This window comes from Micromonospora sp. GCM10011542 (assembly GCF_042650685.1).
Lineage (GTDB): Bacteria > Actinomycetota > Actinomycetes > Mycobacteriales > Micromonosporaceae > Micromonospora.
The window spans coordinates 1-55,701 of sequence record NZ_JBHSBO010000010.1; the positions used below are offsets into that span (position 1 = coordinate 1).

Genomic DNA, 55,701 nt, shown 5'->3' on the forward strand with positions numbered 1-55,701 from the left:
CCGGACCGGCTCATCCACTGGCGGTCCAAGGGTGAGAAGGGCTCGGTCGACGGCACCGTCAGCTTCCACGAGATCACCCCGGACCTGACCCGCATCCTGGTGGTGCTCGAGTACCACCCGCAGGGTCTGTTCGAGCACACCGGCAACCTCTGGCGGGCCCAGGGCCGGCGGGCGCGGTTGGAACTCAAGCACTTCGTCCGGCACGTGATGACCCAGACGGCGCTCGACCCCGACTCGGTCGAGGGTTGGCGCGGCGAGATCCGCGACTCCCAGGTGGTCAAGGACCACGAGACCGCCCTCCGTGAGGAGCAGGAGCAGCAGGAACAGCAGGAGCAGCAGGAGCAGCAGGAGCGGGAGGAGCCCGAGCAGGAGCGTCGCGCCCGGCCGCCCGAGCGGGGCCGCCGCCGGCCGCCGGAGCGGCGTCGACCTCCGGAGCAGGAGTACGACGAGTACGAGGACGAGTACGACGAGGTGTACGAGGACGAGGAGCCGGAGGAGGAGCAGCCGCCGCCGCGTCGTCGGGCGCCGGAGCGTGCCCGTCGTCCGCAGCCGCGTGAGGAGCCGCAGCGTCCGGGCCCGGCCCGGCGTGCCCCGGAGGCGCCTCGGCGCCCGGTGGTCCGCCGTCGGCGGGAGGAGCGGGACGAATGAGCATCGCGACGAGTGGTGCCCAGACCGGCAGCGCGTTGGAGCGGGGTGGCTCGTCCTCCGGGCTGGCCGACGTCGTGGAGACCGTGCTGGACAAGGGCGTGGTGATCGACGCCCAGGTCTCGGTCGCCGTGGTGGGCATCCAGCTTCTGGAGATCAACGCCCGGATCGTCATCGCCAGCGTCGAGACGTACCTGCGGTTCGCCGAGGCGGTCGATCGCCTCGACATCACGCCCAGAAACCAGAAGGGGCTCCCGGATCTGGTCGGGGGCGCCTCGGGAGCGATCGGCGCCGGCAAGGCCGCCGCCGGTCTCGGCAAGACCGTCGGGGCGATCGGCGGTGCCGTGAAGGACGCGGTCGGCGAGCTCGGCTCGGACCGGGACCGGGACCGGGACCGACCGCGCCGACGGCGGGACGAGGAGCGCTGAGATGGCCGACGAGATCGGGCTCTTCGTCTACGGCATCGTCCCCTCCGACGTGGAGCCGACCCCGGACGCCGTCGGTGTGGGCGACCCGCCGGGCGAGGTGGACGTGGTCCGACAGGACCGGATCGCCGCGCTGGTCAGCGAGGTGGGGCTGGAGGAACCGTTGGGCCGGCCGGCTGACCTGACCGCGTACCAGGAACTGCTGGACGGGACGGCGGCGGTGGCGCCGGTGCTCCCGGTGCGGTTCGGCACGGTCGTCACCGGGCCGGACGCGGTGGCCGACCTGCTCGACGCGCACCACGACCGGTTCGCGGCCGCGCTCGACGAGTTGGAGGACCGGATCCAGTACACCGTGCACGGCCGCTACGACGAGCAGGAGGTGATCGCCGAGATCCTCGCGGAGAACCCGGCGGCCGCGGACCTCGCGGCCCAGGTGCGGGGACAGTCCGAGGCGGCCACCCGGGAGCAGCGGATCCGACTCGGCGAGATGATCAGCCAGGCGGTCGAGCTGCGCCGGGAGGCGGAGAGCCGGCACCTGATCGACACGCTCGCCGCGCTGTCGGTGGCGAACGCACCGCGCCAGCCCAGCAACGAACTGGACGCGGTGAACGCCGCCTTCCTGGTCGACGTCGACCGCGAGGACGAGTTCGTCGAAGCCGTGGAGGAGTTCGCGGAGCAGCGGCGGGACGTGATCCGGATGCGGCTGCTCGGGCCGCTGGCCCCGTACGACTTCGTCAGCGCACATCAGCTGGTGGAGTGACGCATGGACATCCTCTGGGGGCTGTTGACCCTTCCGTACGCCCCGGTGCGGGGGCTGACCGCGGTGGTGAAGGTGATCGCGCGGGAGGCGGAGTCACAGCGGTACGACCCGGCCAACATCCGGCGTGAGCTGGAGGAGTTGGACGCGGCGGCGGCCGCTGGCGAGATCACCTCGCAGGAGCGTGACCTGAGACAGCAGCAGGTGCTGGACCGGCTGACCGGTACGGGTGGCGGCGCTCGTCGCGCTGCCCCGGGCGCGGGCCGACCCGCGCCCGGGGCAGCGGGCCGGCCCGTGAACCGCCGGCGGCGGGGGAGGTGAGCGGGGTGCCGATCCGTGGCGACGGTGATCGCACCCGCCGAAGGGAGCCGGAGGGCGACGACGTCGACCAGTACGACGAGGAGGAGTACGTCGAGCCGGTGTCGGCCGCGGAGGCGGTCCGGGAAGGGGTGCGCCAGATCGTCGAGCTGACCGGCCGGGACCCGGTCGGCGCCACCTCGCTCGAGGCCACCGACGACGGCTGGCGGATCGGGGTCGAGATGGTCGAGGACCACCGGATCCCCGCGTCGACCGACCTGCTCGGCCTCTACGAGGTCGAACTGGACATCGAGGGCGGCCTGCTCGGCTACCGGCGGGTGCGCCGCTACCAGCGCGGAAAGGGCGAGGTGGGCTGAGATGACCAGACCACAGGCTCCGTCGGTCGTGCAGAACTCCGGCCAGGTCCTGCCCGCCGGGCACGAGCCGGCCAACCTGGGCGACATCCTGGAGCGGGTGCTCGACCGGGGCATCGTGATCGCCGGCGACATCCGGGTCAGCCTGCTCGACATCGAGCTGCTGACGTTGAAGCTGCGGCTGGTCATCGCCTCGGTCGACACCGCGCGGCAGATCGGCATCGACTGGTGGGAACACGACCCTTGGCTCAGCTCGCGGGCCCGACCCCCGGTGGAGCCGGGGCCGCGTGACCCGGAGCAGGTCGAGGCGGAGCGCCGGCCCCGCATCGCCGCCCGGGCGCGGCGGCTGGACGCGGAACGGGAGGACTGGGAATGACATCGACGGTTGAGCTGGCCGCCGGCCGACCCGTCCCGACCGCCGGAGCCTGGCTGCACGGTGTGGTCCGGGACGCCGAGCCAGCGGCGTTGGCCACGATCGTCGGCATGGACGGCGGCCCGGTCCGCCCGGTGTCCGCCGGCGGCCTGGTGGCCGTCGTCAGCACGGCACCGCTGGAGGAGTACGGCGAGCAGCCGCTGCGCCGCAACCTGGAGGACCTGGCCTGGTTGGAGCGGGCGGCCCGGGCGCACCACGAAGTGGTCGCGGCGCTGGCCCGCCGGGGGCCGGTGGTGCCCGCCCGGCTCGCTACCGTGCACACCGACGACGGGCGGGTGGCGGCTTCCCTCGTCGCCCGCCGGGCGGAGCTGGCCGCCACCCTGGACCGGTTGACCGGGCGAGGCGAGTGGGGCGTCAAGGGCTACCTGGTCGCGGGCGCCACCACCACCGCCGACGAACCGGACGGCGGCGGTGGGGTGGGTACGGCGTACCTGCGTCGGCGGCGGGCGCAACTGACCGCCGGGGAGGAACGCCAGCGGGCGGCCGGCGCGGCGGCGGACGCGGTGCACGCCGCCCTGAGCGAGCTGGCCGTGGCGGGTCGTCGGCATGCGCCGCAGGACCGACGGCTCTCGGGGGAGGCGGCCCCGATGGTGCTCAACGGGGCGTACCTGGTGGACGTCACCGCGCTGGCCGGGTTCACGGCCCTGGTGGGGGCGCTCGCCGGCCGCCATCCGGGGATCCGGTTGGAGCTGACCGGCCCGTGGCCGCCGTACTCCTTCGTGGCGGAGCGGCCCGCGGAGCCGGCGCATACCGTGCGGGAGCCGTGGTGACCACCTCGCTCGCGCCGAGCAGCGCCGACGATCCGCTGGCCTACCGCCCGGTCGCCCTGGTGGACCTGCTCGACCGGGTGCTCGCCACGGGGGTGGTGATCAGCGGCGATCTCACCCTGGCCATCGCCGATGTGGACCTGGTCCGGATCTCACTGCGCGCGCTGGTCGCCTCGGTCGGTGCGCTGGCACCGCCCGAGTTCGGCCCCGACCCGCTCGACGGGCCGGTCGGTGAGGCCGGATGACCGGGCGGGACGAGGCGGCCGAGCTGGCCGCCGCGCTGGGCGCGGAGCCGTGGCGACCACCCCGGGTCACCCCGCTGGACCGCCGGATCGAGGTGGACCGGGACTCGGTCGAGCGTGGGCTGGCCAGCCTGGTGCTGACCGTCGTCGAGCTGTTGCGGCAGCTGATGGAGCGGCAGGCGCTGCGCCGGGTCGACCTCGGTGACCTCACCGAGGAGCAGGTGGAGCGGATCGGCGTGACGCTGATGGCCCTGGAGGAGCAGATGGTCGGGCTGCGTCAACACTTCGGCCTGGCCCCCGAGGACCTGAACCTGGACCTCGGGCCGCTCGGCCCGCTGCTCCCCACCGACTGACCCGGCGCCGACGGCCGGCGGCGACCGTGTGGTCGCCGCCGACCGGGTCGATCAGGCCGGGACGCGGACGATGTCGTAGTCGGTCTCCGGCGTGGACTCGACGTCGAAGCGGCCGTTGACCACGTACAACGCCCGGCCGAGCAGGTCACCGGTGGCCGGCACGCGCAACTGCGGGCCGACGATCTCCCGCTGCACCACCCCGGCGGTGTACCGGGCGTTGAGCCGGACCACCGCGATGACGCTGGTCAGGTTCCGGATCACGTAGAGGGTGTGCCCGCGCAGCACCAGGCCGTCGGCGCGCTCCACCGAGTAGCCACCCAGGTCGACGAGGCGGCTGGCGCCGGTGTCCGGGTCGATGCGTACCAGGCGGCCGGGCAGCATCTGCGCGACCAGCAGGTCTCCGTCGGGCAGCGCCACGATCCCGTTGTGGTACGCGTCCGGCGTCGCCGCCGGGCCGGTCAGCGGCAGCACCCGCACGTCCGTGGCGGCCGGCAGCCGGCCGCCCGGGCCGAGCGGCACCACGTAGAGGACCTGCCGGGCGGAATCGGTGAAGTAGACCCCCCGCTGGGTGATCACCAGGTCGTTGACCAGGCTGCCCGGCTCGTCGGTGAACTGGTAGTGGGCCAGCCGGGCGCCGCTGTCGGCGTCGTAGACGCTGGCACCGCCGCCGGAGAAGTCGGCGGTCCACAGCCGCCCCTGCGGGTCGAGCTTGAGGCCCGCCTTGTCGGTGCCGGGCACTCCCGGAATCAGCACCGAACCCTGTCCGGTGCGTAAGTCGCCCCGCCAGATCGCACCGTCCAAGATGGACCCCACGAACACGGTGGTGCCACGGCCGATGGTCAGCCCCTCGGGGGTGAACCCGTCCGGCAGGGCGATCCGTGCCGGGAACGGCTTCGCCGGGTGGGCGGCCGCCGGCGTACCCACCGTAACCAGGGTCGCCGCCGCCACGAGGGGGACGGCGAGGAGAGAGAGCAGCTTGCGCAAGGGGCACCACCTGACGTCGATGTGGATTTCTCCACTGGGGAGTGTGACCTCCAATGAACGCCCTGGACGGGGCGGAAAGTTGGCGCTCGCGCCGGAGATCCGTACCGTCACCGGCCGGTCACTGGCGGTCGGCGGCGTACCCGGCCAGCCAGGCGACCTGTGCCGGGTCCAGCGACGGGCGGACCCGCCGCCGGGCGGTGGCCACGTGCCCCGCGGTGACCGTGACGGCGGTCAGCGACTCGCGCATCGCGGCCAGCGCCGCCTCGCGGACCAGCGCGGCGCAGTCCGCCGCGGAGAAGCCGTCCAACTCCCCGCCGAGCGCGGCGAGGTCGACGTCCGGGGCCAGCGGCACGTTGCGGGACGCGGCCCGCAGGATCTCCGCCCGGGCCGGGCCGTCCGGCGGCGGCACGTAGACCAACCGCTCCAGCCGGCCGGGTCGCAGCAGCGCCGGGTCCACCAGGTCGGGACGGTTCGTCGCGCCGATCACGACCACGTTGCGCAGCGCCTCGATTCCGTCGAGTTCGGTGAGCAGGGCGGCGACCACCCGGTCGGTGGTGCCCCCGTCGGTGGCCTGACCGCGCACCGGCGCGAGCGCGTCCACCTCGTCCAAAAAGATCAGCGTCGGTGCGGCCTCCCGGGCCCGGCGGAACAGCTCCCGGACCGCGCGTTCGCTCTCGCCCACCCACTTCGACAGCAGCTCGGCACCCTTCACCGAGAGCACGTTCGCCCGCCCCGACCCGGCCAACGCCGTCACCAGATAGGTCTTGCCGCAGCCGGGCGGGCCGTAGAGCAGCACCCCGCGCGGCGGCTGCACGCCGAGCCGGGCGAAGGTGTCCGGGTACGTGAGCGGCCAGAGCACCGACTCGGTCAGCGTCTGCTTGACCTCGACCAGGTCACCCACGTCGTCTAGGGTCACCGAGGCCAGCTCCAGGGTGGACGCCGCCATCGTCGTCGGCCGGACCACCTCCAGGGCGGCGGTGAAGTCGGCCATCGCCACCGTCGGCGTCTCGGCCGACTTCTGCCGCAGGGCCGCCCGCACCCCGGCCTCGCGGACCAGCGCGGCCAGGTCCGCGGCGACGAACCCGGGGGTACGCCCGGCGACCTCGTCCAGCCGCACGTCGTCGGCGAGCGGCACCTGCCGGGTCAGCACGGTGAGCTGCTCCCGGCGCAGCGCCGGATCGGGCAGCGGGATGCTGATCCGCAGCGACAGCAGGTCCGGCGCGCGCAGCGCCGGGTCGACGGCCTCCGGGCGACCGGTGGTGCAGACCACGGCGGTGCCGGCCCGGACGGTCTCCGCGAGCACCTGGCGGAACACCGTCGCCACCGGGCCCGGCTCGTCCGCCGGGGCGAGGGCCTCCACGTCGGTGACCAGCAGCACCGCCGGTCCGTCGGCGCGGGCCGCCTCGCCCGCGGAGCGCAGCCGGTCGGCGGCCGCCTGGTTGGTCAGTGCCGCCACCTCGGGCGCCCAGAGCGGGTGGACCCGGGCACCGACCTTCGCCGCCACCGCCCGGACCAGCGCCGACTTTCCGGAGCCGGCCGGCCCGCCGAGCAGCACCCCGAGCGAGATGGTGGTGCCCAGCCGGCCCAGCACCTCCCGGTGGTGGAAGCCCAGGTCGAGCAGCTCGGTCAGCTCCTCGGCCTGGGCCCGCAAACCGGGTAGCTCGTCGACGGCCGGCGCGTCGGGGACGGACTCCGCGCCGACGCCCGGGTCGAAGCGGACGGTCGGGGTCGGGGCCGGCCGGGCGACCGGAGCGGCGGGGCCGTGGGTCACCGGGCCGTGCTCCCAGCCGACCATCGTCTCCATGGTGACCAGGGCCCCGGCACCCGGTTCGACCGCGACCACGGTGAGCAGGGTGCTGGTCCAGGCGTACCCGACCGTGTTGGCGAGGCTGCGCCGGGCCGCCTCGACCAGGCTGCGCACCGAGGCGTCCGGCAGCACGTCCTGCGGCAGCAGCGACACGTCGTCGCCGGCGGTGACCACCTTGCCGAGCAGGGCGAGCCGGAGCATCTCGGGGCTGACCGCCGCGACCACCTCCACCGGCCCGGCCAGGACGACCCGACGCGCGGGGGTCACCGGGAGCGGGGTGACCCGTACCTGCCCGCCGTCGCGTACCCCCAGGTTGCCCAGCGTCAGGTCGTCGGCGTACAGCAGGGCGGCGCTCGCGCCCACCTCGGCCGCCGCCACGATCCCGGCGGTCTCCCGCCGCCCGTCCAGCCGGACCGGGTCGCCGGGGCGCAGCCCCAGCGCGGTCAGCACCTCCGGGTGCAACCGGACGATGCCCCGTCGGGCGTCCAGCGCGGCCGGCCGCAGGCTCGCGGTCAGGGTCAGGTCGGGTTGCGCCACGGACTGACCGTAGTCGCCGGAAGCACGCCCCGCCCGGTCAGCGGCGCGGATCCAGCTCGTCCAGCAGCGACGGGTCCCGCCGGATCAGCTCGGCCAGTCGGGCTGCCGGGTCCGGGCTCAACCCGTCCGGGCCCGGCGCCCAGTCCGGCACCGTGCGGCCCGACATCGGCCAGGCCGGCGGAGGCTCCGGCGGTGCCGGTGGCGCGTCGGTGGTCGCCGGGCCGACCGTGACGTCCGGGCCGTCCCAGTGGACCCGCAGCGGGTACGTCCGCCCGGCGTGCTCGACCCCGACGGTCACCACCAGCCCGGGGTGCGCGGCCACCGCCTGGCGGACCGCCTCGACGACCTCCTCGACCGGGCCCCACCCCACGGCCTCGGCGGGGACGTCCCGCCCCGCGTGCCGGCCGGGCCCGGCGTTGCGGTGGCCCGGGTGCCCGGTCCCGGGCCGGTCCGGTTCGCGGGTCGGACCGGGCGGCGCGGAGTCGTCCGCGCCGGCCACTCCGCCCGGGTCGGTGGCCCGCCGGCGCAGCGCCTCCTCGCGCCGGGCCAGCCGGGCCAGCGTCTCGTCCAGGTCACCCCTCACCAGATCACCCCTTCCCGCCACGGGCCGTCGCCGCCGATCGGCTCAGGCCCTCCTGTCCCGGGTGGCCCGCTCCAATGCACGGTCCAGGACGACCAGCAGGGCGTCCCGCACCGAGAGCCGGTCCCGGGCGTCGAACTGCACCAGGGGTACATGATCGCCGATGGCCAGTGCCCACCGGATCTCGCCGAGCTCCAGGGCCAGCCGCCCGTCGAAGGCGTTCACCCCGACCACGAAGGGGAGCCCGGCGCGTTCGAAGAAGTCGATCGCCGGATAGCACTCGTCCAGCCGGGCACTGTCCACCACCACCAGCGCGCCGAGTGCGCCCCGGGCCAGGTCGTCCCACATGAAGCCGAACCGGGCCTGCCCGGGCGTACCGAACAGGTAGAGCTTCAAGCTGCGGTCGATGGTCACGCAGCCGAAGTCCATGGCCACGGTGGTCGTGGTCTTCGCCGACCGGACGCCCGGGTCGTCCACGCCGATGCCGGCGCTGGTCATCTCGGCCTCGGTGGTCAGCGGTGCGATCTCGGAGATCGCCCCGACCGTGGTGGTCTTGCCGACTCCGAACCCGCCGGCAACCAGGATCTTGACCGGGATCGGCGGGGTGGCCCGTGGCCGGTCCACCGGGTCCGGCGTCGACGCGGCGCCCGGGGTGGCGGTCGGCGGCCGGTACGGCGGCGGCGGGTCCGTCGGCGGCGGACCGGTGCGCCCGGCAGCGGGGCCGGCGCCGGGCGAGGTGCCGTAGCGGGCGGCGGCGCTGTTGGCGGCGAGCCCGCCCAGCGGGGCCACCGGCCATTCAGGAGATCGCACGGAGTCCATCAATCACTCGCAGGATGAGGTCGGGGTCGAGGACGTCGTCCGCGTCGCCGACGTGCACGTCCAGGTGCCCGGCGGCGCTCAGGTCGCCGACCAGGACCCGGGTCACGCCGAAGTGCATCCGCATCCGGGCGGAGATCTCGGCGACCGAGATCGGCTCGGTGCAGAGTGCGACGATCGCCCGCAGCTCCGGCGCCAGCCGGACGGCTGCCGTCCCGTTCCACCCCCCGTCCTCGGGGCGGGCGGTCACCTGCGTCTCCAGCCCGATCGCCGGATCCGCACCGGCCACCCGCCCGGCGGTGAGCACGAACGGGCGCGGACCGGCCGGCCGGGCCGGCGCGGGTTCCGGCTCGGCCGGCGACGGTGGCGCCGGCACGCCGTCCCCGCTCGCGGGTGGCGTCCGCAGGTAGGGGCGGATCCGGACGGACTGGTCCGGGTCCGGGTCCTCGCCGGCGACGTCCGGGGTCACTGCTGGACGGCGTTCTTCAGCTCGGCGATCAACCGCGGGGTCAGCGCGCCTCCGGCCCGACCGGCGAAGAGCGTCATCTCGTACGCGACGGTGCCCAGGTTGGCAGACCGGTCGGCGACCACCCCGAGCACGGAACCGCTGCTGATCGCGCTGATCAGCAGGTAGCCGTCCGCCATGTCGACGATCACCCGGTTGAGCCCGCCGAGCGCGTACCAGCTGGCGGCGCCGCCGGCGAGGCTGGTCATGCCGGAGACCACTGCGGCGAGCCGCTCCGCGTTGGACCGGTCCTTGATCGCCGACATGGCCATCAGCAGCCCGTCCGAGGAGACCGCGATCGCCTCCAGCACTCCGGCCGTGCTGGAGGTGAAGGAGTCCAGGAGCCAGTTGAACGTGCGGGCCTCCGGGCTGAGGTCACCCCCCGGATGGTTCTGGTGGTCGACGTTGTCGTGCAGGAAGGGGCTGGTCACCGTGATGATCCTTCGTTCCGGCGGTCGGGGCTGACTTCGCGGAGAGCGCGGGCGACGCCCGCCTCGAAATCGGTGATGCGGTCGCGGACCTCGGCCGGGTCACCGGGGTGCGAGCTGATCGGCTGGCGTACCGGGCCGACTGCCAGGTTCGCCCCGGGCACCCGGCGGCTCAGGCGGGGCCGGCCGGGGGTCGCCCCGGCGGTGTCCGCCACCGTCGGACCGAGGCCGCCCGGCGTCGCCGGCAGGTCGACCGTCGCGCCCGGGTCCACCGTCGCCGTACCGGATCCGCCGGCGGGCACGTTGGGGACGGTCCGCATCGACCAGTGCCCGACGGGGAGGTCGAGGGCCGGCGCGCGGCTCAGCTCGGCCCGGCGTACCCCGGACTGGAACGCCTCGACCAGCGCGCGGGCGGCGTCCGGGTCGGCGCCGGTCGCGTCGACGGGCCCGACCGGCGGTGCGGCGGTGGGCAGGGTGGCGCCGGGCACCCGCTGCCGTACCCGGGGACCGGCCGGGTCCCCGAGCGGCGGCTCGGTCGCCCGTAGCGGACCTCGGGGTTGCTCTTCGGCGTCCCACCGCCCGGCGCCGGCGATGCCCGGCCCGTTGTCGGCGGCGAGGGTGGGCCGGCGGGGCAGCCCGGAGCCGGTGACGGGAAGTTCGGGCGGCGTGTCCGGAGTGGAGCCACCGGTGGCGAAGGCGTCCCACGACTCGCCGGCCTCCAGACTGCGGGTGGCGCGGTCGAGCAGGTTCGGGTCGAACCCGACGCCGGCCGGGCCGGGCACCGCGGCCGACGACGGGGTGTGAGGTATCGCGGTGGTGGTCGCCGACGCGGGGGTCCGCCCGCCCCGGCCGGCTTCCAGCGCGAACGGGGACCGCCGGTCCCGGGCCGGCACCGCGGCGCGGGCCACGGTCGCGCCGGCCCGATCGGCGCGCCGGATCACCAGTGACGACTGCGGGATCTCGATCCGGGCGGTCACCCCACCGCCGGGGGTAGGGGCCAGCTCCACCGCCCAGCCGTGCCGGCGGGCCAGCCGACCCACCACGAAGAGGCCGAGCAACTCGGTCGGGGCCAGGTCGAGCCGTTCCCGCCGGGTGAGCCGGGCGTTCTCCTCGGCCAGCCGCTCCTCGGTCATCCCGATCCCGTGGTCCACGACGGCGATCCGGGCACCGAGCCCGGTCAGCTCACCGGAGACCAGCACCCGGGTGTGCGGCGGAGAGAAGACGGTGGCGTTCTCCATCAGCTCGGCCAGCGCCAGCACGAGGTCGCCGACGGCCGCCGGGGCCGCGGAGATGCCCGACGGCACCTGCACGTCCACCCGGGTGTAGTCCTCGATCTCGCCGAGCGCCAGCCGGACCACGTCGGCCAGCGGCACCGGGGCCGTGTGCGCGTCCGCCCCGGTCGAGCCGGAGAGCACCACCAGGCTGCCGGCGTTGCGCCGGAGCCGGCTGGAGACGTGGTCGAGGCGGTACAGGTGCTCCAGCCGGCCCGGGTCGGTCTCCTGCTGCTCCAGCCGGTCGATCAGCTGGATCTGCCGACCCACCAGGTTCTGGGTACGCCGCCCCACGTGGCCGAACATCTGCGCCACGTGGCGCCGGCCGGCTACCTGCCGCTCGACCAGGCGGGCGGCAGTGCTCTGCACCCGGTCGAAGGCGCGGGCCAGGTCGCCGATCTCGTCCGAGGCCCGGATGTCCACGGGATCCAGTCGGACCGGCTGTGCGCTCTCCGCCTCGTCGTCGGCGACCCGGACCAGCTCCGCCTCGGCCACCCGGGCGACCCGGTCGGCGGAGCGGGTGAGCCGGGTCAGCGGCCGGGCCACCGTGCGCGCCACGGCCGCGCTGAGCAGCACCACCACCGCCAGGATCAGCATCGCCCCGGCGGCGACCAGGTACGCGGCGGTCAGCGCCCGCCGCTGCTCGGTGGTGACCTCGGCGAGCACGTCCGCGACCAGCTTCTTCTCCACGAACTGGCCCAGCCTGATCATGGAGCGGACGGACGGGAAGAGCGCGTCCAGCGGCACGTCGCGGATCGCTCCGGCCGGGTCCCGGGCGCTGGTGATGAGGAAGTCGCTGCTGGTGCGGGCGGCCACCGCCTCGTCGTTGAGCTGCGCCAGCCGCAACTGCTCCGGAGTGATGAGGCTGCGGAACCGTAGGTTGTCGACCTGCAGGGCGGCGATACAGGCGACGTAGCCCGCGCTGGCCTCGGCGCTCCCGGTGGCCTTCACCAGCACGATCAGGGTGGCGCACGCGCCCAGACCCTCGTCGGCGCGCAGCAGCGCGTCCAGGGCCAGCACCTGACGGCCGGGCTGGGTGTCGGTGTCCACGCTGAACGCCAGTCGCAGCGACTCGATCAGCGCCCGGTCGACCGTGCCGAACCCGTCCATCACCTGGGTCGGGCTCGCGGCGCGGGCCAGTACGGCGGTCCGCAGGTCGATGAGGCTGCGTACGCCGTCCAGGGCCTTGTCGACCCGTTGGGTCAGCGCGTCGCTGCCACCGGCGCGCAGGTCGGCCACCCCGTCGTCCACGTCGGTGGTCTTCTGCACCAACTCGCCGCGCTCCACCCGGCCGAGCAGGTAGCCGACCGAGAGGATGCGTTCCTGCTGGAGGTCCTGCACCAGGCTGCCGACCCGGCTGGCGAGCCGGACCCGGTCGGCGATGTCGTCGGCGCGTTGCGCGGCGGCGACCCGGTCGAGGACCACCGGCACGGCCAGCCCGGCCATGCTGAGCAGGGGGATCACCACGAGCAGGGCGAGTTTGCCCCGGATTCGGAGCCTACCGAGCAGCATCGAACGGCCCCCACTGGGCGGGGCCGGGGTCGCGGGCGGCGCCCACCGGTTGCAGCGGCCGGGACTCACCGTGCCGGCCCGTGGGCGGTTGCCACGCCTCGTCGCCCGGCTGCGGGTCGGTGCCTTCCCCGGTCGTGGTCGCGGTGGCCCGACGGCGGGCCCGGCGAACCGCCGCGAGCAGCAGCGCACCGATCCAGCCCAGCAGCAGGGCGGCGGCCGACGCGGCGCCGATGGCCCACCAGCGGTCCCGGTCCAGTCCGTCGATCCGCTCGGCCAGCAGCGCGTCGAGTTCGCCGAGGATGACCGGCTGGAGCTGCTTGCCGGCGGCCTGCGCGTTCAGCCGGGCCGCGGCCAGCTGGCCCGGGTCCACGGCGCCGGTGCCGCCGGTCGGGGCGGAGTACGCGGCGAGCGCCTCGACCGAGCGCTGGTACGTGTCGAGCGGGATGAGCACGTTCGCGCCCAGGTCCGTGCTCTCCGAGCTGTCCACGGCCGCCCGCAGGTCGTCGACGAGGTCGGTGGCGGGTGCCAGGGCGGCCAGCCGCAGGCTGGCGAGTTCGAGCAGGCTGCGGGTGCGCTCGGCGGCCGGTCGACGGGGAGCCAACGTCGCCATGTCGGCGAGCCGACCGGCGGCCACCACCGCCTGCGGCAGGTCCCGTCCCGCGCTGTCCTGAAGGAAGAAGGAGTCCGCTCCCGGATCGCGGACCAGGCCGGAGCTCTCCCGGACCTTGCGGTGCAGGGCCAGCAGCAGGTCGGTGACCTCCCCGTACGCGGCGTACGCGGACTCGGGGTCGGTGGGGCTGCGGTCGCGCAGCGCCTCCAGCTTGGCCCGCAGCCCCGCCCAGCGTTCCTGGCTGCGCAGCTCGAAGCCGATCCGGGCGTCCACCGCGGCGGCCTCCTCGACCGCGCGGGTCAGCGCCTCGCCGGAGGCCGGGCGACCGGTGACCGCGGCGGACTGCGCGTCCACCAGCGCGTCGGTGACCGGGGCGAGGGCGCGCAGGTACTGCACACCGAGCCGTTCCCGGGCGGCCAGGTCCCGGTCCTCGTCGGTCTGCCGCCAGGTCTGCGCGAAGAGCAGACCCAGCGGGGCAAGCAGCGCCACGACGAGCAGCAGCGGCAACAGCCGGCCCAGCACGGAGGGCCGGCGACGGGCCCGCGGCGCGGGGACTGTCATGGTGTCTGTCTCCTCCGGCGACGGCGGGGGATCGGCGGTGTCGGGGGTCGCCGAGGGAGTCCCGTACACCGGACCGGAAAAGTAACCGAACCGCCGGTGGCTCACCCCTTCGTCGGTGAGTCAGTTTTGCGTCAGTTCGAGCGATGTCACCGTTGGTCCGCCTTCCGGGCACGCTGTGTCGCGTCGACGGGTGTGACATGGAATGATCGAGGTGGATTTCCGCCGAAGATCGGAATTCACGGGATCCGAATTCAACTCACTGGGTTGCGCTGGACGATGCGCGGTCGCACCCGTCCGGTCGTCGATCGGGGCAACCGGACGAACGTACGGCGGATCTCAGCCAACCCTCAGGCTGCGCGCCGTACCGTGTGCCGCATGAGATCGCCGTCGCCGGCCGCGTGGATCCGGCGTGCCCTGCCCACCCGCCGCCGCGCGATCGCCGCGGCGGCGGTGCTCGTGCTGCTGGCCGCCGCCGTGACCTGGGCGGTGTGGCCGCGGGGGGCGGGCTTCCGCACCGAGACCGCGATGCTCACCGTCCGCTCCGGACCGGCCGGCGACCAGCCGGTGGCGCTGGACACCACCTACTATCTGCCGGCGGACGCCTCGCCCGGGCGGAAGGTGCCGGCGGTGCTGCTGGCGCACGGGTTCGGCGGCACCAAGGAGTCGGTGCGCGCCGACGCGGAGGAGTTCGCCGGTCGTGGATACGCCGTGCTCACCTGGACCGCCCGTGGCTTCGGCCGCAGCGGTGGGGAGATCCATCTGGACAGTCCGGACTACGAGGTCCGCGACGCCCAGCGACTGCTGGACTGGCTGGCCGCCCGCCCGGAGGTGCGTACCGACGCCGCCGGCGACCCGAAGGTCGGCGTGGTCGGCGGCTCGTACGGCGGCGGCCTGGCGCTGCTGCTCGCCGCCCAGGACCGGCGGGTGGACGCGATCGTCCCCATGATCACTTGGAACGACCTGTCCCGGGCGTTCCTGCCGGAGAGCACCGGTGGAGCGCCGACCGAGGGCGTGTTCAAGAAGGGCTGGGCCGGGCTCTTCTTCGGCGGGGGCGGCAACGCCGGCACCGGTCCGGCCGGGCTCTCCGGCGCCACCGCCGCCCAGCCGCAGGGCGCACCGGCGTCGGCCGGCCCGCCCAGCCCGGAGCCGGGCGCAGGACCGGGCACCGGTCCCGGTGGCGCCCCGGCCGGCGCCGCCGACCCGTCCTGCGGCCGGTTCGCGGCCGATGTGTGCGCCGCGTACCTGCGGATCGCCACCACCGGCCGGGCCGACCAGGCCGCCGTCGATCTGCTGCGCCGCTCCAGCCCGGCCGGCGTGCTGGACCGGATCGAGGCTCCGACCCTGCTGGTGCAGGGCGAGGCGGACACCCTCTTCCCGCTCGGCGAGGCGGACGCCAACGCCCGGGGCATCGCGGCGGCCGGCACCCCGGTCCGGGTGGCGTGGTTCACCGGCGGGCACGACGGCGGCGCGGGCCCCCGCTCGGACTCCGACCGGGTCAGGTTCCTGACCGCGCAGTGGCTCGACCACTACGTCAAGGGCGAGGGTGACGCGCCGGGCGACGACTTCACCTGGTCGCGGATCGCCGGCTTCGACGCCCTCGACCGGGGTCTGGTGGCCACCGGCTACCGCGGCACCGACTACCCGGGCCTGGCCGGCGACGCCCGGCGGGAGGTCACCGTCGCCGGGCCGGCCCAGCCGATCGCCAACCCCCCGAACGGCAATCCGGCCGCCATCTCCTCGGTGCCCTTCGCCGGGGCGCTCACCTCCCTGCTCGGCGGAGTGGCCGGCGACGTACCCGGCCAGCACGCCCGGTTCGAGTCGACGCCGCTGACCGAGGCGGTGGACGTGGTGGGCGCACCCACCGTCACCCTGCGCGCCGCTTCCCCGACCGGCGAGGCGGTGCTCTTCGTCAAGCTCTACGACGTCGACCCGGACGGCACGGCCACCCTGCCGAACGGGCTGGTCGCCCCGGTGCGGCTCACCGGCCTGCCGCAGCGGGTGCAGGACGCCACGCCGGTCACCGTGACGCTGCCCGGGATCGTCCGTCGGGTCGAGGCCGGGCACCTGCTGCGGCTGGTGGTCGCCAGCTCCGACCAGGCGTACACCACGCCGGCCCAGCCCACCGTCTACACGGTCGCGGCGGACGGCGCGGTCAGCCTGCCGACGGTGACCGGCGAGCCGATCCCCACCACGGCGACCGTCTGGCGCTGGGTGCTGGCCGGGCTGCTCGTCGCCATCGCGGTCGGGCTCGTCGTGGTCGTCGCCGTGGTCCGCCGCCGGCACCGCCGGCAGGACAGCTCCGTGCATCCGGAGTACGCGGACACACCGCTGGCCGTGCGCCGGCTGCGCAAGGAGTACGCGGACGGCTTCGTCGCCGTGTCGAACGTGGACTTCGAGGTGCACCCGGGCCAGGTGATGGGGCTGCTCGGGCCGAACGGCGCGGGCAAGACCACCACGCTGCGCGTGCTGATGGGGCTGACCCAGCCGACCGCGGGGGAGATCTACGTCTTCGGCCGTCGGCTGGTGCCCGGCTCGCCGGTGCTCTCCCGGATCGGCGCGTTGGTCGAGGGGCCCGGTTTCCTCCCGCACCTGTCCGGCCTGGAGAACCTGAGGGCGTACTGGCGGGCCACCGGCCGGCCGGCGGCGGACGCGCACTTCGACGAGGCACTGGAGATCGCCGGGCTCGGCGACTCGGTGCACCGGAAGATCAAGAACTACAGCCACGGCATGCGCCAGCGGCTCGCCATCGCCCAGGCCATGCTGGGCCTGCCGGAGCTGCTGGTGCTCGACGAGCCGACCGACGGGCTCGACCCGCCGCAGATCGCCGAGATGCGCCGGGTGCTCCAGCGGTACGCCACGGACGGGCGCGGGGTGCTGGTCTCCAGTCACCTGCTCGCCGAGGTGGAGCAGACCTGCACGCACGCCGTGGTGGTGAACAAGGGCCGGATCGTGGCGTCCGGGCCGGTGGAGGAGATCGTGGGCGAGTCGCCGAGCGTGCTCTTCGACGTCAGCGACCCGGTGGCGGCGCGGGCGGTGCTGGACCGGCTGCACGGGGTCCGGGTGCTGCCGGAGAGCGACGGCGAACTGGTGGTGGACACCAACGGCACGGCCCGCAGCGAGGTGGTGGCCGAGCTGGTGCGCGCCGGCATCGGGGTGGACCGGGTGGTGCCCCGGCGCCGCCTGGAGGACGCGTTCCTCGCCCTGGTGGGCGAGAACTCTCGGGGAAGCGGTGACCGGTGATGGGGAGTTCCACGGTCGGTGCGGCGGCGGGCTACCGGCCGTCGGCCACGATGCCGTTCGGCGCCGAGTTCCGCCGGCAGGCGTCCCGGCGGCGGACCCAGCTCGCGCTGGGGTTCATGGTGCTGCTGCCGCTGATCATCCTGGTCGCGTTCCAGTTCAACTCCGGCGGCGACGACGACAACGGCAACAACGAGTTCTCCAGCCTGGTCGACCTGGCCACCTCCGGCGGGCTCAACTTCACCCTGTTCTCGATCTTCGTATCGGCGTCGTTCCTGCTGGTGGTCGTGGTCGCACTCTTCTGCGGGGACACGGTGGCCAGCGAGGCGAGCTGGGGCAGCCTGCGCTACCTGCTGGCGATCCCGGTTCCCCGCGCCCGGCTGCTCACCGTGAAGCTGGTGGTCGCGCTGGCGTACTCGGGGCTGGCCCTGGTGCTGCTGGCCGGCACCGCCCTGGTCGCCGGCACCTTGCGCTACGGCTGGTCGCCGCTGCGCAGCACGGTCGCCGCGGAGCTGGAGCCGGGGGAGGGCCTGTTGCGGCTGCTGGCGGTGCTCGGCTACCTGGCGGTCGTACTGCTGGTGGTGGCCGGTCTGGCGTTCCTGCTGTCGGTGACGACGGACGCGGCGCTGGGCGCGGTGGGCGGAGCGGTCCTGCTCTGGATCCTGTCGAGCATCCTGGACCAGATCACCGCCCTCGGCGCGCTGCGTGCCTTCCTGCCGACCCACTTCAGCGCCGCCTGGCTGGGGCTGCTGTCCACCCCGGTGCAGACCGACGACGTGGTACGCGGCGCCATCTCGGCGATCAGCTACGCCACGCTGTTCTGGGGGCTGGCCTTCTGGCGCTTCACCCGCAAGGACGTCACGTCGTAGCCGACTGATCTCACAGCCGGCCGTCCGGCGGGCTGACCGACGAAGGCACGGCGCTGGGCACCGGCGGCATGGCCGGTTGCGAGGGCGCGGGCGACTCGGCCTTCTTCCAGGCGCTGACGCCGATCCGACCGGTGTTGCCCACGTCGATGGGGCCGTCCGGGTCGACGCTCTCGGCCGACCGCCCGGCGGCCGGCGCGACCATCAGGTACGCCCCGTTGGCGGCCGGCACGGTCGGGTCGGTGACCAGGTTGCGCCAGAACACCACGGCAGTGGCCCGTTCACCTCTGTGCAGCTCGACCGGCCGGGGCGCCTGGTCGAAGCCCGAGGTGATCTCCTTCGCCCCGTGCAGCACCCGCAGGGCGATCGGCTCGCGGTGGTCGTCCAGCACGCGCAGCACCGGGTAGCCGTTGAGCCGGTAGGGGCGGTCGCCGCAGTTGACCACTCCAGGCCGAGAGCGCGCAGCCCCATCGCGGCATCCGACCCGGTCGCCCGGATCAGGATGCCGAACTCCGGGCACCGAGCCATCGGGTCGATGCCCGCCGACGTCGTCGGGCTGGCCGGGGTCGTGAACCCGGGGATCGGGCCCGGGCCGTGCCCGCCCTGCCCTCGATCGTCGGCGGGACCGCAGGCGCCGAGCACGAGAGCCACCGCGGCCGCCGTGCCGGCCAGAGTGTGCCGTCGTGCCGCCGTGCCTTGGGAGATCATCCACCGATCCTCATCCACGCCACCGCCGCGCCGCCGCCCGCCCCTCGATCTCAGCTGCATTCGTCCTCGTCACGGCTCGGCACCCACTGTCGCTCGTCCCTGTCGCGAGTGGCGGCGGGCCCCTGCTCGGCGCCGCCCGCTGCTAGCGCCGCCCGCTGTTCAGCCCCGCCCGCTGTTCTGCCCCGCCCCATATCTGGGGCAGCTCGACAGGAGGTGCACGCAGGCTGCCGCCGGCTACTCCGTCCCGTCCCCGTTCACGGTCCCGCCTCTGTCTCGGTCCGCGGTTGGGTCGGGCGATCTGGAAGGAGAGCGCCCTCGCGGAGCTCGGGTTCCTTCCGAGATCTGCTGAGCGGGCCGGGTCTGCGCCGCCGGTCTGCGTCAGTCCTGCTGGGGCGGAGTTTGCCGAGTCAGAACGGCGTTCAACAGTCCCGGGTAGAGCTGCTCCAGGTCGGCACGGCGCAGTTGGACGTAGCGGCTGGTGCCGGCGGCCCGGGTGCGGGTCAGGCCGGCCTCGCGCAGCACCTTGAGGTGGTGGCTGCGGGTGGCCTTCGAGATGCCGAGTTCCAGGCTGCCGCAGGCACGCTCGCCCTCCTCGGCCAGCGCCCGGACGATCCGTAGCCGGATGTCGTCGGCCAGGGCTCCCAGCACGGCCGTGACGGGTACGTCGCGCAGCTCGGGTTCGTGCGGCTTCATGTGACCAGTGTAACCGTTGTTCGACAATCGTCGAACCTGCTCCTATGGTCGGTGGTATTGGTTCGAAAATAGTCGAACATTGGAGTTGTCGATGCGCTCGCGTACCGCCGCCTACCCGCTGTTGGCCGTGCTGAGCTGGGGAATGATGTTCCCGATTCTCGCCACCGCGCTGGCCCGGGTCGATCCGCTCAACCTGACCACCGCCCGCTACCTGCTGGCCGCCGTCGTCCTGGTCGCCATCCTGCTGCTCCGCGAAGGCGCCGGCGCGCTGCGCCCGGGGGGCCGGGCGGTCGAGGTGGTGGTGCTCGGGGCGGTCGGCTTCGCCGGCTTCAACCTGCTCACCAACCTGGCGCTCGAGCACGCCGCACCCCAGCAGGTGGCCCTCTTCGTGGCGACCACCCCCGTCATCACGCAGCTGGTCCGTTGGGCCCGGGACGGCGTACGCCCGACGCCTCTCCTGTTGGTCCTGTCCCTGGTCGCGCTCCTCGGAGTCGGCCTGGTGATCACCCGCGGGAGCCTGGCCGGGCTCGGCCAGTTCGGTCTCGGCGGCCTGATGATGATCGGCGCGGTGATCGGCTGGGCCGTCTACACCCACGGCGCCAGCCGGTTCGGAGCCTGGTCGCCGCTGCGTTACTCGGCGCTGACCGCGCTCGCCGGCACGGCCGCCCTGCTGGCCGCGAGCGTGCTCGCCGACGGCATCGGCTGGCAGCACGCGCCCGGCGCGGCCGATCTCGCGGCGGTCGCCCCGCAGTTGGCGTACGCCGTGGTGGTCGGCGCCGTGATCGCGGTGCTGGCGTGGAACACCGGCGTGCAGCGGCTCGGGGCCGCCAACGCCGCCCTGTTCATGAATCTGGTTCCGGTGACCACGTTCGCGGTGCAGATCGCCCGCGGCTACCGGCCGGAGCCGGTGGAGCTGGCCGGAGCCGCGATCACCATCGCCGCCCTGGTCGCCGCGAACCTCGTCACCCGGTCCCGGACGCGGGCCCCGTCGCTGCCCCGGCCGGCCGCGGTGACCGACCCGGTCGCGGTGGTCGCCCCGGCGGCGGTGGCCGACCGCTGACCGACCACCCGTCCGGCCCGGTGGCTCACAGCGTGGGAACGGCGGTGGAGGCGGCGTCCCGCGTTGCCTAGACTCGACGGCACAACTGCATACCTCATCCAGAGGGGCTGAGGGATACGGCCCGACGACGCCCCGGCAACCACCCCGCGCGCTCATCGCTGAGCGTCCCGCGGGGCAGGTGCCAATTCCGTCCCCGCCGCACGGTGCGATGCGGGGAAAGATGAGAGGACTCCTCGACATGACGTCGACGATCGCCGCCTCCGGCATCGACACCACCGCCAGCCCCGCCCGCGCCCTGGTCTGCCGCGCCTGTTCGGCCCGCTACCCGCTCGCCGCGCAGCACGCCTGTTACGAGTGTTTCGGCCCGCTGGAGGTCGACTACGACACCGCCGAGCTGGCCAAGGTCACCCGCGAGCAGATCGAGGCCGGCCCGAAGAACCTCTGGCGGTACGCCGCGCTGCTCCCCGCCGGCCAGGACCCGGCCACCCGGGTGACCCTGGACCCGGGGCTCACGCCGCTGGTGTCGGCCCCGCACCTCGCCGCCGAGCTGGGCATCACCGCGCCGCTCTGGGTCAAGGACGACAGCGCCAACCCGACCCACTCCTTCAAGGACCGGGTCGTCTCGGTGGCGCTCACCGCCGCCCGGGCGCTCGGGTTCCGCCGGTTCGCCTGCGCGTCGACCGGCAACCTGGCCAACTCGGTGGCCGCGCACGCCGCCCGGGCCGGGGTGCCCTCGGTGGTGTTCATCCCGAGCGACCTGGAGCAGGGCAAGGTCATCACCACCGCCGTGTACGGCGGCGAGCTGGTCGCCATCGACGGCTCGTACGACGACGTGAACCGGCTCTGCGGCGAGCTGGTGGAGACCGACGAGTTCGAGGACACCGCCTTCGTCAACGTCAACGTCCGGCCGTACTACGCGGAGGGCTCCAAGACCCTGGGCTACGAGGTGGCCGAGCAGCTCGGCTGGCGTATCCCGGCGCAGGTCGTCATCCCGATGGCCAGCGGCGAGCTGCTCACCAAGATCGACAAGGCGTTCCAGGAGCTGGTCGAGATCGGGTTGGTCGAGGCGCCGGCCGGCGGTTGGAAGGTCTTCGGCGCCCAGTCCGCCGGCTGCAACCCGATCGCCACCGCCCTGCACGCCGACAGCGACACCATCACCCCGGTCAAGCCCACCGGCATCGCCAAGTCGCTGAACATCGGCGACCCGGCCGCGGGCCTCTACGCGCTGGAGGCGGTGCGCCGCACCGGCGGCTGGATGGAGTACGCCGACGACGACGAGATCCGCGCCGGCATCCGGCTGCTCGCCCGTACCACCGGCGTCTTCGCCGAGACCGCCGGCGGGGTGACCGTCGCGGTGCTGCGCAAGCTGGTCGAATCCGGCAGGCTCGACCCGGCGGCGGAGACCGTGGTGTTCAACACCGGTGAGGGGCTGAAGACCATCGACGCGGTCGCCGCCGAGGTCGGCCCGACCCACCGCATCCGTCCGTCGCTGCGCGCTGCCCGCGACGCCGGCCTGCTCGGCTGACCCGCCGAGGGGGGATCGCCCGGATGGGGGAGCGGAGCGATCCGCCGGGTAACTGGCTTTTCGCTGTGAGTGTGGAAAACCCGCCGGTATGGACTTGACGACAGGAACCGGACGGCGCAAGATGCTCCGTGCGGGAGGGCACTTCGCCGAAGACTTTTGAAGTTCTTGCGACCCAACGCCGGAGGCGTTGTGCGAGTGCCCCTCCCGACCACGTCCGATCGGGCCAGCGATTAAATCGCTGGCCTGATCGCTTTTGCGGGGTGCAGGCTTCCCGGCATGAGCATCACCATCGCGTCGTTCGACGGCGCCGACCGGGCCGCGGTCGACGAGGCGTACCGGATCGGCGCGGCGGCGGGCGGCGTCGACGTGCCGGACTTCCCGCCGTTCTGTCGGCGTCGGTTCGACGCGCTCTTCTCCACGCCGATGCCGGGCACCGCCACGCTCTGGGCGCTGGCCCGCCTCGACGGCGTGCCGGCCGGCCACCTCCAGCTCGACCTGCCCCAGCTCGACAACACCGACAACGCCACCGTCGAGCTGGTGGTCCACCCGGAGCTGCGGCGTCGCGGCGTCGGCCGGGCACTGCACGAGTACGGGGTACGCCTGCTGCGCGAGCAGGGACGCAAGCGGGTGGTCGCGATGACCGTCTGCGCGCTGCCCGACGGGCCGGCCCGGTCGGGGGCGGGTGACGCGTTCGCCGCCGCGACCGGAGCCCAGCCCGCCCTGGTCGAGGTGCGTCGCCGGCTCGAGGTCGACGAGATCGACCGGATCGCACTGCGGGCGGCGCTGGCCGAGGCTCGCCCGCGCGCCGAGGGTTACCAGTCGGTCTGCTGGCAGGGCGCCACCCCGCAGGAGTACGTCGCGGACATCGCGTACCTGGACGGTCGGCTGCTCATGGACGCGCCCATGGGGGACGTGCAGTGGGAACCGGAGCAGGTGGACGCCGAGCGGATCCGGGGCACCGAGCGGGCGCTGGAAGCGCGCGGCCGGCGCCGTTACCACCTGGGGATGCGGCACGAGGCGTCCGGCCGACTGGTCGCCTGGACGCTGCTCGACGTCGGCGCGTCCGCCGACTGGCACGCCTTCCAGCAGATCACCATCGTCGACCCGGCCCACCGTGGGCACCGGCTCGGTCTGATCGCCAAGGCCGAGAACCTGCACCACCTGCTCACCCACGAGCAGTCGGTGCGGGTCATCGACACCTTCAACGCGGCCAGCAACAGCTACATGGTGGCGATCAACGAGCGGCTCGGCTTCCGCCCGGTGGACTCCTGGAACAACTGGCAGCTCACTCTCTGACGGACATCGGCGCTACTGCTCCCCGGCCGTCCTCAGGCATGATGGCGGGCATGACGGAGACCCCGCATCCCCTGTACAACAGGCACGCCGACACCCTCAACCGGGCGCTGACCGCGATCACGGAGCGGGGCTACTGGTCCGCCTATCCCGAGTCACCGAGCCCCCGGGTGTACGGCGAGACCGCCGCCGCCGACGGGAAGGCCGCCTTCGAGGCGTACCTCGGTGGCGACTTCCCACTCGACCAGCCCGGCGCCGGTGACCGGGTCGCCACCGAGGCGAGCCCGTTCGGGGTGGACCTCGCGGTGCGCTACCCGCACGCCACCGCCGACGAGCTGGTCGCCGCAGCCTCCGCCGCGCTGCCGGCCTGGCGCGACGCCGGCCCGCAGGCCCGGGTGGGCGTCTGCCTGGAGATCCTCGACCGGCTGCACAAGCACATCTTCGAGCTGGCCAACGCGGTGCAGTTCACCAGCGGTCAGGCGTTCGTGATGGCCTTCCAGGCCGGTGGCGCGCACGCGCTGGACCGGGCGCTGGAGGCGCTGGCGTACGCGTACGCCGAGATGACCCGGCACCCGGGCACCGCCGGCTGGGAGAAGTCCGCCGGTAAGGGCGACCCGCTGCGGATGACCAAGACGTTCCACGTGGTGCCGCGTGGGGTGGCCCTGGTGATCGGCTGCAACACGTTCCCGACCTGGAACTCGTACCCGGGGCTGTTCGCCTCGCTGGTCACCGGCAACCCGGTGATCGTCAAGCCGCACCCGCGCGCGGTGCTGCCTTTGGCGATCACCGTGAAGTACGCCCGCGAGGTGCTCGCCGAGGCCGGCTTCGACCCGAACCTGATCCTGCTGGCCGCCGAGGCGCCCGGCGAGAAGCTCGCCAGCGACCTGGCCCTGCACCGGGCCGTGAAGATCGTCGACTTCACCGGCTCCACCGAGTACGGCGACTGGCTCGAGACGCACGCCCGGCAGGCGGCCGTCTACACCGAGAAGGCCGGCCTGAACACGGTGGTGATCGACTCCACCGACGACTTCGCCGGCATGTGCCGCAACCTCGGCTTCACGCTGACCCTCTACAGCGGCCAGATGTGCACCACCTCGCAGAACATCCTCATCCCCGCTGGCGGCATCGAGACCGACCAGGGGCACAAGAGTTTCGCCGAGGTGGCCGGCGGGATCGCCGCGGCGGTCGGCAAGCTGACCGCCGACCCCGCCCGGGGCGTCGAGCTGACCGGCGCCATCGTCAACGACGGTGTGCTGGAGCGGCTGGCCGAGGTGACCAAGGTCGGCGAGCCGGTGCTGGAGTCGCGGGCCGTGCAGCACCCGTCCTTCGCCGACGCGGTGGTGCGTACGCCGACGATCGTGAAGCTGGCCGCGGACGACACGGCGACCTACGGCCGGGAGTGGTTCGGGCCGATCTCGTTCGTCATCGCGACCGACTCGACGGCGCACAGCCTGGAGATCATGCGCTCGACGATCGGTGCGAAGGGCGCGCTCACCGCGGGCGTGTACTCCACGGACGAGGCCGTGCTGGACGCCACCGAGGCCGCGGCGGTGGACGTCGGGGTGCACCTGTCCTGCAACCTGACCGGCGGAGTCTTCGTGAACCAGTCGGCGGCCTTCTCCGACTTCCACGGCAGTGGCGCCAACCCGGCGGCGAACTCGGCGTTGACCGATGGGGCGTATGTGGCTAATCGGTTCCGGATCGTGCAGTCGCGGCGGCCTGTCTGATCTTGTTGTAGGGGTTTCCGGGGCAGCCCGCCCCGGAAACCCTGCCGTGTCGCCCTGCGGCCGGTCGCTGCGACCTGGGGGTGAGCTCAGGGGCGCTGCCTCGGGTTGAGTCCTCGGGCTGGGGCTCGATCCCAGAGGTGCTGCCTCGGGTCGGGTTCTCGGGTTCGGGGTCAGGCGGGGCGGCGCATCTGTAGTTCGGTCAGGGCGGGGACCGTGGGGTGTGGGACGCGGATTCCGGTGTCGGTGAAGCCCAGCCGCTGGTAGGCCCGGTAGGCGCGGTCGTTGCCGACCACCACCTCCAGCAGCAGTTCCGGTCGACCGCAGGCCCGCGACCAGGCGGCCACCCCGTCGATCAGTTCGGCGAGCAGCCCGCTGCCCCGCCAGGCCGGGGTGACGTAGACGGCGTAGACCACGGTCAGTTTGGCCTCGTGCGGGGAGACCGTGCCGCCGGCGTGCCCGACGAAGCGACCACCGGGATCCGCCACGAACTGCGCGGTCTGCTCGCCGCGCGAGGTGTACGCGACCCGGGCCGCGTACTCGGCGTGCGGGCGGGCAGCCGCGTCGGCGATGGTCTCCAGGAAGGCAAGCGGCGCGTCGGCCAGCATCTCCAGCCGCAGCGCCCGCATCCGGGCGGCGTCCGCCGGGCGGACCCGACGGATCTCGGCCCGTCGCGCGGTGGGCGCGGCGCCGGTGCGGTCCGCCCGACCGGGCGCGCTCGTCATGCCGCATACCTATCACAGCGACCGGCGACAATGCCGCCATACCCGTCATGGCCTCGGAATATGCCCGATTTGTGGTCGTGCGCGGCGGTCACGCCTCGTGTAGCGTGCGATTTCGGTCACCCGTTTCAGCGGCCGTCGTCGATCGTGGAAGCAGTGGTCCGAGGCGCCGGCCGTGCCGTCGCCGGGCAGGGAACGCCGCACAGAGTGAGGAAGTGCACCGTGGCACAGGGCACCGTGAAGTGGTTCAACTCGGAAAAGGGCTACGGCTTCATCGCCGTCGACGGCGGTCAGGACGTGTTCGTCCACTTCTCGGCGATCGAGATGGACGGCTACAAGGCGCTGGACGACGGCCAGCGGGTGGAGTTCGAGATCGCCCAGGGCCAGAAGGGCCCACAGGCCGAGCAGGTGCGCGTCATCGCCTGAACGGGCCCGCCGGGTGCGCGTTCCCCGTCCGCTGGCCCGCCACCGGACGGCTCCGGTTGATCGCCCGGAGCGGGGATGCGCCGGGGGCCGTCAGCCGGGAAGATCATGAGCCGTTCCAGCAGACGCTGAGGAGGGTTCATGACCGACCAGCCGCCCCCGCCCGTCCCACCCACCGGGCCAGGCGAGCCGGGCCCGTCCGGCCCGTCCCAGCCCCACTGGGACCCGTCCGGCCAACCCCCGCCCGGGTCGGCGCCGTCGGGCACGCCGCCGCAAGGCTGGAACCCTTCGGGCACCCCGCCGCAGGGCTGGGTGCAGAGCGGTCCGCCGCCGCAGGGTTGGGACCCTGCGGGCATGCCGCCGCAGGGCCCGGGTCCCTACGGTGCGCCGCCGCAGGGCTGGGTGTCCCCGCCGACGGGCGGATACCCGCTCGGCTCCGGTCCGTACGGCGGGCAGCCGTGGTACCCGGGAGCGCCGGTCGGCTGGTACCCGCCCGGTCACGGACTCGACCCGAACGACCCCCTGGTCACGCCGCCCGGAGCCGGTCTGGGTGGCTGGTTCGAGCGGTGCACGGCCGCGGTGCGCCGGGGCTGGCGCCTGCTGGTCCCGATCATGCTGCTCACCCAGGTTCTGCCCGCAGCCGTGCTCTCCGTGCTCTCCCTCGGGGCGGACCCGTCGGCCAGATGGGCGGGCCCTCCGGGGGCGGACCCGACGGCGGGGCTGCCGGACACCTTCGCCCTCGACCTGGTGAGTCTCCTCGCCGTGTTGATCGGCGGCACCCTGGTGGTCGGGTTGGTGCAGTCCATCGGATGGGCCGCCGGCAGTTGGGTGATCGCCCGGCAGGCGGCCGGTGAGTCGGTCGATCTCGGGTCGGCCCTGCGCTACGGCCTGCGCCGGGCGCTCGGGCTCTGGGGCTGGACCCTGCTGATCAGCGTGATCATGGGCCTGGGCTTCTGTTTCTGCGTACTGCCCGGCATCTACCTGGCGTTCGCGCTCAGCATGGCGGGGCCGGTGTACCTCTTCGAGCGGGAGAACCCGATCGGCCGGTCGTTCCGGATGTTCCACGACCGGCTCGGGCTGGTGCTGGGCCGGGTGGCGCTGGTCGCCGTGGCGGTGATCATCGGCACCGTGATTCCCGGGACGCTGGAGTCGGTGGGCAGCGTCCCGTTCGGTACCGACCCGTTCGGCGCACCGGGCACCGCCGTCGGCGTGGTGGTGGTGATCGGGATCGCCGCGCTGCTGGCCCTGCCCGCCCACCTCGCGCAACTGGTCGGCCTGCTGGTGACGTACGCCGAGCAGCGGGCCCATGAGGCGCCGGTGAACAGCGCCCGGCTGGCCGCCGAACTCCGCTGAGCGACGCCATCGTGCTTGCACTCGGCAGGGGAGAGTGCTAAACAAGTCATTGGCACTCGCATACCGTGAGTGCCAATGGTCGGGACGGTGGGGCCACGGTCGCGCCGGCGCGGAGACGCCGGGGTGACACATGGCCGGTCGTCGCGGGCTATCCGGCCCGGCCGAAGGACGTCGTCGTCGCCAGGTGGCGACGTCCCAAGGTGCGTACACCAGGCGGCCCATCCGGGGCACACACTCGGGTGGCCCGTGAGTGTCCAGGAGGACAACGCCGTATGGCCAAGATGATCGCGTTCGACGAAGAGGCGCGCCGCGGCCTCGAGCGGGGCATGAACCAGCTCGCCGACGCCGTGAAGGTGACCCTCGGCCCCAAGGGCCGCAACGTCGTGCTCGAGAAGAAGTGGGGTGCCCCCACCATCACCAACGATGGTGTGAGCATCGCCAAGGAGATCGAGCTCGAGGACCCGTACGAGAAGATCGGCGCTGAGCTGGTCAAGGAGGTCGCCAAGAAGACCGACGACGTGGCCGGTGACGGCACGACGACGGCGACCGTCCTGGCCCAGGCCCTGGTTCGCGAGGGCCTGCGCAACGTGGCCGCCGGCGCCAACCCGATGGCCCTGAAGCGGGGCATCGAGGCCGCGGTCGCGAGCGTCTCGGAGGAGCTGTCCAAGCTCGCCAAGGACGTCGAGACCAAGGAGCAGATCGCCTCCACCGCCTCCATCTCCGCCGGTGACAGCACCGTCGGCGAGATCATCGCCGAGGCGATGGACAAGGTCGGCAAGGAAGGCGTCATCACCGTCGAGGAGAGCAACACCTTCGGTCTGGAGCTCGAGCTCACCGAGGGTATGCGCTTCGACAAGGGCTACATCTCGGCCTACTTCATGACCGACCCGGAGCGCATGGAGGCCGTCTTCGACGACCCCTACCTCCTGATCGTCAACGGCAAGATCTCGTCGGTGAAGGACCTGCTCCCGATCCTCGAGAAGGTCATGCAGGGCGGCAAGCCGCTGCTGATCATCGCCGAGGACATCGAGGGCGAGGCCCTGGCGACCCTGGTGGTCAACAAGGTCCGGGGCACCTTCAAGTCGGTCGCCGTCAAGGCGCCGGGCTTTGGTGACCGCCGCAAGGCCATGCTCGCCGACATCGCCATCCTCACCGGTGGCCAGGTCATCAGCGAGGAGGTCGGCCTCAAGCTGGACGCCGTCAGCGTCGACATGCTGGGCCGCGCCCGCAAGGTCGTGGTGACCAAGGACGAGACCACCATCGTCGACGGTGCCGGCGACGCCGACCAGATCCAGGGCCGGGTCAACCAGATCCGGGCCGAGATCGACAAGAGCGACTCCGACTACGACCGGGAGAAGCTGCAGGAGCGGCTGGCCAAGCTGGCCGGCGGCGTTGCGGTGATCAAGGTCGGCGCGGCCACCGAGGTCGAGCTCAAGGAGCGCAAGCACCGCATCGAGGACGCCGTTCGCAACGCGAAGGCGGCCGTCGAGGAGGGCATTGTCCCCGGTGGTGGCGTCGCGCTGGTGCAGGCCGGCAAGACCGCCTTCGACAAGCTGGACCTGGTCGGCGACGAGGCGACCGGCGCGCAGATCGTCAAGATCGCGCTGGACGCCCCGCTGCGGCAGATCGCCGTCAACGCCGGCCTCGAGGGCGGCGTCGTGGTGGAGAAGGTCCGCAACCTGGAGGCCGGCCACGGCCTCAACGCCGCCAACGGCGAGTACGTGGACCTGCTGGCCGCGGGCATCATCGACCCGGCCAAGGTGACCCGGTCGGCGCTGCAGAACGCCGCCTCGATCGCCGCGCTGTTCCTCACCACCGAGGCCGTCGTGGCGGACAAGCCGGAGAAGACCCCGGCCGCCCCGGCTGGCCCGGGTGGCGGGGACATGGACTTCTGAGTCCAGTTCCGACACCGGACGGGGCGGGCCGCTGACGCGGTCCGCCCCGTTCTTTCGTCAGGTGGGCAGCGGTCGCTGGTTGCGTCGCTTGTGCGCCCGGTCGTACGGCGGCGGCAGTTGGATGGGGGCGTCCACCATCTCCTGCGGCTCGTCGGGTGGGCCGCACCCGTCGGCGGTCATCTCCGCCAACTGCTCGGCGTCGCCGTAGTCGAGCCGCTCGAACGGCAGTTGCCCGGGAAGTTCACCGACCGGTTTCCAGGTGACGGGCGGGCCGTCGTCGATCTGGTCGTCGTCCGTGGTCATGGCTGCCTCCTCTACCGAAACGGTAGGGGGCGTCGATGGCCTTTGCCGACGAATGGCGCTATCTGGATCTATATCCTATTCGCCCTCATTTGCCGTCGAGGGTGCGTCGGTACAGGAAGAAGACCCGCTCGATCCGGGCGCCCGCGCTGCCCGAGTAGAACGGGACCGGCCCGACCCAGCCGATCTGCGCCGCTTCCACCCCCGACTCCCGCTGCTGGTCACGCAGGCAGCGGCGCAGCAGCACCCCGCCGATGCCCGAGCCCTCGGCGGCCGGTGCGGTGCCCATCGGCCCGAACCAGCTCGGCCGGCACGCCCCGTAGGCCGCGAAGCCCAGCAGCTCGCCGTCGCGCTCCGCCAGGTGGCAACCGGCGTCGGGGCGCCCCACCGACTGGGCGAGTTCGCCGTCCCACGCGCCGCCGAAGGTGGACCGGGCGAACGCGACCAGCGCCGGCAGGTCCGCCGGCTCCGCGCGACGTACGGTGACGCCCCGCTCGGCCAGCCGCCGCTCCGCCGCCTCCGTGGACCGCAGTGCCGGCGACTCCTCGTACGACAGGTCGGCGGTCATGTTCCAGGCGGTCCGGTCCTGCCGGTAGCCCAGCGCCAGGGCGGCGCAGACCGCCGGGGTGTAGCGCACGTCGATGCCCGGCCAGGCGTAGTACGGCGGGTTCCCGGCCAGCAGCAACTCGGTCGCTCCGCGCCCGCCGAGGACCTGCTCGGCCCGCTCCAGCAGTGCCCTCCCGACGCCCTGACGGCGCTGCTCCGGAAGCACCGCGATCAGGTCCACGTGCCCCAGCCCCGGGTCGGCCGAGGACACCGAGCCGAGCAGCACCCCGACCAGCTCGTCCCCCCGGTAGGCGCCCAGCGGCAGCACCGGTCGGTCGGCGGCGGCCCGCGGCCAGAGCGCGTCGACGATGTCGCCCGCCTCCTCGGCGTCCTCCGGCAGGTCGAGCGCCCGCTCGCAGAGCCGCACCGCCTCGGGGAGCAGGTCGACGGAAAGTTCGGTGATGGTGATCGCGGCGTCCATGGTCGCCGACCCTAGATCACCGGGTGCCGGTGGTGGCTTCCGCCCATCGCGTTAACAAGGGCCCCTCTACAACCGTAGGCGTTAGCAAGGTGCCCTTCCTTACCGCTGGGCGGCCTGCGCGGCGGCCAGGGCGTCGACCTGGCCGGCGCCGGTGATGGCGGCCGGACCGCCGCAGGCGTCCACCGGGTTGCGAGAGCGGTAGGTCGGCTCGGCCGCGGTCGCCGTGTCCCGCAGGATCTGGCGGGTCCGGGCCAGGTCGCCGACCAGCGCCGGGTTCGCCGACCACATCAACGCGACCACCCCGGCCACCTGTGGGGTCGCCATCGAGGTGCCGTCCAGCGCGGCGTACCCGCCGCCCGGCATCGCCGACACCACGCCCACGCCCGGCGCCAGCACGTCCGGCTTGCCGGCCCCACCCGGTACCGGCCCGCGTGAGGAGAACATGGCCACCCGCCCCTGGGCGTCGACCGCCCCCACGGTCAGCACGTCCGGGTAGGGCGCCGGCGGGTCGTCGATCGAGGCGCACCACGGGCCGGTGTTGCCGGCGGCGGCGACCACGAAGATCCCGGCGGCGTCGAGTGCGGCGGTCGCCGGCCGCAGGACATCCGGATCGCAACCCTCGATCGCCGGGCAGCCCCACGAGTTGGTCAGCACCTGCGGGGCCCGCTCCGGCCGTCCGTCGGTGAACGGGTCTCCGCCGGTCGGAAAGGGCGCAAGCATGAACTGGAGGCAGTCCAGGTAGTGCGCCGGGCTGCCCAGGTTCCGGGCCAGGTTGACGCAGCCCACCCACTGGGCGTCCGGCGCCACCCCGATGCCGCCGCGCCCCACCGCGCTGCCCACCGTGTGGGTGCCGTGCCCGCCCTGGTCGGTGGGTGCCCGGCTGCGCCGCCACGGGTCGTACCAGGAGTCGTCGCCACCGCGGAAACCGGCCCGCAGCGCCGGGTGGCTGCCGTCCACGCCGGAATCGGAGCTGCCGACCACGATGCCCGCACCGGTCACCCCGAGCTGGGACCAGACCCGGTCGGCGCCGATCTGGCGGATGTTCCACTGCGGGCCGGTGGGTGCGGGGGCGGTGCCCCGGGTCTGGCCGGCCGGCGCCGGCAGTGGACGCAACCGCTGGCTGACCAGCACCCGGGCCACCTCGGGCCGGCGGGCCAGCCAGGCCCGCACGGCGGGTCCGCCGTCCACCTCGATCGCGTTGACCAGGTAGTACGGCACCGGGTTCAGGTGCAGCCGGGTCAGGTCCCGGCGTAGGTCAGCCTGGGTCCGGTCGGCGGTGGCGACCAGCCGCCGGTAGACCTCGGTGGCCCGTGCGTCCCGACCGGCCCGGCCCGGGGCGCCCGCCGCCAGACCCGTGAGGTCGGCCTGCTGGCGCAGCACCACCAGCAGCCGCTCGCCGTGCAGGCCGGGCTGGCCGGGTCCGAGGTCGACCACGCCCACCGCCGCCACCAGCACCGCCGCGGTCACCGCGGCCACCCGACGGCTCGGGGTACGCGCGCCCGGCCGGGCCAGCAGCACCCCGTACCCGATGGCGACCAGGGCCGCGACGGCGAGGCCGAGGGCGGCGGCGACCGCCACCCAGTACGGCACGTCACGGGTGGTCGACAGCAGCAGGGTGATCTCTTCGGGGTCGGTGGTGGCCAGTGGGCCGAGCGCCGCCAGACCCACCAGCCAGGCGGTCGCGGACCGCCCGTCGCCCGCCTCGACGAGTGCCCCCGAGCTGGTTTCACCGGGCGGCACGGGACGCCGGTACGCCGCCTGGAGCGCGGCCAGCGCGAAGCCGACCGGCGGCAGGGTGAGCAGCGCGGGCAGTTGCGCGCCGGACTGGCCGGCGCCGGCGGCGAGGAGCAGCAGCGCCACCCCGGCGACCAGGCCGCCGACGAGCACCAGCCGGGCGGGCCGAGGTGGCCGACCCACGGCGAACCGGGACCAGAACGCCTCGTCCAGCAGCGTGGCGGCGAGGGTGCCGAGCGCGGTCGCCGCCAGCACGGCGAGGACCGTCTCCAGCAGCCCGCCGAGCGCGCCCACCCAGACCCACGGCAGCAGCAGGGCCAGCCCGGCCGCGATCGCGAGCAGCGTCACCGCGCCGGGGCGGGTGAGCCGCCGCGCGCCCTGCGCGGCGACCGAGCGCACGGCCGATCGGTGGGAGAGGCGGCGCAGGATCAGCGCGGCGAGCGCCGCCGTGCCGGCCAGCGCCGCCAGGTACAACTCGTGGTGCACCGGTGGTACGGCCCGCAGCAGGGTGAGCAGGCCGAGCGCGAGCGCCGCGACCAGCCAGGACCGACCGGTGGCCCGGACCGCCGCCGAGCGGGGCAGCAGGGCCAGCAGCAGCGCGGGCGTACCGACCAGCACGACGGTGACCAGGCCCAGCACCGGCCAGAGCCAGCCCACCCGGTCGCGCCCGAAGCCCAGCAGCACCTGGTCGGTGAGCCAGCCACCGGCCTGGGTGCCCACGGTCACCACCACGGTCCAGCCGCCGGCCAGCGCGGCGCCGACAACCGGCCACGGGTTGGCCCGACCCGGGGGTGACGGAGGGTGGGGCGGCAATTGACCAGCGGGTGTCGAAGGGCCGACCGGCATGTCCCGAACAGTACGGGGCATGCCGTGCATGTCGACGCACCGGCCGTGGCGGTTACGGTGGACGGGTGCGCGACCCCAACATCTCCCGCTCCGTCGCCGGGCAGCTCTCGCCGGTCCGCCGCGCCGCCGACCTGCGCCGACTCCGCTCGGAACGCTTCGACGTGCTGGTCATCGGGGGCGGGGTGACCGGTGCCGGCGCCGCCCTGGACGCGGCCTCCCGGGGCCTGAAGGTGGCCCTGGTGGAGGCGCGTGACCTCGCCTCGGGCACCTCCAGCCGGTCCAGCAAGCTCATCCACGGCGGCCTGCGCTACCTGGAGCAGCTGGAGTTCCACCTGGTCCACGAGGCGCTCACCGAGCGCGGCCTGCTGGCCACCCGGCTCGCGCCGCACCTGGTCCGGCCGGTGCCGTTCCTGGTGCCGCTGCCCGCCGGCCGGGGCCTGCGGGACCTGCCCGGCCGGATCTTCCGCCGCTCCTACTACGGCGCGGGCGTGGCCACCTACGACGCGTTCGCCGGGATCTTCGGCGGTGGCCGGGGCATGCCGCTGCACCGGCACCTCACCCGGGAGGGCGCCCGCCGGATCTTCCCCAGCCTGCGGGCCGACGCGCTGGCCGGCGCGATCCGCTACTACGACGGGCAGGTCGACGACGCCCGGCTGGTCGTCACCCTGGCCCGCACCGCGGCCAGCCTGGGCGCCACGGTGGTGAGCAGCGCCCGGGCGGTCGGCCTGATCCGCCAGGCCCGCGAGGTGACCGGGGTACGCGTACGCGACCTGGAGGCGCCGGCCGGCTCGCCGGACGCAGAGTTCGAGGTGCAGGCCCGCACCGTCATCGCCGCCACCGGCGTGTGGAGCGACGACATGTCCCGGATGCTCAACGACGTGGGCCTGCGCCCCGGTGTCCGGGTCCGGGCCTCCAAGGGCGTGCACCTGGTGGTGCCCCGCTCGGCGATCACCGGCGAGACCGGGCTGATCCTGCGCACCGCCACCTCGGTGCTCTTCGTCATTCCCTGGGGCGGGCACTGGATCATCGGCACCACGGACACCGACTGGCGGCTGGACCGGTCCCACCCGGCGGCCTCGGCCAGCGACATCGACTATCTGTTGCAGCAGGTCAACGCCGTGCTGGACCGCCCGCTGACCACGGCCGACATCGAGGGCGTGTACGCCGGTCTGCGGCCCCTGCTGGCCGGCGAGGCCGACTCCACCTCGAAGCTCTCCCGCGAGCACGCGGTCTTCGAGCCGATGCTCGGTCTCCTGCTGGTCGCCGGTGGCAAGTACACGACGTACCGGGTGATGGCCTCCGACGTGGTCGACCGGGCCGCCCGCCGGCTGGGCGGCGCCCGGCCGTCGCGCACCGCCGACCTGCCGCTGCTCGGCGCCGACGGGTACCCCGCGATGTGGCGCGACCGGGCCGACCTGGCCCGCCGCCACGGCGTGCCGGTCGGTGTGGTGGAGCACCTGTTGGAGCGGTACGGCACCCTCACCCTCGACCTGCTGGCCATGATCGACGCCGACCCGCTGCTCGCCTCCCCGCTCGCCGGCGCTCCGGAGTACCTGGCCGCGGAGGTCACCTACGCGACCCGGGCCGAGGGTGCGCTGCACCTGGAGGACGTGCTCACCCGACGGACCCGCATCTCCTTCGAGACCAGCCACCGCGGCCTGGAGTCGGCCGAGCACACCGCCGAGCTGATGGGCGCGGTGCTCGGCTGGGACGCGGCCACCCGGGCCCGCGAGGTCGAGCACTACCGCGCCCGGGTGGAGGCCGAACGGCAGTCCCAGTTGATGCCGGACGACGCCGCGGCGGACGCCGCCCGGCTGGGCGCCCCGGACGTCCGGGGCTATCCGGCCGACCGGGGCGATGACGACCAGGCGGAGTTGCGGCCGTCATCCCGCTGACCGAAAGCACCCTACCGAGTGGTAACCTTCAATGTTGCCCGGTTGGTGGTTACGGTCGTTCACAGCCGTGAGGTAGGTTTCCGCGCGTGCTTTTCCGCGCGCGCTCACGTCAGCTCATCCCCGCCCTCCTCGTGACGCTCGTCGTCACCCTCACCGGGTGCTCGCTGCTCGACCGGGGCGCCGATGCCGTCCCGACGGACCCGCCGGTGGGCGCGGCGGCGGGCGGGCCGGCTCCGGAGGCGCCGACGACCGTCGCCAAGGGGCAGGTGAGCCTGCTCCAGCGGCTCGGCGCCGACGCGCCGCTGCGGACGCTGAGCGTCGAGCGGGACGGGAAGTGGCAGTGCGTCGACTGCGCCGGCGACGGGGTCACCTCCCGCGGCACGCTCGCCCCCGAGCAGACCGAGCGGCTCCAGACGCTGCTCGCCGACCCGGCGTTGGCGCAGGAGACCGATCAGGCCCGGCAGTACCGGGTGACGTGCATCGACGCGTTGACCTCCAGCCTGCTCACCTCGGCCGGGCTGATCACGTCGCAGGACTGCCCGGGCGAGGAGCGTCCGCCGGTCGCCGGGGAGATCCTGCTGCTGCTCACCCAGGCGACCCCGGCGGAGATCACCGGCTGAGCCGAGGCCACTGCCCGGCCGGCGTCAGAGCACCTTGCCGGGGTTGAGCAGGCCGGCCGGGTCCAGCGCCGACTTGATCGCCTGGTGCACCCGGACCCCGACCGCGCCGATCTCCTGCGCCAGCCACTCGCGCTTGAGCAGGCCCACCCCGTGCTCCCCGGTGCAGGTGCCGCCGAGCGCCAGACCCAGCCGCATGATCTCGTCGAACGCGCGCCGGCCCCGGTCCAGGCTCGCCGGGTCGGCGCGGTCGACCACGATGTTCGGGTGCATGTTGCCGTCCCCGGCGTGCCCGACGACGCCGATCGGCACGTCGCAGTCCGCCGCGATCCGGGCCACGCCGTCGAGCAGCGCGGCGAGCGAACCTCGGGGCACCGCCACGTCGTCGATCACCAGGCCGCCGTTGCCGTCCGGGTACGCGTCGGCGGCGAACTTCTCCATCGCCGGGTGGGCCAGCCGTCGGGCCTGGAGCAGCGCCGCCGCCTCGACCGCGTCGGTCGCCGCGTAGACCTCGTCGGCGCCGGCCGCCTCGCAGACCTCGGCGAGGACCGCCAGGTCGTCGGCCGCCCGGGTGCCGGTGTCCGCGGCGGCCAGCAGCAGGGCCTGCGCGTCGGTGCGCAGCCCCATCGGTTGGTACGCCTCGATCGCCCGCAGGTGGGTCTGGTCGAGCAGTTCCAGGAGGCTGGGGGTGAGGCCCCGGGCGGCGATCCCGGCCACCGCCGCGCCGGCCGCCGCGGTGGACGGGAAGACCGCCACCAGGGTCAGCGACTCGGCCGGGGCGGGCCGCAGCGCCACGGTCACCTCGGTGATCACGCCGAGGGTGCCCTCGGAGCCCACGAAGAGCCGGGTCAGGTCGTAGCCGGCCACCCCCTTGGCCGTACGTCGGCCGGTGCGCAGCACCTCGCCGGAGGCGAGCACCACCTCCAGGCCCAGCACGTACTCGGTGGTCACGCCGTACTTGACGCAGCACATGCCGCCGGCGTTGGTGGCCACGTTGCCGCCGATCGTCGACGACTCCCACGAGCCCGGGTCCGGCGGGTACCACAGCCCCTGCTTGGCCACCGCCGCGGCCAGCGTCGCGTTGACCACGCCCGGCTGCACCACGGCGATCCGGCTCACCGGGTCGATCTCGCGGATCTCGTCCATGGCGACGGTACTGAGCACCACCGCGCCGTCGACCGCGTTCGCCGCGCCGGCCAGCCCGGTCCGCGCCCCCTGCGGCACCACCGGTACGCCGTGCCGGGCCGCCGCCCGGACCACGGCCACCACCTCCTCGGTGCTGCGCGGCCGGGTGACCACCAGCGGTGTGCCGGCGGCGCAGAGGTCGGCCTCGTCGCGCTCGTGCATCCGCAGCAGATCGGGGTCGGTGAGCACCGCGTTCTCGCCCAGGGCGGCGCGCAGTTCGTCGAGTAGCGGGGTGGCGGCCATGCAGCAGAGGCTAGGTCGCCGACCGCCGATCATCAACATGATCCACATCGCGGGTGAGGGCCTGGCGCATCGGCTCCGGCGCGGGTCCTTATAGCTTGGGCATCATGCTCTACCTGGACCGGCCGGCCTGGCCGTGGCGAGGTCGGCTCTGGTCACACCTGATCAGCGACGTCTCCTACGCCGAACTGCACGCCTTCGCCGAGGCCCTCGGTGCGCCCCGGCGCGGTTTCGACCGGGACCACTACGACATTCCCGCCGAGCGCTTCGCGGCGGCGGTCTGGCTCGGCGCTCGGGTGGTGTCGAGCCGGGAACTGGTCCGGCTGCTGCGCTCCGCCGGCCTGCGCCGACCGAAGCACCTGATCAACCCGCGCCCGTCGGATCGTCCGGAGCGGTAGCGGCCAGCGCCGCCAGCTCGCGGCGCAGGTTCAGCCGGGCCGGCCGCTCCCAACGCCGCGCCAGTGGCGGCAACCGGAACAGCGCGGGCAGGCCGAGCAGCCCGCTGAGTACCCGGGCCCGGCCGGCCCGGAAGTCCGGCTCCGGCACGTGCGCGTACTCCCGCCGGATCGCGGCGGCGTAGCGGTCGTAGACCGGCACGGGCGCCGCCAGCACGGCCAGGTCGGCGTCGCAGAGCAGGGCGCCGTCACGGTCGTCGGGGGCCACCGCGTGACCGGCGGTGAGCAGTACCAACCGGTGCACCTCGGCCACCGCGGCGGCGGGCACCCCGAGCCCGGTGAGCAGCGCGGTGGCCAACTCGGCGCTGTCGCGTTCGTTGGTGTCGCCGCCGGCCCGCGGGTCGTAGACCGCGTCGTGGCACCAGGCCGCCAGCCGGACCAGCGCGGCCCGGTCGGCCAGCCCGGCGTGCCGGTCGACCACGTCGAGGACGGCGGTGAGGTGGGCCACCGTGTGGTATTGCCGGTGCGGTTCCCGCCACCGCATCAGCAGGTCCTCGCCGGCGCGGGTCGCCGCCGCGTCGGCGGTCGCCCCGGCGTCCCGGGTCGCCGCCCGCCACCGGTCCAGCAGCTCGGCCACCCGCCGAGTCTGCCGTACCGTGCCGGGCCGTGGCGAGGGCCGGGACCGTGCTGGTGCGGGCCGGTGTGGCGGCGAGGTCGTGCCGGCTGAGGATTCAGCGGGCGGGTCGCGGGTAGTCGCGCCCATGGCCGTGGCCCGTGATGACCGACCCTCGTTGGTGCGGCGTGCCCCGCTGCGGGAGGGGCTGGTGAACGTCGACGAGCAGCGGATCGCCGAGGCGATGAAACAGCTCCGGCACAAGGGCAGGGCGACTCTGCACGACCGGTTGCACCGCGTGCGGATGGCCGGCGGCCTGGCCCTCCAGGCGGGTTTGGCCGCCGGGCTGGCCTACCTGGTGTCACACAAGGTGCTGGGCAACCCGCAGCCGGTCTTCGCGCCGATCTCGGCGGTCGGCACCCTGGCCGCGTCGGTGGGCCAGCGGTTCCGCAGGACCGTGGAGCTGATCGTCGGGGTCGCCGTCGGGGTGGGCATCGGCGACTTCCTGATCTACCTGCTCGGCACCGGGCCCTGGCAGCTCGGCCTGGTCGTCACGGTGGCCATCCTGCTCACCATCTTCGCCGGGGCCAGCGTGGCCATCGTCATCCAGGCCGCCGCCACCGCCGTCCTGATCGTCACGCTGAGCCCGTCCACGCAGAACCTGGAGATCCCACGCTTCGTGGACGCCTTCCTCGGTGGCGGCATCGCGCTGCTGGTGACCGCCGTGCTGCTGCCGCTCAACCCGCTCCGGGTGATCAATCGGGCCGCCCGGCCGGCACTGGACCTGCTCGCCGCCCAGCTCGACATCACCGCCGACGGGCTGCGCAGCCGGGACCGGGCCAGCGTGCAGCAGGCGCTGGACCGGCTGCGGAACAACAAGGAGGAGCTGGCCGCGTTCGGCGAGGCGATCGAGGGAGCCAAGGAGACGGTCACGCTCTCGCCGGCCCGCTGGCACCGGCGCAGCGAGCTGACCCACTACGCGGAGGCCGCCGACCCGATCGACCGGGCGATGCGCAACAGTGGCACCCTGATCCGCCGGTCCGTCACGCTGATCGAGGACGAGGAACCGGTGCCGGACACGATGCCGGACGCGCTCGCCCACCTGGCCGAGTCGGTCCGCCTGCTCAAACACGAGTTCGCCGTCGGTGAGGAGCCCAACCAGGCTCGGGAGCGGGCGCTGCGCGCGGTCAGCGAGGCCGGTCGGGCGTACGCCGACGGGGTCGGCTTTTCCGGCAGCGTGGTCGTCGCCCAGATCCGCACCACGGCGAGCGACCTGCTGGTGGCCTCCGGGATCGACCAGGAGGATGCGAACCGGTGCGTCCGCAGTTCGTTCGGTGACCTGGACCGCCCGGCCGGCAGCCCGGCCGAACCGGACGGCGGGAAGCCGAAACCACCGACCGCCCCGCCGGTCGGCTGAACGCCAGCGTCCCGGCCCCCGCTCTGGTCCTCGCGCCGCCCCGGCTCAGTCGAGCGCGGCCAGGGCTGACAACAGCCGATCCACCTGCGCGGCCGTGCTGCCCAGGCCGATGCTGGCCCGCAGCGCGGTGGCCGGAAGGTCCCGCCGGCCGCTGCGGGTCGCCGCCTCGGTGAGCAGCCGCCGGGCCAGCGGGTGGGCGCAGAACAGGCCGTCGCGTACGCCGATCCGGTGCTCCCGGGCCAGCCGGCCGGCCACCTCGGCGGAGTCGCGCCCGGCGACCACGAAGGAGACGATGCCCACCCGGGGCGCGTCCGGGCCGAAGGTTCGCAGTTCCACCACGTGCGGCAGGGCCGCGATGCCGGCCCGGAGCCGGGCCAGGAGGTCCTGCTCGCGGGCGGCCAGCGCCGCCCGGTCCGCGTCGGCCAGCGCCGTGCACACTGCGGCCAGCGCGACCGCGCCGACCAGGTTCGGCGTGCCGCCCTCGTGCCGGGCCGGGCCGGTCGTCCAGGTCACCTCGTGGGTGGCCGTACCGACGTGGCTGGTGGCACCGCCGCCGCTGAGGTACGGCGGGGCGGCGTCCAGCCAGTCGGCCCGGCCGATCAGCACCCCCGCGCCGAACGGCGCGTACAGCTTGTGGCCGGAGGCGGCCACGTAGTCGACGTCCAGCGCGAGCAGGTCCACCGGGACGTGCGGGGCCAGCTGGGCGGCGTCCACGACGATCCGGGCCCGGTGCCGGCGGGCCACCCGGGCCAGCTCGGCGACCGGCCAGAGCTCCCCGGTCACGTTGCTCGCCCCGGTGACCGCGACCAGCACGGGCAGCGCGGGGTTGCTGTCCCGGCGCAGCTCGGTGAGCGCGGCGTCCAGGTCGCGTACCGCGCCGGCGGGATCGGCCGGCACCGGCAGCCGGACCGAACCGCGCGGCCAGGGCAGCAGGTTCGCGTGGTGCTCGCCGGCGTTGGTGACCACCGTCGTGCCGGGCGGTAGCGCCCGGGCCAGCAGGTTGAGCGCGTCGGTGGTGTTGCGGGTGAAGACGACGTGGTCGTCGGCGCGCGCCCCGAAGAAGGCGCCGACACTCTGCCGGGCCCGCTCGTAGGCGAGCGTGCAGCGCCGGGACAGCGCTCCCGCGCCGCGGTGCACGCTCGCGTACCAGGGGAGCAGCTCGGCCACCGCGTCGGCGGCCGCCCGCGCGCACGGCGCGCTGGCCGCGTAGTCCAGGTTGATCTCACCCGGTACGCCGAGCACGTCGAGCGGAGCCGGCGTGGCGGCGGGCCGGGTGGGCAGCGAGGGTACGAGGGTGACGGACACGCCGGAACCTCCGGGGTCAGGGACCCCGGACGTGCTGTCGGGACGGGGTCCGCGCTTGCCCAGCACGCCGATCGGGCTGGGCCCGGTCATCACCCGGGGCACCCCACCGCGAACTCGACGAGGGTTGCCGGCCAGCAAGCCGGGGCTTGACGCTGGCGCTCGTGACCTGCCCGCAGCATAGCGGCTGCCGATGCGACCGGACCAGCCGGCGACGGATGGCTACGCTGACCGCATGGCCGACACCCCGCCCGGTGCACCCCTGCCGTCGTCGCCCGCGCCCGCCGATTCCTCCGGCGCCGCGGCGGTCCCGATGCCGACGCGCCGGTCGGCCCGCCGCCGCTACCTGGTGCTGTTCGGTGTCGTCCTGTTCATCGCCGCGTGCGCGGTGTTCATGGTCTTCACGCTGGGCCAGTCGCTCGGCGCGCAGGCGCTGGCGATCGGCGTGGTCGCCGCCGTCCTGCCGGTGCCGGTCCTGGTCGCCTGCTTCCTCTGGCTGGACCGTTACGAGCCGGAGCCGCTGCGTTATCTGATCTTCTGTTTCGCCTGGGGAGCCTTCGTCTCCACCGCCGCCGCGCTGACCGTGAACGAGTTCGCCGCCGCCCGGTTCGCCGACTGGGGCCTGCCGGCCGCGCTGACCGGCGTGCTGGTGGCGCCGTTCATCGAGGAGCTGACGAAGGCGCTCGGCCCGATCCTGCTGCTGGTGTTCCGCCGGCGGGAGTGGTCGGGGATCACCGACGGCCTGGTCTACTGCGGGCTCTCCGCGGTGGGGTTCGCCATGGTGGAGAACATCCTCTACCTCGGCGGGTACGGCTTCGCGGCCGGCGCGGACCGGTACGGGCCGGCGACCGGCACCCAGCAGGTCATCGCCATCTTCATCGTCCGGATCCTGCTGTTCGGCTTCGCCCATCCGCTCTTCACCTCGATGACCGGCGTGGGGCTGGGCGTCGCCGCCCGGGCGGCGGACCGGCGGGTCCGGGTGTTCGCCCCGATCGCCGGCCTGCTGCTGGCGATGATGCTGCACGGCACCTGGAACCTGCTGCCCACGCTGACCCAGGCCACCGGCCAGGCGCTGATCATGCTGTACGGGTTCCTCGGCGTCATGGTGCCGATCTTCTTCGGCATGGTGGGGCTGGCGGTGTGGCTGCGTGCCTGGGAGGGGCGGCTCACCGAGCGGAGGCTGCCGGACTACGTCCGGGCCGGCTGGTTGACCCCGCCGGAGGTGGCCGCGCTGAGCAGCCTCGGCCGCCGGCACGCGGCCCGAAGATGGGCCCATCGGGTGGCCGGGGACGGCGGGTTGAAGGCGATGCGCGGCTACCAGTTCGCGGCCACCCGGCTGGCCCTGCTGCGCGACGGCACGCTGCGCGGCCTGGACCGCAAGCCCGCCGACCGGGAGCGCACCGCCCGCGAGGAGCGGGAACTGCTGAACTCGATGAGCGCGTACCGGTCGTACTTCGTCGGCCGTGATCCGCAGGCCCCGGTCGGTGTCTGGGACGGCAGCCGCTACCACCTGCGCTTCCCGGACGGCTCGCAGCGTCCGGTGGACGCGCCGGACGAGCCGGTGGTGCCGATCCCGGTGGTGCTGGCCCCGCCGCCGCCCCCGGCCGGTCACGCCCCGCCCGACCGGTACGGCCTCCGGCCGGCAGCGCCCTGGCCGCACGGCCACCCGTGACCTCGTACCGCCGTCGCTTCGCCGGCCCGGACGACGGTCAGGTCATCAGGCTGGTGAGGAAGTCACCGAGGCCCTGGGCCAGCGCCATCAGCGCGGCTCCGATCGCCTTGAACAGGTCCGCGGCGCCGTCCGGCCGGAACGCCATGAAGTAGATCAGGAACGCGACGCTGCCCCAGGCCAACAGCTTCTTCACGAATACCGGCATCGTCCCTCCCCAGGGCCACGGTCGCCGGCTGGCTTCCCGACGTGCGGCCCGGCAAACGACGCCGGGTGGGGCGACGGATCAGAGGTAGAGGCCGGTCGGGTCGTTCTCGATCCGCTCGGCGGCGACCGCGTGCACGTCGCGCTCGCGCAGCAGCACGTAGCCGCGCCCGTGCAGTTCGACCTCCGAACGGTCGTCCGGGTCGAACAGCACCCGGTCGCCGGAGACGATCGCGCGGACGTTGGGGCCGACGCCCACGGCGGTGGCCCAGGCGAGGCGCTTGCCGACGGCGGCGGTCGCCGGAATGACGATGCCGGCGGTGGAGCGACGCTCGCCCTCACCGCCCTCCATCCGCACCAGCACGCGGTCGTGCAGCAGGCGGATCGGCAGGCCGGAGTCGAGATCGTGGTCGGCGGTCACGTCGCAGACGCTACCGTGTGGCCGACGGTCCCCCGCCGCTGGTTACGTCAACGGTGACCGGGGCAATATGCGGCGCAACCGCCCCACGAGGTCGGGAACGGACGTATGCTGTCCGACCTGTCGCCGTGGGCGGACCGGGTCTTCTGCCAGGAGGTGCGCTTGAGCCGCTTCGATCGGGTACGCCGACGGCTCCGCCGCGCGTACGAGTCGGGACGGGAGTCGGTGCGCTCCGAACGGAAGAAGTCGACGGAGGCCCCGGAACCCGCCGAGGTGGCCTCACCCACCTCGCCCGGCCCGGTCGCGCCGCCGACGGCGACGGTCGTCGGCGGGGAGCCGCCGATGGACCTGCACAACTCGACCATCAGCCGGGACGACGCCGACGTGCCGCACGCGCTGCGCATCGCCGCCGCCTGGTCCTGGCGACTGATCGTGGTCGGCATCGTGGTCTGGGTACTGCTCCGGATCGTCGGCACCATCCGGATCGTGATCATCCCGCTGGCGATCGCGCTGCTACTCTCGGCGCTGCTCGCCCCGGCGGTCGGCTGGCTGCTCAGGGCGCGGTTCCCCCGGTCCCTGGCGACCGGGGTCGTGCTGGTCGGCGGGCTGGCTGCGGTGGTCGGCACGCTGACCTTGGTGGTGAACGAGTTCATCCAGGGCGCGCCGAAGCTGACCGAGAAGTCGTCGGAGGGCGTCCGGCAGATCCAGAACTGGCTCAAGACCGGGCCGCTGCACCTCTCCGACGGCCAGCTCAACAACTACATCGACGAAGCGCAGGGCTGGATCGACGCCAACACCAAGACGTTCACCAGCGGCGCGATCTCCACCGCGGCCACCCTGGCCGAGGTGCTCACCGGCACCATCCTGGTGCTCTTCGCCACCTTCTTCTTCCTCCGCGACGGCAGCCGGATCTGGCGGTTCCTGGTCCGGCTGCTGCCGGTCGCCGCCCGCTGGAAGGTCGACGACGCCGGCCGGGCCTCCTGGTCGACGCTGGGCGCCTACGTCCGGGCCACCGTGCTGGTCGCCTTCATCGACGCGGTCGGCATCGGCATCTTCCTGGTCATCTTCGACATCCCGTTCGCCTTCCCGCTGGCCGCGCTGGTTTTCCTCGGGGCGTTCATCCCGATCGTCGGCGCCGCGCTCTCCGGCGTCGTGGCGGTGCTGGTGGCGCTGGTTGACAGCGGTCCGGTCACCGCGCTGATCATCCTGGGCGCCGTGATCGGCGTGCAGCAACTGGAGGGGCACGTGCTCCAGCCGCTGATCATGGGACGGGCGGTGGCCATCCACCCGCTCGCGGTGATCATCGGGATCGCGGCCGGGGTGGTCCTCGCCGGGATCACCGGCGCGCTGGTCTCCGTGCCGCTGATCGCGGTGCTCAACACGGCGATCCGCCGACTGGCCGCCCGTACCGTCCCGGACACCCCGCCGGACGCCGTGGTCGTCGCCTCCACCGCCCCCTGACCCGCGAGGTGGGGCCTCCCGGGCGGGAACGGCGGGAGGCGGTGGGTCAGGTCGTGGAGAGCCTTTGCAGGGCGCCGCGGGCGACCTCGGGTCGGGTGGTGTACCAGAACGGCGGCAGCGAGCGGCGCAGGAACGGCCCGTAGCCGCGGGCGGTCTCCAGCCGGGAGTCGAGCACCGCGACCACACCGCGGTCGCCGGTGGCCCGGATCAGCCGGCCGACCCCCTGCGCCAGCCGGACGGCCGCGATCGGCACGCTCACCGCCGCGAACCCGGAGCCGCCCCCCGCGTCCACGGCGGCGGCCCGGGCCGCCGCCAGCGGCTCGTCCGGCCGGGGGAAGGGCAGCCGGTCGATGACCACGAGCTGACAGGCGTCGCCCGGCACGTCCACGCCCTGCCAGAGCGACATCACGCCGAACAGGCAGCTGGCCCGCTCCTCGCGGAAGCGGCGGACCAGCAGCGGTAGCGCCTCCTCGCCCTGGAGCAGCACCGGCAGGTCGGTCCGCGCCCGCACCAGCTCCGCCGCCTGCTGCGCGGCCCGTCGGGAGGAGAAGAGCCCGAGGGTACGCCCACCGAGCGCCTCGACCAGCGCCAGCAGCTCCTCGCCGGCCGGCTCGGGCAGGCCCGAGACACTGGGCCGGGGCAGGTGCGCCGCGACGTAGAGGATGCCCTGCCGCGCGTAGTCGAACGGGGAGCCCACGTCCAGTGACCGCCAGCCCGGCCCCTCGGTCGCGGGTACGCCGGCACCGGGGTTGGCCTCGCCGGCGAGGCGGCGTGCCGGGGTCTCGGCGGCCGGTCGGCCCGGGCCGGTGCGGGCGGCCAGCGCGGCGGAGGCCGGGGAGGGCGGTGCGGGCGGCGGCGCGTCGAGCCCGAGCGCGCGGGCGACCGTGTCGAACCGGCCGCCCAGCGCCAGGGTGGCCGACGTGGCGACCACGGTGCGCTCGTCGTACAGGTGGGTGGCGAGGGTGCCGGCCACGGAGAGCGGCGCGACCACCAACGCCCTCCGGCTGCCGCTGTCGTTCTTCTCCACCCAGGCCACGTCGTGCTCGGCCTCCTCCAGCAGACGCTGAGCGGTGGTGGAGAGTTCGTCGAGCACGGCCTTGGCCTGCTGCTTGCGGACCGGGTCGGGATCGTCGGACTTGACGTCGCCGATCGCGTCCAGGGCGGCGCGGGTGGCGGCGTCGAGCAGGGTGCATGCCTCCCGCAGCGGCGTCGGCAGCCCGGCGGTGAGCCGCCCGGCCGGCGCCTCGGCCAGCCCGACGGCGAGGGCGTCGCCGGCGGCGGTGAGCGCCTCGGCGGTCTCCGGGCGCAGCAGCGGACGGGCCCGACGGGTGGACCGGTCGATCAGCTCGGGCACCAGCTCCGCCTGGGCGGCCGAGGAGACCCGGTCGGCCAGCTCGTGCGCCTCGTCCACGATGAGCAGCTTGTGCGGCGGCACGATGTGCCGGTCGGCCAGCATGTCGACAGCGAGCAGGCTGTGGTTGGTGACCACGATGTCCGCCTCCCGGGCCCGGGCCCGGGAGGCCTCGGCGAAGCACTCCGCCCCGAACGGGCAGCGGGTCGCCCCGACGCACTCCCGGGCCGGCATCGACACCAGCCGCCAGGCCTGGTCGTCGACGCCCGGGTCCAGCTCGTCCCGGTCGCCGGTGGCGGTCTTCTCCGCCCAGTCGCGCAGCCGCTCAATCTGCTTGCCGATCCGGCCGGCCTCGCCGAGCCACCTGGTGCCGGGGCGGGCGGCCGGCGCGTCGAAGAGGGTGTCCTCCGGCTCCTCCTCGGTGGAGTTGTCCAGCCGGGCCAGGCAGAGGTAGTGGTGGCGGCCCTTGAGCACCGCGAACGTGGGCCGCCGGCCGAGCAGCGGCTCGACCGCGTCGGCCAGCCGGGGCAGGTCGTGGTCGACCAGCTGGGACTGCAGGGCCAGGGTGGCGGTGGAGACCACCACCGGCCCGTCCACGGTGAGCGCCGGCGCGAGGTACGCCAGGGACTTGCCGGTGCCCGTGCCGGCCTGGACGAGCAGGTGCTCGCCGCTGGTCACGCACTCCTCGATCGCCGTGGTCATCTGCTGCTGACCGGGGCGCGCCGCGCCGCCGGGCACCGCGCCGACGGCGGCCGCCAGGAGCTCGGTGCCGCTGGGCCGGGCGCCCCGCCGCCGGCTCCCGGCACGGGCCGACGGGTTGGCGGAACCGGTGGCGGTGCGGGGCGGAGTCACCGTGCGACGGTACCCGTCGCCGCCGACAAGGGCCGCGCCCATCCGCCCCCGTGGCGCGGCACGCGGTCGACCCGACCGGTCCCGACCGACCCGTCCGGTTACGGCCGCGCTACGACGCGTGGGTGGTATCGGTTAGGGTGCGAATCATGCCGAGCGACGTGGTCCGCGTGATCTACCGCAAGTACGACGGCAGCGCCCACCGCGACTACCCGGCCCGCCGGCTGACCGAGGACGACCTCGGCATCTGGCTCGGCGTCCCCGCCGGCACGGAGTCGGTCTACCACGGCCGCCCGTCGGTGGAGAAGATCCCGTTCGTCCTGCTGGTGCCGCACCACGCCTGGTGGACGTGCATGTTCAACCCGCCGCCGCGGACCAGTGAGGTCTACTGCGACATCGCCACCCCGGCCCGGTGGGAGTCCGACGACACGGTGCACCTCGTCGACCTCGACCTGGACGTGGTCCGGCGCCGGACCACCGGTGTGGTGGAGCTGCTCGACGAGGACGAGTTCGCCGAGCACCGCGTCCGGTACGGCTACCCGGACGACGTGGTGGTCGAGGCCGAGGCGGCGGCCCGCTGGCTGTTCGGCGCGTTGGGCGACGGCACCGAGCCGTTCGCCACCTCGTACCGGAAGTGGCTGGCCCTGGTGGTCTGAGCGCCCGCGCCCGCACGGCCCGTCACCAGCGCGGCGGCCAGACGTCGTCCTCCGGGTCCAGCGGCGGCAGGTCGCCGAGCTTGTCCGGGTTGAGCTGGTTGTAGATGGCGGTGATCCGCCCCTGGTCCACCACGAACGCGGTGATCAGGCGGATCGGCCGCCCGTCGGTGTGCACCGTCTCCAACTGCAGCCCCAGCACGCCGTCGACCAGCACCGGGCGGGCCAGCACCCGGTGGGTGTACCGGCCGGCCCGGCCGAACAGGCCGAGCGCGAAGCGGGCCACCGCCTCCGCCCCGACCACCGGCCGGCGGGCCGCCGGGAAGTGCCCGCCCGAGTCACCGACGAAGACCACGTCCGGCGCTAGCACCCGGAGCAGCGGGTCCAGCTCGCCGGACTCGGTGGCGGCGACGAACGCGGCCACCATCCGGCGCTGTTCGCCGGCGTTGGCGGTGTGCCGGGGCAGGTCCGGCGCGGTGACCGCCCGGCGGGCCCGGGAGGCGAGCTGCCGGGCGGCCACCTCGGTGGTGCCGAGCACGTCGGCGACCCGGGCGAACGGCACCGCGAACACGTCGTGCAGCACGAAGGCGACCCTTTGCTCCGGCGCGAGCCGTTCCAGCACCACCAGCAACGCGGTGCCCACCTGGTCGCTGCGTACCGCACGCTCGGCCGGGTCGGGGGCGAAGCCGTCGGTCCGTGGCCCGGCGTCCAGCGGGGTCACCACCGGCTCCGGCAGCCACTGGCCGGGATACGCCTCCCGACGCACCCGGGCCGAGCGGAGCACGTCGAGGCAGATCCGGGCGCAGGTGGTGGTCAGCCAGGCGGACAGCTCACGGACCTCGGCGCGGGCCGCCGGATCGGCGAGCGCCCCGGCGTAGCGCAACCAGGTCTCCTGCACCGCGTCCTCGGCTTCGCTGCGGCTGCCCAGCATGCGGTGCGCCACCGCCATCAGCCGGCCCCGTTCGGCCTCGAACTCCGTCGCCAGGTCCCGCACGACCCACCACCTCTCCCCGCCGGTCGGCACCCCGTGCCGGCGTACATCCTCCCGCCAACCGGACGCGCCGGCCGCCCCGATCGTGACGGCCCGGCCGCCGGCGGGCGCTCGACGGGCGGTTCCGGGACGGTTGGGCGATGATCCGAGGATGAGCGCATCTGAGCAGACGGAGATCGTGGCGCCGATCGGCGGCTCGATGCGGGAGCTGTTGCGGGCCACGGCGCCGGTGGATCTCGGCGCGATCGACCCGCGGTCCACGCCCGCCCTGCCGCCGGCGGAGGTGACCGGCGAGCACCGCAAGAGCTGGGCCCGTGAGCAGGTCGAGCTGGTCGGCGCCGAGCTGGGCCGGCAGCAGGAGATGCTCTTCGCGATGGCCAAGGCCGACTCGGACCGGCCGGCGCACCGGGTGCTGCTGGTGCTCCAGGCGATGGACTGCGGTGGCAAGGACGGCACGATCAAGCGGGTGGCCGGCGCGATGAACCCGCTCGGCCTGCACATCCGCTCGTTCGGCCCACCCACGGCGGAGGAGTTGCGGCACGACTTCCTGTGGCGGATCCGCCGGGCGCTGCCGCCGCCCGGGTACGTGGGGGTGTTCAACCGCTCGCACTACGAGGACGTCCTGATCGCCCGGGTCGGCTCGCTGGTGCCCGAGGCCACCTGGCGGGCCCGGTACGACGAGATCAACTCGTTCGAACAGGAGCTGGCCGGGGACGGGGTCACCCTGGTCAAGGTGATGTTGCACATCTCCTACGCCGAGCAGGGCGAGCGGCTGCTCGAGCGGCTGACCGACCCGCGCAAGCACTGGAAGTACAACCCGTCGGACGTCGACTCCCGGGCCCGCTGGGACGACTACCAGGCCGCGTACGCGGAGGCACTGAGCCGGTGCGGCCCGGACGCCGCGCCCTGGTTCGTGGTGCCGGCGGACCGCAAGTGGTACCGGGACTGGGCGGTGGCCCATCTGCTGCGGGAGACGTTCGACACGCTGCATCTGGGGTATCCGCCTGCCGATTTCGACGTCGCCCGCGAGCGGGAGCGGCTGCGTGCTGGGGGAGCGGGGGCGGCTGGGACGGCCGAGATGAACGACAGGTGAACGACCAGTGAATCAGGCCTGGCCAGGGGTGGGCCGACGAATCCGCGGTTCTGTCGTTTCCTAGCATTCCCAGGGCATGCGCCTTGCGGGCGCCCGCCACCCTTCCACCGACACGACGAGGTCTGTGCTGTGAAGTTTTCCTTCCGCCCCACCGAGGGCGCCTTCTACGAGCTCTTCACCAGGGCCGCGCAGAACCTGGTCAAGGGCACTGAGCTGCTCAACGAGCTGGCCCTGCCCGGCGTCGACGTGCAGTCGGTCAGCGAGCGGTTGACCGAGGTCGAGCACGACAGCGACCAGATCACCCACGAGCTGTACAAGAAGATCAACTCAACCTTCATCACGCCGTTCGACCGGGAGGACATCTACCGGCTCGGCTCGCTGCTCGACGACGTGATGGACCACCTGGAGGCAGTCGGCGACCTGCTCTACCTGTACGGCCTCACCGAGCTGCCGTCGCTGCCCCGGGAGCTGCACGAGATGGTCAACGTGCTCGACCAGCAGGCCAAGCTGACCGCCGAGGCGATGCCCCGGCTGAAGTCGATGAAGGATCTCGAGGACTACTGGATCGAGTGCAACCGGCTGGAGAACGAGGGCGACCGGATCAACCGGCAGCTGCTCGTCCGGCTCTTCTCCGGCGAGTACGACGCGCTGACGGTGCTGAAGATGAAGGAGGTCGCCGACGAGCTGGAGGCCGCCTGCGACGCCTTCGAGCACGTGGCCAACACCGTCGAGACCATCGCGGTCAAGGAGTCCTGATCCTGTGACCGTGACACCCGAACTCATCGCCGTGCTGGCGGTGATCGGGGTAGCCCTGGCGTTCGACTACACCAACGGCTTCCACGACGCCGCCAACGCGATCGCGACAAGCGTCTCCACCCGGGCGCTGACGCCCCGGATCGCCCTCGGCCTCGCCGCGGTCGGCAACTTCGTCGGCGCCCACTTCGGCGCCGGGGTGGCCAAGACCGTCGGCGACGGCCTGGTCACCCTGCCCACCGGCGTGAACAGCCTCGGCGTGGTCTTCGCCGGCGTGCTCGGGGCCATCGCCTGGAACCTGATCACCTGGTACTTCGGCCTGCCCTCGTCGTCCTCGCACGCGCTCTTCGGCGGCCTGGTCGGCGCGACCCTGCTCTCCACCGGCGGCATCGTGCAGTGGGGCAACATCGGCGAGAAGGTCCTGCTGCCGATGGTGCTCTCGCCGATCGTCGGCCTGACCCTGGGCTACGTGCTGATGCTGGCCATCCTCTGGCTGTTCCGGAAGGGCCAGCCGGGCAAGCTCAACCGTGGCTTCCGCTGGGCGCAGACCGCCTCGGCGGCCGCCATGTCGGTCGGCCACGGCATGCAGGACGCCGCCAAGACCATGGGCATCGTGGTGCTGGCGCTCTACACCGGTGGCTTCCAGGAGAGCAAGACGCACATCCCCGGCTGGGTGTTCTGGACCTCGGCGACCATGCTGGCGCTGGGCACGTACGCCGGCGGATGGCGGATCATCCGCACCCTCGGCCGCAAGATCATCGACCTGGGCCCGCCGGAGGGCTTCGCCGCCGAGACGGTCGCCAGCGCGGTGCTCTACTTCAACGCCCTGGTGCTCAAGGCGCCCATCTCCACCACCCACACCATCACCTCGGCGATCATGGGCGTGGGCGCGACCAAGCGGCTCTCCGCGGTCCGCTGGAACGTCGCCGGCAACATCGTCATCGCCTGGATCATCACGTTCCCGGCCGCGGCGCTCATCGCCTGCATCTGCTACCTGCTGGTCCGCCCGCTCTTCGGCTGACCGCCTGTAAGGAGGGGCCCCTTGTTAACGCCTCGGCGTTAACAAGGGGCCCTTCCTCTCACAGATACCGCACGCCGATCTGCTCGCGCACCGAGTCCAGCAGGGCCATCACCTCGAGGGTGGTGGCGTGTGAAACCAGCGGGCTCTCGGTCAGCCCCTCGGCGAGGCAGCGCTGCACCTCGATCGCCTCGTACTGGTAGCCGCCACCGGTCATGTTCCCGGCGATGGTCTCCGGCTCGGCACCCGCGCGGTGCAGGGTCAGCGCGGCCGGCCGGAAGAACGGCTCCGGCAGGTCGATCCGGCCCTCGGTGCCGGTGATCGAGGCGGTCTGCCCGCTCGCCCCGACCATGCCGCAGCTCATGGTGGCCAGCGCGCCGGTGTCGTAGCCGAACAGGATGCCGGTGTTCTCGTCCACCCCCTCCGGGCTGAGTTGCGCCCAGGACCGCACCTGCTGCGGCACGCCGAGCAGCAGGTGGGCCAGGCTGATCGGGTAGACGCCCAGGTCGAGGAGGGCACCCCCGCCCAGCGTGACGGCACGCATCCGGTGCTCCGGCGGGAACGGTCCGGACACCCCGAAGTCGGCCCGGACACCGGTCACCGTGCCGATCGCGCCCTGCGCGATCAGGTCGACCACCCGCAGGATCAGCGGGTTCGTCCGCATCCACATGGCTTCCATCAGGAAGACCCCGGCGGCGCGGGCGGTGTCCACCAGTTCGGTGCTGGTGGCCAGGTCGAGAGTGAACGGCTTCTCCAGCAGCACCGCCCGCCCGGCCGTCAGGCAGGTCATCGCCGCCTCGTGATGGGCGACGTGCGGGGTGGCCACGTAGATCACGTCCACCTCCGGGTCGGCGGCCAGTTCCACCCACGAGCCGTACGCCCGCTTGGCGCCGTGCCGGTCGGCGAAGCGCCGCGCGCTGTCGGCGGCGCGGGAGCCGACCGCCACCAGTTCGGCGTCCGGCACCAGCCGGAGGTCTTCGGCGAAACGGCCGGCGATGTGGCCGGTGGCCAGGATGCCCCAACGTGTCATGCCGGCACGCTAGCCGAACCGGGTGAACGGCCGCCCGCACCCGCGCCGACCGGCCCACCGGCCGGGATGTCGACGGGTCGGCCGAGCGGGGCCGGGGAACTAGGCTCGCGGCATGACGATCGACAGCGACGGCTTCGCCGCCCCGGCCGCACTGGTCGAGCACGCCCGCCGGTTCCGGGCCGAGGGCGGCACCCCGGCGGTGCCCCGGGTCGCGGCCACCGTGCTGCTGCTGCGCCCCTCCGGCGTCGACTTCGAGGTGTACGTGATCCGCCGGGTCGCCGCCATGACCTTCGGCGGCATGTACGCCTTCCCCGGCGGCGGGGTGGACCGCTCCGACTCGGCTGCCCACCTGGACTGGGCCGGGCCCGAGCCGGCGCAGTGGGCCGGGCGGCTCGGGGTGACCCCGGAGGCCGCCCAGGCGGTGGTCTGCGCCGCTGCCCGCGAGGTCTTCGAGGAGGCCGGGGTGCTGCTGGCCGGCCCGGACGCGACGACGGTGGTGGGCGACGTCAGCGGCGACGACTGGGAGGCGGCCCGACAGGACCTGGAGGGGCGCCGGGTGGGCTTCGCCGCGCTGCTCGCCGAGCGGCGGTTGACGCTCCGGTCGGACCTGCTGCTGCCGTGGAGCCGGTGGATCACCCCGGAGTTCGAGCCGCGCCGCTTCGACACGTACTTCTTCGTCGCCCTGCTGCCAGAAGGCCAGCGGACCCGCGACGTCTCCGGCGAGGCCGACCACACCCTGTGGATCCGCCCGGCGGACGCGCTGGCCCGCGCGCAGGCCGGCGAGTTGACCATGCTGCCGCCGACGATGGTCACGTTGGCCCAGGTGGCGGCGGCCGGCGACCTGGCCGGCGTGGCGCGGGCCGCGGCCACCCGGGACGCCGCGGCGCCGGTCACCCCGCGTCTGGACCTGCCGCCGGACGGCGAACCCCGCTTCGTCCTCGGCTGAGCGCCGCCCACGGGGGCCTGCCCGAGCCGGGCCGGCAGCGCGGGTACGCGAAGGGGCGCCGGTCAGGTCGACCGACGCCCCTCGCGGACCGGGACCAGCGGCTCAGCCGAAGCGGCCGGTGATGTAGTCCTCGGTCTTCTTCACGCTCGGGTTGCTGAAGATCTTCTGGGTGTTGTCGTACTCGATCAGCCGGCCCGGGTCGCCGGTCTTCTCGATGGAGAAGAAGGCGGTCCGGTCCGAGACCCGGGCGGCCTGCTGCATGTTGTGCGTCACGATGATGATCGTGAACTTGTCCTTGAGCTGGAACATCAGGTCCTCGATCGCCAGCGTGGAGATCGGGTCCAGCGCCGAGCAGGGCTCGTCCATCAGCACGACCTGCGGCTCGACGGCGATGGTGCGGGCGATGCAGAGCCGCTGCTGCTGACCGCCGGAGAGGCCCGCGCCGGGCTTGCCCAGCCGGTCCTTGACCTCGTCCCACAGGTTCGCCGAGCGCAGTGCCTTCTCGGCGGCCTCGTCCAGGATCGACTTCTTCCGTACGCCGTTGAGCTTGAGGCCGGCCACCACGTTCTCGAAGATGCTCATGGTGGGAAACGGGTTGGGCCGCTGGAAGACCATGCCGATCATGCGCCGGACCGCGGTGACGTCCACGTCCCGGTCGTAGATGTCCTGGCCGTCGATGGTCAGGTTGCCCTCGACCCGGGCGCCGGGAAGCACCTCGTGCATCCGGTTGATCGACCGCAGGAAGGTGGACTTGCCGCAGCCGGACGGGCCGATGAGGGCGGTGACGGTCTTCGGCTCGACCGTCAGGTTGATGTTCTCGATCGCCTTGAAGCCGCCGTAGTAGGCGGTGACGTTCGAGGCTTCGACGCGCTTGGCCATGGTGGCGGTACCTCCGGGGTTCATCGGGCGAGCCGGTTTCGGCGGGCCAGCAGCTTCGCCGCGATCGTCAGGATCAGCACGAGGGCGACCAGGGTGAGTGCCGCGGTCCACGCCCGTGCCGGCGCGTACTTCGACGCGTCACCGGCCTGCTGGTAGACGAAGAGGGCCAGCGACGACTGGTTGTTCTCGAAGGGGTTGAAGTTGATCGCGGCGCCCCCGCCGGCGACCAGCAGCACCGGGGCCGTCTCGCCGGCCGCGCGGGCGATGGCGAGCATGACACCGGTGACGATGCCGGGCAGCGCGGTGGGCAGCACCACCCGCAGGATGGTCTTCCACTTCGGCACGCCGAGGGCGTACGCGCCCTCGCGCAGCGGCGCCGGGACGAGGCGCAGCATCTCCTCGGTGGAGCGGACGATGGTGGGCAGCATCAGCACCGCCAGGGCCAGCGCGGCGGCGAAGCCGGAGAAGCTCGGCCGGCCGTCGTTGAACCACGGCGACACGATCAGCACCCAGAACGCCAGGACGAAGAGGCCCGAGACGATCGACGGGATGCCGGTCATCACGTCGACGAAGAACCGGATCGCGAAGGCGAAACGGCCCCGGCCGTACTCGACGATGTAGATGGCGCAGAGGATGCCCAGCGGCACGGTGATCATGGTGGCGATGCCGACCTGCTCCAGCGTGCCGATGATCGCGTGGTACGCGCCGCCGTTCGGGTCGCGGGCGCCGATGTTGTTCATCGAGGCGTTGAAGAAGTCGGCGTCGAGCCGTTCGGCGCCCTTGCTTACCAGCGTCCAGACGACCGAGGTGAGCGGCAGCACGGCCAGCACGAAGGCGGAGTGGATCAGCGCGCTCCAGGTGCGGTTGCGCGCCGAGCGGCGCCCCTCGACCGCGTTGGCAGCGGCGAAGAGCCCGACCAGGTAGACGATCGCGCCGAGGACGACCACGAGGACCGGGCCGCCGATGTCGGTGCCGTAGACGATCACGGCGGAGAGCGCCAGGGCTGCCACGGCAATGGCCGGGGCGGCGTACCAGGGCAGCCGCCTGGCCCGCAGCGAGGCGGGCTGGGCCGGCGGCCGGGTGCGGTGGGAGGTGACGGTGGTGGTCATGCGGCCGACTCCGTGAACTCCCGGCGGCGGTAGATGATCGCCCGGGCGGTGATGTTGACGATCAAGGTGATGGTGAAGAGGACCAGACCGGAGGCGATCAGTGCGCCCCGACCGGTCTCGTTCGCCTCGCCGAACGCGTTGGCGATGTTGGCGGCGATGGTGTTGCCGCCGTTCTGGATCAGGTTGAACGAGATGCCGAAGGTGATGCCGAGGGTCAGCGCCAGGGCGATGGTCTCGCCGAGGGCACGGCCCAGGCCGAGCATCACCGCGGCGATGATGCCGGGGCGACCGTAGGGCAGCACC

General features: G+C 73.7%; 50 protein-coding genes, 5 pseudogenes and 2 riboswitches (1 of these 57 only partly in view). Of the genes and pseudogenes, 29 read left to right on the forward strand and 26 right to left on the reverse strand.

Features of this window, described 5'->3' with window-relative positions:
• The 9 genes and pseudogenes from ACFOW4_RS02630 to ACFOW4_RS02670 form a co-directional block, all read left to right on the forward strand.
• Positions 1–648 (forward strand): annotated as a pseudogene (locus ACFOW4_RS02630) (hypothetical protein); the annotation flags it as partial.
• Positions 645–860, forward strand: a pseudogene (gene gvpJ, locus ACFOW4_RS02635) (gas vesicle protein GvpJ); the annotation flags it as partial. The pseudogenes ACFOW4_RS02630 and gvpJ (ACFOW4_RS02635), both read left to right, overlap by 4 nt.
• Before the next feature lie 214 nt (positions 861–1,074).
• Positions 1,075–1,830, forward strand: coding sequence for a GvpL/GvpF family gas vesicle protein (locus ACFOW4_RS02640; RefSeq protein WP_377524078.1), 756 nt, complete (start codon positions 1,075–1,077; stop codon positions 1,828–1,830).
• Between the two features lie 3 nt (positions 1,831–1,833).
• On the forward strand, positions 1,834–2,148 hold the full coding sequence (locus ACFOW4_RS02645; protein ID WP_377524080.1) for a gas vesicle protein GvpG: 315 nt from the start codon (positions 1,834–1,836) through the stop codon (positions 2,146–2,148).
• Between the two features lie 5 nt (positions 2,149–2,153).
• A complete protein-coding gene (locus ACFOW4_RS02650; protein ID WP_377524081.1) occupies positions 2,154–2,501 on the forward strand; it encodes a gas vesicle protein in 348 nt (115 codons plus the stop codon).
• Between the two features lie 49 nt (positions 2,502–2,550).
• Positions 2,551–2,703: pseudogene (gene gvpJ, locus ACFOW4_RS02655) on the forward strand (gas vesicle protein GvpJ); the annotation flags it as partial.
• A 167-nt stretch (positions 2,704–2,870) separates the two neighbouring features.
• Positions 2,871–3,701, forward strand: a complete 831-nt coding sequence (locus tag ACFOW4_RS02660) for a GvpL/GvpF family gas vesicle protein (RefSeq protein ID WP_377524083.1) — start codon at positions 2,871–2,873, stop codon at positions 3,699–3,701.
• Positions 3,698–3,943 carry a gas vesicle protein gene (locus ACFOW4_RS02665; RefSeq protein ID WP_377524084.1) on the forward strand — a complete coding sequence of 82 codons (246 nt, stop codon included), beginning with the start codon at positions 3,698–3,700 and terminating at the stop codon, positions 3,941–3,943. Before ACFOW4_RS02660 ends, ACFOW4_RS02665 begins: the two co-directional genes overlap by 4 nt.
• Positions 3,940–4,293: a gas vesicle protein K gene (locus tag ACFOW4_RS02670; RefSeq protein ID WP_377524086.1), complete on the forward strand. Its 354-nt coding sequence runs from the start codon at positions 3,940–3,942 to the stop codon at positions 4,291–4,293. Before ACFOW4_RS02665 ends, ACFOW4_RS02670 begins: the two co-directional genes overlap by 4 nt.
• 51 nt (positions 4,294–4,344) lie before the next feature.
• On the opposite strand, the gene ACFOW4_RS02675 is transcribed toward ACFOW4_RS02670, so the two are convergent.
• From ACFOW4_RS02675 to ACFOW4_RS02715, 9 genes and pseudogenes are all read right to left on the reverse strand, one after another.
• Entirely contained in the window at positions 4,345–5,277 is a 933-nt protein-coding gene (locus ACFOW4_RS02675) for an SMP-30/gluconolactonase/LRE family protein (protein WP_377524087.1), read from the reverse strand.
• A 118-nt stretch (positions 5,278–5,395) separates the two neighbouring features.
• Positions 5,396–6,955 (reverse strand): annotated as a pseudogene (locus ACFOW4_RS02680) (AAA family ATPase); the annotation flags it as partial.
• Between the two features lie 69 nt (positions 6,956–7,024).
• Positions 7,025–7,621 (reverse strand): annotated as a pseudogene (locus ACFOW4_RS02685) (ATPase); the annotation flags it as partial.
• A 37-nt stretch (positions 7,622–7,658) separates the two neighbouring features.
• On the reverse strand, positions 7,659–8,204 hold the full coding sequence (locus ACFOW4_RS02690; RefSeq protein WP_377524089.1) for a hypothetical protein: 546 nt from the start codon (positions 8,202–8,204) through the stop codon (positions 7,659–7,661).
• Positions 8,205–8,246: 42 nt separating this feature from the next.
• Positions 8,247–9,020: an ATP/GTP-binding protein gene (locus ACFOW4_RS02695; RefSeq protein ID WP_377524090.1), complete on the reverse strand. Its 774-nt coding sequence runs from the start codon at positions 9,018–9,020 to the stop codon at positions 8,247–8,249.
• Positions 8,998–9,486: a DUF742 domain-containing protein gene (locus tag ACFOW4_RS02700; protein WP_377524092.1), complete on the reverse strand. Its 489-nt coding sequence runs from the start codon at positions 9,484–9,486 to the stop codon at positions 8,998–9,000. The genes ACFOW4_RS02695 and ACFOW4_RS02700 overlap by 23 nt, the downstream gene beginning before the upstream one ends.
• Positions 9,483–9,953 carry a roadblock/LC7 domain-containing protein gene (locus ACFOW4_RS02705; protein WP_377524093.1) on the reverse strand — a complete coding sequence of 157 codons (471 nt, stop codon included), beginning with the start codon at positions 9,951–9,953 and terminating at the stop codon, positions 9,483–9,485. Before ACFOW4_RS02705 ends, ACFOW4_RS02700 begins: the two co-directional genes overlap by 4 nt.
• Positions 9,950–12,733, reverse strand: coding sequence for a nitrate- and nitrite sensing domain-containing protein (locus tag ACFOW4_RS02710; RefSeq protein ID WP_377524095.1), 2,784 nt, complete (start codon positions 12,731–12,733; stop codon positions 9,950–9,952). Before ACFOW4_RS02710 ends, ACFOW4_RS02705 begins: the two co-directional genes overlap by 4 nt.
• Complete coding sequence (locus tag ACFOW4_RS02715) at positions 12,720–13,904, reverse strand: hypothetical protein (RefSeq protein ID WP_377524096.1); 1,185 nt, start codon at positions 13,902–13,904, stop codon at positions 12,720–12,722. The genes ACFOW4_RS02710 and ACFOW4_RS02715 overlap by 14 nt, the downstream gene beginning before the upstream one ends.
• A gap of 375 nt (positions 13,905–14,279) precedes the next feature.
• On the opposite strand from ACFOW4_RS02715, the gene ACFOW4_RS02720 reads away from it, so the two are divergent.
• Positions 14,280–17,144 (forward strand): alpha/beta fold hydrolase, encoded by a 2,865-nt coding sequence (locus ACFOW4_RS02720; protein ID WP_377524098.1) that lies wholly within the window; start codon positions 14,280–14,282, stop codon positions 17,142–17,144.
• Positions 17,144–18,010, forward strand: coding sequence for an ABC transporter permease (locus ACFOW4_RS02725; RefSeq protein WP_377524099.1), 867 nt, complete (start codon positions 17,144–17,146; stop codon positions 18,008–18,010). The genes ACFOW4_RS02720 and ACFOW4_RS02725 overlap by 1 nt, the downstream gene beginning before the upstream one ends.
• A gap of 10 nt (positions 18,011–18,020) precedes the next feature.
• On the opposite strand, the gene ACFOW4_RS02730 is transcribed toward ACFOW4_RS02725, so the two are convergent.
• On the reverse strand, positions 18,021–18,452 hold the full coding sequence (locus tag ACFOW4_RS02730) for a DUF4232 domain-containing protein (RefSeq protein WP_377524101.1): 432 nt from the start codon (positions 18,450–18,452) through the stop codon (positions 18,021–18,023).
• Between the two features lie 641 nt (positions 18,453–19,093).
• Positions 19,094–19,408, reverse strand: coding sequence for an ArsR/SmtB family transcription factor (locus tag ACFOW4_RS02735; RefSeq protein ID WP_377524102.1), 315 nt, complete (start codon positions 19,406–19,408; stop codon positions 19,094–19,096).
• Between the two features lie 91 nt (positions 19,409–19,499).
• Here ACFOW4_RS02735 and ACFOW4_RS02740 point away from each other — a divergent pair, with 91 nt between their 5' ends.
• From ACFOW4_RS02740 to paaN, 4 genes are all read left to right on the forward strand, one after another.
• Positions 19,500–20,468 (forward strand): DMT family transporter, encoded by a 969-nt coding sequence (locus ACFOW4_RS02740; RefSeq protein ID WP_377524104.1) that lies wholly within the window; start codon positions 19,500–19,502, stop codon positions 20,466–20,468.
• Positions 20,469–20,559: 91 nt separating this feature from the next.
• A riboswitch (SAM riboswitch) is annotated at positions 20,560–20,695 on the forward strand.
• A gap of 11 nt (positions 20,696–20,706) precedes the next feature.
• Positions 20,707–21,993, forward strand: coding sequence for a threonine synthase (gene thrC / locus ACFOW4_RS02745; RefSeq protein WP_377524105.1), 1,287 nt, complete (start codon positions 20,707–20,709; stop codon positions 21,991–21,993).
• A gap of 276 nt (positions 21,994–22,269) precedes the next feature.
• Complete coding sequence (locus tag ACFOW4_RS02750) at positions 22,270–23,289, forward strand: GNAT family N-acetyltransferase (RefSeq protein WP_377524107.1); 1,020 nt, start codon at positions 22,270–22,272, stop codon at positions 23,287–23,289.
• A 50-nt stretch (positions 23,290–23,339) separates the two neighbouring features.
• Positions 23,340–25,013 (forward strand): phenylacetic acid degradation protein PaaN, encoded by a 1,674-nt coding sequence (gene paaN / locus ACFOW4_RS02755; protein ID WP_377524108.1) that lies wholly within the window; start codon positions 23,340–23,342, stop codon positions 25,011–25,013.
• Between the two features lie 170 nt (positions 25,014–25,183).
• Here paaN and ACFOW4_RS02760 read toward each other — a convergent pair whose 3' ends face one another.
• Complete coding sequence (locus ACFOW4_RS02760) at positions 25,184–25,735, reverse strand: GNAT family N-acetyltransferase (RefSeq protein ID WP_377524110.1); 552 nt, start codon at positions 25,733–25,735, stop codon at positions 25,184–25,186.
• A 219-nt stretch (positions 25,736–25,954) separates the two neighbouring features.
• Here ACFOW4_RS02760 and ACFOW4_RS02765 point away from each other — a divergent pair, with 219 nt between their 5' ends.
• The 3 genes from ACFOW4_RS02765 (at position 25,955) to groL (ending at position 29,403) form a co-directional block, all read left to right on the forward strand.
• Positions 25,955–26,158 carry a cold-shock protein gene (locus ACFOW4_RS02765; RefSeq protein WP_204924708.1) on the forward strand — a complete coding sequence of 68 codons (204 nt, stop codon included), beginning with the start codon at positions 25,955–25,957 and terminating at the stop codon, positions 26,156–26,158.
• Positions 26,159–26,509: 351 nt separating this feature from the next.
• On the forward strand, positions 26,510–27,508 hold the full coding sequence (locus ACFOW4_RS02770) for a hypothetical protein (RefSeq protein WP_377524112.1): 999 nt from the start codon (positions 26,510–26,512) through the stop codon (positions 27,506–27,508).
• A 272-nt stretch (positions 27,509–27,780) separates the two neighbouring features.
• Entirely contained in the window at positions 27,781–29,403 is a 1,623-nt protein-coding gene (groL, locus tag ACFOW4_RS02775) for a chaperonin GroEL (protein WP_377524113.1), read from the forward strand.
• 57 nt (positions 29,404–29,460) lie between these two features.
• Here groL and ACFOW4_RS02780 read toward each other — a convergent pair whose 3' ends face one another.
• The 3 genes from ACFOW4_RS02780 to ACFOW4_RS02790 form a co-directional block, all read right to left on the reverse strand.
• A complete protein-coding gene (locus ACFOW4_RS02780) occupies positions 29,461–29,706 on the reverse strand; it encodes a hypothetical protein (protein ID WP_377524115.1) in 246 nt (81 codons plus the stop codon).
• Between the two features lie 85 nt (positions 29,707–29,791).
• A complete protein-coding gene (locus ACFOW4_RS02785) occupies positions 29,792–30,730 on the reverse strand; it encodes a GNAT family N-acetyltransferase (protein WP_377524116.1) in 939 nt (312 codons plus the stop codon).
• A gap of 99 nt (positions 30,731–30,829) precedes the next feature.
• Positions 30,830–33,310, reverse strand: a complete 2,481-nt coding sequence (locus ACFOW4_RS02790; RefSeq protein WP_377524118.1) for a S8 family serine peptidase — start codon at positions 33,308–33,310, stop codon at positions 30,830–30,832.
• 80 nt (positions 33,311–33,390) lie between these two features.
• Between ACFOW4_RS02790 and ACFOW4_RS02795 the strand changes: the two genes are divergently transcribed.
• Positions 33,391–35,205 (forward strand): glycerol-3-phosphate dehydrogenase/oxidase, encoded by a 1,815-nt coding sequence (locus ACFOW4_RS02795; RefSeq protein WP_377524225.1) that lies wholly within the window; start codon positions 33,391–33,393, stop codon positions 35,203–35,205.
• A gap of 86 nt (positions 35,206–35,291) precedes the next feature.
• On the forward strand, positions 35,292–35,825 hold the full coding sequence (locus ACFOW4_RS02800) for a hypothetical protein (RefSeq protein ID WP_377524120.1): 534 nt from the start codon (positions 35,292–35,294) through the stop codon (positions 35,823–35,825).
• A 24-nt stretch (positions 35,826–35,849) separates the two neighbouring features.
• On the opposite strand, the gene ACFOW4_RS02805 is transcribed toward ACFOW4_RS02800, so the two are convergent.
• Complete coding sequence (locus tag ACFOW4_RS02805) at positions 35,850–37,250, reverse strand: FAD-binding oxidoreductase (protein ID WP_377524122.1); 1,401 nt, start codon at positions 37,248–37,250, stop codon at positions 35,850–35,852.
• A gap of 104 nt (positions 37,251–37,354) precedes the next feature.
• Here ACFOW4_RS02805 and ACFOW4_RS02810 point away from each other — a divergent pair, with 104 nt between their 5' ends.
• A complete protein-coding gene (locus tag ACFOW4_RS02810; protein ID WP_377524123.1) occupies positions 37,355–37,645 on the forward strand; it encodes a DUF4031 domain-containing protein in 291 nt (96 codons plus the stop codon).
• Here ACFOW4_RS02810 and ACFOW4_RS02815 read toward each other — a convergent pair.
• Positions 37,611–38,279, reverse strand: a complete 669-nt coding sequence (locus ACFOW4_RS02815; RefSeq protein ID WP_377524125.1) for a metal-dependent phosphohydrolase — start codon at positions 38,277–38,279, stop codon at positions 37,611–37,613. The two genes, ACFOW4_RS02810 and ACFOW4_RS02815, sit on opposite strands and share 35 nt — an antisense overlap.
• A 187-nt stretch (positions 38,280–38,466) precedes the next feature.
• On the opposite strand from ACFOW4_RS02815, the gene ACFOW4_RS02820 reads away from it, so the two are divergent.
• Positions 38,467–39,672, forward strand: a complete 1,206-nt coding sequence (locus ACFOW4_RS02820) for an aromatic acid exporter family protein (protein ID WP_377524227.1) — start codon at positions 38,467–38,469, stop codon at positions 39,670–39,672.
• Positions 39,673–39,717: 45 nt separating this feature from the next.
• On the opposite strand, the gene ACFOW4_RS02825 is transcribed toward ACFOW4_RS02820, so the two are convergent.
• Positions 39,718–40,977 carry an aminotransferase class V-fold PLP-dependent enzyme gene (locus tag ACFOW4_RS02825; RefSeq protein ID WP_377524126.1) on the reverse strand — a complete coding sequence of 420 codons (1,260 nt, stop codon included), beginning with the start codon at positions 40,975–40,977 and terminating at the stop codon, positions 39,718–39,720.
• Positions 40,978–41,023: 46 nt separating this feature from the next.
• Positions 41,024–41,144, reverse strand: a riboswitch (SAM riboswitch).
• A gap of 23 nt (positions 41,145–41,167) precedes the next feature.
• On the opposite strand from ACFOW4_RS02825, the gene ACFOW4_RS02830 reads away from it, so the two are divergent.
• Positions 41,168–42,646 carry a PrsW family intramembrane metalloprotease gene (locus ACFOW4_RS02830; RefSeq protein WP_377524128.1) on the forward strand — a complete coding sequence of 493 codons (1,479 nt, stop codon included), beginning with the start codon at positions 41,168–41,170 and terminating at the stop codon, positions 42,644–42,646.
• A gap of 37 nt (positions 42,647–42,683) precedes the next feature.
• Here ACFOW4_RS02830 and ACFOW4_RS02835 read toward each other — a convergent pair whose 3' ends face one another.
• On the reverse strand, positions 42,684–42,851 hold the full coding sequence (locus ACFOW4_RS02835) for a hypothetical protein (RefSeq protein WP_377524129.1): 168 nt from the start codon (positions 42,849–42,851) through the stop codon (positions 42,684–42,686).
• Positions 42,852–42,929: 78 nt separating this feature from the next.
• The gene (locus ACFOW4_RS02840) at positions 42,930–43,268 is read right to left on the reverse strand and encodes a GroES family chaperonin (protein WP_377524131.1); all 339 of its coding nucleotides are present in this window, start codon (positions 43,266–43,268) and stop codon (positions 42,930–42,932) included.
• Positions 43,269–43,373: 105 nt separating this feature from the next.
• Between ACFOW4_RS02840 and ACFOW4_RS02845 the strand changes: the two genes are divergently transcribed.
• Positions 43,374–44,726, forward strand: coding sequence for an AI-2E family transporter (locus ACFOW4_RS02845; protein WP_377524132.1), 1,353 nt, complete (start codon positions 43,374–43,376; stop codon positions 44,724–44,726).
• A gap of 46 nt (positions 44,727–44,772) precedes the next feature.
• Here the strand turns inward: ACFOW4_RS02845 and ACFOW4_RS02850 are convergent, their stop codons facing one another.
• Positions 44,773–46,971: an ATP-dependent DNA helicase gene (locus ACFOW4_RS02850; RefSeq protein ID WP_377524135.1), complete on the reverse strand. Its 2,199-nt coding sequence runs from the start codon at positions 46,969–46,971 to the stop codon at positions 44,773–44,775.
• A 104-nt stretch (positions 46,972–47,075) separates the two neighbouring features.
• Between ACFOW4_RS02850 and ACFOW4_RS02855 the strand changes: the two genes are divergently transcribed.
• Positions 47,076–47,582, forward strand: a complete 507-nt coding sequence (locus ACFOW4_RS02855; protein WP_377524136.1) for a DUF402 domain-containing protein — start codon at positions 47,076–47,078, stop codon at positions 47,580–47,582.
• A 22-nt stretch (positions 47,583–47,604) separates the two neighbouring features.
• Here ACFOW4_RS02855 and sigJ read toward each other — a convergent pair whose 3' ends face one another.
• Positions 47,605–48,573, reverse strand: coding sequence for an RNA polymerase sigma factor SigJ (gene sigJ, locus ACFOW4_RS02860; protein ID WP_377524138.1), 969 nt, complete (start codon positions 48,571–48,573; stop codon positions 47,605–47,607).
• Between the two features lie 148 nt (positions 48,574–48,721).
• On the opposite strand from sigJ, the gene ACFOW4_RS02865 reads away from it, so the two are divergent.
• From ACFOW4_RS02865 to ACFOW4_RS02875, 3 genes are all read left to right on the forward strand, one after another.
• Entirely contained in the window at positions 48,722–49,663 is a 942-nt protein-coding gene (locus ACFOW4_RS02865; protein WP_377524140.1) for a PPK2 family polyphosphate kinase, read from the forward strand.
• A 129-nt stretch (positions 49,664–49,792) separates the two neighbouring features.
• Positions 49,793–50,419 carry a DUF47 domain-containing protein gene (locus tag ACFOW4_RS02870; protein ID WP_377524141.1) on the forward strand — a complete coding sequence of 209 codons (627 nt, stop codon included), beginning with the start codon at positions 49,793–49,795 and terminating at the stop codon, positions 50,417–50,419.
• A gap of 10 nt (positions 50,420–50,429) precedes the next feature.
• Positions 50,430–51,437 (forward strand): anion permease, encoded by a 1,008-nt coding sequence (locus ACFOW4_RS02875; protein ID WP_377524143.1) that lies wholly within the window; start codon positions 50,430–50,432, stop codon positions 51,435–51,437.
• 58 nt (positions 51,438–51,495) lie between these two features.
• Here the strand turns inward: ACFOW4_RS02875 and ACFOW4_RS02880 are convergent, their stop codons facing one another.
• The gene (locus ACFOW4_RS02880) at positions 51,496–52,464 is read right to left on the reverse strand and encodes a Gfo/Idh/MocA family protein (protein WP_377524144.1); all 969 of its coding nucleotides are present in this window, start codon (positions 52,462–52,464) and stop codon (positions 51,496–51,498) included.
• 112 nt (positions 52,465–52,576) lie between these two features.
• On the opposite strand from ACFOW4_RS02880, the gene ACFOW4_RS02885 reads away from it, so the two are divergent.
• Positions 52,577–53,410 (forward strand): NUDIX hydrolase, encoded by an 834-nt coding sequence (locus tag ACFOW4_RS02885; protein ID WP_377524146.1) that lies wholly within the window; start codon positions 52,577–52,579, stop codon positions 53,408–53,410.
• A gap of 102 nt (positions 53,411–53,512) precedes the next feature.
• Here the strand turns inward: ACFOW4_RS02885 and pstB are convergent, their stop codons facing one another.
• The 3 genes in view from pstB to pstC are tightly spaced (at most 20 nt apart) and all read right to left on the reverse strand, a layout consistent with a single transcriptional unit that may run on beyond the window.
• The gene (gene pstB, locus ACFOW4_RS02890) at positions 53,513–54,289 is read right to left on the reverse strand and encodes a phosphate ABC transporter ATP-binding protein PstB (protein ID WP_377524147.1); all 777 of its coding nucleotides are present in this window, start codon (positions 54,287–54,289) and stop codon (positions 53,513–53,515) included.
• A gap of 20 nt (positions 54,290–54,309) precedes the next feature.
• Complete coding sequence (gene pstA / locus ACFOW4_RS02895; protein WP_377524149.1) at positions 54,310–55,398, reverse strand: phosphate ABC transporter permease PstA; 1,089 nt, start codon at positions 55,396–55,398, stop codon at positions 54,310–54,312.
• Positions 55,395–55,701, reverse strand: partial view of a phosphate ABC transporter permease subunit PstC gene (gene pstC / locus ACFOW4_RS02900; protein WP_377524150.1) — the 3' portion only. 785 nt of this gene lie beyond the right edge of the window; 307 of the gene's 1,092 nt are visible here — the last part of the coding sequence; its start codon lies off the right edge, out of view; the stop codon is at positions 55,395–55,397. The genes pstA and pstC overlap by 4 nt, the downstream gene beginning before the upstream one ends.

Coding starts and splice junctions, on each gene's coding strand:
- ACFOW4_RS02740 (WP_377524104.1), top strand. CDS start 19,500: ATGCGCTCGCGTACCGCCGCCTACCCGCTGTTGGCCGTGCTGAGCTGG.
- ACFOW4_RS02670 (WP_377524086.1), top strand. CDS start 3,940: ATGACCGGGCGGGACGAGGCGGCCGAGCTGGCCGCCGCGCTGGGCGCG.
- ACFOW4_RS02850 (WP_377524135.1), bottom strand. CDS start 46,971: ATGGGCGCGGCCCTTGTCGGCGGCGACGGGTACCGTCGCACGGTGACT.
- pstB (WP_377524147.1), bottom strand. CDS start 54,289: ATGGCCAAGCGCGTCGAAGCCTCGAACGTCACCGCCTACTACGGCGGC.
- ACFOW4_RS02710 (WP_377524095.1), bottom strand. CDS start 12,733: ATGCTGCTCGGTAGGCTCCGAATCCGGGGCAAACTCGCCCTGCTCGTG.
- ACFOW4_RS02760 (WP_377524110.1), bottom strand. CDS start 25,735: ATGACGAGCGCGCCCGGTCGGGCGGACCGCACCGGCGCCGCGCCCACC.
- ACFOW4_RS02770 (WP_377524112.1), top strand. CDS start 26,510: ATGCCGCCGCAGGGCCCGGGTCCCTACGGTGCGCCGCCGCAGGGCTGG.
- ACFOW4_RS02780 (WP_377524115.1), bottom strand. CDS start 29,706: ATGACCACGGACGACGACCAGATCGACGACGGCCCGCCCGTCACCTGG.
- ACFOW4_RS02830 (WP_377524128.1), top strand. CDS start 41,168: ATGCGACCGGACCAGCCGGCGACGGATGGCTACGCTGACCGCATGGCC.
- ACFOW4_RS02750 (WP_377524107.1), top strand. CDS start 22,270: ATGAGCATCACCATCGCGTCGTTCGACGGCGCCGACCGGGCCGCGGTC.
- ACFOW4_RS02640 (WP_377524078.1), top strand. CDS start 1,075: ATGGCCGACGAGATCGGGCTCTTCGTCTACGGCATCGTCCCCTCCGAC.
- ACFOW4_RS02790 (WP_377524118.1), bottom strand. CDS start 33,310: ATGCCGGTCGGCCCTTCGACACCCGCTGGTCAATTGCCGCCCCACCCT.
- ACFOW4_RS02725 (WP_377524099.1), top strand. CDS start 17,144: ATGGGGAGTTCCACGGTCGGTGCGGCGGCGGGCTACCGGCCGTCGGCC.
- ACFOW4_RS02855 (WP_377524136.1), top strand. CDS start 47,076: ATGCCGAGCGACGTGGTCCGCGTGATCTACCGCAAGTACGACGGCAGC.
- ACFOW4_RS02885 (WP_377524146.1), top strand. CDS start 52,577: ATGACGATCGACAGCGACGGCTTCGCCGCCCCGGCCGCACTGGTCGAG.
- ACFOW4_RS02660 (WP_377524083.1), top strand. CDS start 2,871: ATGACATCGACGGTTGAGCTGGCCGCCGGCCGACCCGTCCCGACCGCC.
- ACFOW4_RS02835 (WP_377524129.1), bottom strand. CDS start 42,851: ATGCCGGTATTCGTGAAGAAGCTGTTGGCCTGGGGCAGCGTCGCGTTC.
- ACFOW4_RS02865 (WP_377524140.1), top strand. CDS start 48,722: ATGAGCGCATCTGAGCAGACGGAGATCGTGGCGCCGATCGGCGGCTCG.
- ACFOW4_RS02845 (WP_377524132.1), top strand. CDS start 43,374: ATGCTGTCCGACCTGTCGCCGTGGGCGGACCGGGTCTTCTGCCAGGAG.
- ACFOW4_RS02715 (WP_377524096.1), bottom strand. CDS start 13,904: ATGACAGTCCCCGCGCCGCGGGCCCGTCGCCGGCCCTCCGTGCTGGGC.
- thrC (WP_377524105.1), top strand. CDS start 20,707: ATGACGTCGACGATCGCCGCCTCCGGCATCGACACCACCGCCAGCCCC.
- ACFOW4_RS02735 (WP_377524102.1), bottom strand. CDS start 19,408: ATGAAGCCGCACGAACCCGAGCTGCGCGACGTACCCGTCACGGCCGTG.
- ACFOW4_RS02810 (WP_377524123.1), top strand. CDS start 37,355: ATGCTCTACCTGGACCGGCCGGCCTGGCCGTGGCGAGGTCGGCTCTGG.
- pstA (WP_377524149.1), bottom strand. CDS start 55,398: ATGACCACCACCGTCACCTCCCACCGCACCCGGCCGCCGGCCCAGCCC.
- groL (WP_377524113.1), top strand. CDS start 27,781: ATGGCCAAGATGATCGCGTTCGACGAAGAGGCGCGCCGCGGCCTCGAG.
- ACFOW4_RS02695 (WP_377524090.1), bottom strand. CDS start 9,020: ATGGACTCCGTGCGATCTCCTGAATGGCCGGTGGCCCCGCTGGGCGGG.
- ACFOW4_RS02805 (WP_377524122.1), bottom strand. CDS start 37,250: ATGGCCGCCACCCCGCTACTCGACGAACTGCGCGCCGCCCTGGGCGAG.
- paaN (WP_377524108.1), top strand. CDS start 23,340: ATGACGGAGACCCCGCATCCCCTGTACAACAGGCACGCCGACACCCTC.
- ACFOW4_RS02785 (WP_377524116.1), bottom strand. CDS start 30,730: ATGGACGCCGCGATCACCATCACCGAACTTTCCGTCGACCTGCTCCCC.
- ACFOW4_RS02645 (WP_377524080.1), top strand. CDS start 1,834: ATGGACATCCTCTGGGGGCTGTTGACCCTTCCGTACGCCCCGGTGCGG.
- ACFOW4_RS02720 (WP_377524098.1), top strand. CDS start 14,280: ATGAGATCGCCGTCGCCGGCCGCGTGGATCCGGCGTGCCCTGCCCACC.
- ACFOW4_RS02880 (WP_377524144.1), bottom strand. CDS start 52,464: ATGACACGTTGGGGCATCCTGGCCACCGGCCACATCGCCGGCCGTTTC.